The sequence below is a fragment of the Pseudomonas syringae genome (genome assembly GCF_021605415.1).
In the GTDB taxonomy this organism is placed as follows: Bacteria; Pseudomonadota; Gammaproteobacteria; order Pseudomonadales; family Pseudomonadaceae; genus Aquipseudomonas; species Aquipseudomonas syringae_S.
The window spans coordinates 1-43,936 of sequence record NZ_WKEQ01000043.1 but is presented as its reverse complement, the minus strand read 5'-3'; the positions used below and the strand labels follow the sequence as shown (position 1 = coordinate 43,936).

The 43,936-nt window shown below is 59.8% G+C and carries 28 protein-coding genes and 1 pseudogene; 15 read left to right on the top strand and 14 right to left on the bottom strand.

The window, feature by feature from the left end:
• Positions 1–575 (top strand): alpha/beta hydrolase (locus GIW69_RS23120; RefSeq protein WP_236485081.1); only part of this gene is annotated, 575 nt, incomplete at its 5' end.
• A gap of 250 nt (positions 576–825) precedes the next feature.
• Here the strand turns inward: GIW69_RS23120 and GIW69_RS23115 are convergent.
• A pseudogene (locus tag GIW69_RS23115) lies at positions 826–930 on the bottom strand (transcriptional regulator); the annotation flags it as partial.
• An 87-nt stretch (positions 931–1,017) separates the two neighbouring features.
• A complete protein-coding gene (locus tag GIW69_RS23110; protein WP_236485080.1) occupies positions 1,018–2,163 on the bottom strand; it encodes a formylglycine-generating enzyme family protein in 1,146 nt (381 codons plus the stop codon).
• Positions 2,164–2,337: 174 nt separating this feature from the next.
• Here GIW69_RS23110 and GIW69_RS23105 point away from each other — a divergent pair, with 174 nt between their 5' ends.
• The 3 genes from GIW69_RS23105 to GIW69_RS23095 all read left to right on the top strand — a co-directional run bounded on the left by GIW69_RS23105 (position 2,338) and on the right by GIW69_RS23095 (position 7,396).
• Positions 2,338–4,824 carry an arylsulfatase gene (locus tag GIW69_RS23105; RefSeq protein WP_236485079.1) on the top strand — a complete coding sequence of 829 codons (2,487 nt, stop codon included), beginning with the start codon at positions 2,338–2,340 and terminating at the stop codon, positions 4,822–4,824.
• Between the two features lie 271 nt (positions 4,825–5,095).
• Entirely contained in the window at positions 5,096–6,436 is a 1,341-nt protein-coding gene (gene potE / locus GIW69_RS23100) for a putrescine-ornithine antiporter (RefSeq protein WP_236485078.1), read from the top strand.
• Positions 6,437–6,484: 48 nt separating this feature from the next.
• Entirely contained in the window at positions 6,485–7,396 is a 912-nt protein-coding gene (locus GIW69_RS23095) for an amino acid ABC transporter substrate-binding protein (RefSeq protein WP_236485077.1), read from the top strand.
• A 120-nt stretch (positions 7,397–7,516) separates the two neighbouring features.
• On the opposite strand, the gene GIW69_RS23090 is transcribed toward GIW69_RS23095, so the two are convergent.
• Entirely contained in the window at positions 7,517–9,799 is a 2,283-nt protein-coding gene (locus GIW69_RS23090) for a heavy metal translocating P-type ATPase (protein ID WP_236485076.1), read from the bottom strand.
• A 392-nt stretch (positions 9,800–10,191) separates the two neighbouring features.
• Here GIW69_RS23090 and GIW69_RS23085 point away from each other — a divergent pair, with 392 nt between their 5' ends.
• A complete protein-coding gene (locus GIW69_RS23085) occupies positions 10,192–10,734 on the top strand; it encodes an Hsp20/alpha crystallin family protein (protein WP_236485084.1) in 543 nt (180 codons plus the stop codon).
• 105 nt (positions 10,735–10,839) lie between these two features.
• On the opposite strand, the gene GIW69_RS23080 is transcribed toward GIW69_RS23085, so the two are convergent.
• Positions 10,840–11,724, bottom strand: coding sequence for a universal stress protein (locus GIW69_RS23080; RefSeq protein WP_236485075.1), 885 nt, complete (start codon positions 11,722–11,724; stop codon positions 10,840–10,842).
• A gap of 190 nt (positions 11,725–11,914) precedes the next feature.
• On the bottom strand, positions 11,915–12,097 hold the full coding sequence (locus GIW69_RS23075; RefSeq protein WP_236485074.1) for a hypothetical protein: 183 nt from the start codon (positions 12,095–12,097) through the stop codon (positions 11,915–11,917).
• Here GIW69_RS23075 and GIW69_RS23070 point away from each other — a divergent pair.
• Complete coding sequence (locus GIW69_RS23070; RefSeq protein WP_236485073.1) at positions 12,087–13,070, top strand: zinc-dependent alcohol dehydrogenase family protein; 984 nt, start codon at positions 12,087–12,089, stop codon at positions 13,068–13,070. The genes GIW69_RS23075 and GIW69_RS23070 overlap by 11 nt on opposite strands.
• Before the next feature lie 129 nt (positions 13,071–13,199).
• Here GIW69_RS23070 and GIW69_RS23065 read toward each other — a convergent pair whose 3' ends face one another.
• The 4 genes from GIW69_RS23065 to GIW69_RS23050 form a co-directional block, all read right to left on the bottom strand.
• Positions 13,200–14,555 carry an MBL fold metallo-hydrolase gene (locus GIW69_RS23065; RefSeq protein ID WP_236485072.1) on the bottom strand — a complete coding sequence of 452 codons (1,356 nt, stop codon included), beginning with the start codon at positions 14,553–14,555 and terminating at the stop codon, positions 13,200–13,202.
• Positions 14,556–14,650: 95 nt separating this feature from the next.
• Complete coding sequence (locus tag GIW69_RS23060) at positions 14,651–15,571, bottom strand: universal stress protein (protein ID WP_236485071.1); 921 nt, start codon at positions 15,569–15,571, stop codon at positions 14,651–14,653.
• A 60-nt stretch (positions 15,572–15,631) separates the two neighbouring features.
• Positions 15,632–15,883: an Lpp/OprI family alanine-zipper lipoprotein gene (locus GIW69_RS23055; protein WP_236485070.1), complete on the bottom strand. Its 252-nt coding sequence runs from the start codon at positions 15,881–15,883 to the stop codon at positions 15,632–15,634.
• A gap of 152 nt (positions 15,884–16,035) precedes the next feature.
• On the bottom strand, positions 16,036–18,411 hold the full coding sequence (locus GIW69_RS23050; protein ID WP_236485069.1) for a phosphoketolase family protein: 2,376 nt from the start codon (positions 18,409–18,411) through the stop codon (positions 16,036–16,038).
• A 242-nt stretch (positions 18,412–18,653) separates the two neighbouring features.
• Here GIW69_RS23050 and fnr point away from each other — a divergent pair, with 242 nt between their 5' ends.
• Positions 18,654–19,400 carry a fumarate/nitrate reduction transcriptional regulator Fnr gene (gene fnr / locus GIW69_RS23045; RefSeq protein WP_236485068.1) on the top strand — a complete coding sequence of 249 codons (747 nt, stop codon included), beginning with the start codon at positions 18,654–18,656 and terminating at the stop codon, positions 19,398–19,400.
• Positions 19,401–19,462: 62 nt separating this feature from the next.
• Here fnr and GIW69_RS23040 read toward each other — a convergent pair whose 3' ends face one another.
• Positions 19,463–20,371, bottom strand: coding sequence for a universal stress protein (locus GIW69_RS23040; RefSeq protein ID WP_236485067.1), 909 nt, complete (start codon positions 20,369–20,371; stop codon positions 19,463–19,465).
• Between the two features lie 220 nt (positions 20,372–20,591).
• On the opposite strand from GIW69_RS23040, the gene GIW69_RS23035 reads away from it, so the two are divergent.
• Positions 20,592–21,155 carry a GNAT family N-acetyltransferase gene (locus GIW69_RS23035; protein WP_236485066.1) on the top strand — a complete coding sequence of 188 codons (564 nt, stop codon included), beginning with the start codon at positions 20,592–20,594 and terminating at the stop codon, positions 21,153–21,155.
• Between the two features lie 56 nt (positions 21,156–21,211).
• Here the strand turns inward: GIW69_RS23035 and GIW69_RS23030 are convergent, their stop codons facing one another.
• Both GIW69_RS23030 and GIW69_RS23025 read right to left on the bottom strand, forming a co-directional pair.
• Entirely contained in the window at positions 21,212–22,135 is a 924-nt protein-coding gene (locus tag GIW69_RS23030; protein ID WP_236485065.1) for a universal stress protein, read from the bottom strand.
• Positions 22,136–22,311: 176 nt separating this feature from the next.
• Positions 22,312–23,385, bottom strand: coding sequence for an NAD(P)-dependent alcohol dehydrogenase (locus tag GIW69_RS23025; protein ID WP_236485064.1), 1,074 nt, complete (start codon positions 23,383–23,385; stop codon positions 22,312–22,314).
• Between the two features lie 249 nt (positions 23,386–23,634).
• On the opposite strand from GIW69_RS23025, the gene GIW69_RS23020 reads away from it, so the two are divergent.
• Positions 23,635–24,561: a universal stress protein gene (locus GIW69_RS23020; protein WP_236485063.1), complete on the top strand. Its 927-nt coding sequence runs from the start codon at positions 23,635–23,637 to the stop codon at positions 24,559–24,561.
• Between the two features lie 273 nt (positions 24,562–24,834).
• Positions 24,835–25,482: a BON domain-containing protein gene (locus GIW69_RS23015; protein ID WP_236485083.1), complete on the top strand. Its 648-nt coding sequence runs from the start codon at positions 24,835–24,837 to the stop codon at positions 25,480–25,482.
• Between the two features lie 187 nt (positions 25,483–25,669).
• Here GIW69_RS23015 and GIW69_RS23010 read toward each other — a convergent pair whose 3' ends face one another.
• Positions 25,670–25,831 carry a type 1 glutamine amidotransferase family protein gene (locus GIW69_RS23010; protein ID WP_236485062.1) on the bottom strand — a complete coding sequence of 54 codons (162 nt, stop codon included), beginning with the start codon at positions 25,829–25,831 and terminating at the stop codon, positions 25,670–25,672.
• Between the two features lie 392 nt (positions 25,832–26,223).
• On the opposite strand from GIW69_RS23010, the gene GIW69_RS23005 reads away from it, so the two are divergent.
• From GIW69_RS23005 to GIW69_RS22990, 4 genes are read left to right on the top strand one after another with little or no spacing between them, the layout of a single operon-like run.
• Positions 26,224–37,692 (top strand): BapA/Bap/LapF family large adhesin, encoded by an 11,469-nt coding sequence (locus tag GIW69_RS23005; RefSeq protein WP_236485061.1) that lies wholly within the window; start codon positions 26,224–26,226, stop codon positions 37,690–37,692.
• Between the two features lie 44 nt (positions 37,693–37,736).
• Positions 37,737–39,176, top strand: coding sequence for a TolC family outer membrane protein (locus GIW69_RS23000; protein WP_236485060.1), 1,440 nt, complete (start codon positions 37,737–37,739; stop codon positions 39,174–39,176).
• A complete protein-coding gene (locus GIW69_RS22995) occupies positions 39,173–41,335 on the top strand; it encodes a type I secretion system permease/ATPase (RefSeq protein WP_236485059.1) in 2,163 nt (720 codons plus the stop codon). The genes GIW69_RS23000 and GIW69_RS22995 overlap by 4 nt, the downstream gene beginning before the upstream one ends.
• Positions 41,332–42,528, top strand: coding sequence for an HlyD family type I secretion periplasmic adaptor subunit (locus GIW69_RS22990; RefSeq protein WP_496570950.1), 1,197 nt, complete (start codon positions 41,332–41,334; stop codon positions 42,526–42,528). Before GIW69_RS22995 ends, GIW69_RS22990 begins: the two co-directional genes overlap by 4 nt.
• Here the strand turns inward: GIW69_RS22990 and GIW69_RS22985 are convergent, their stop codons facing one another.
• Positions 42,529–43,119: a trypsin-like peptidase domain-containing protein gene (locus GIW69_RS22985; protein ID WP_236485058.1), complete on the bottom strand. Its 591-nt coding sequence runs from the start codon at positions 43,117–43,119 to the stop codon at positions 42,529–42,531.
• Positions 43,120–43,509: 390 nt separating this feature from the next.
• On the opposite strand from GIW69_RS22985, the gene GIW69_RS22980 reads away from it, so the two are divergent.
• On the top strand, positions 43,510–43,936 hold a 427-nt coding region (locus tag GIW69_RS22980; RefSeq protein WP_236485057.1), incomplete at its 3' end, for a twin-arginine translocation signal domain-containing protein.

The following is a 43,936-nucleotide window of genomic DNA, read 5'->3' as shown; positions in this document are numbered from 1 at the left end:
TCCCCATTCCCCTCGAAGACTGCTATGCGGCACTGGATTGGATGGTCCGCAATCAACGCACTTTGGGCATCGATACTCAGAGAATAGCGATCATGGGACACAGCGCCGGTGGCGGCTTGGCTGCCGCATTGGCGATCCTGGCTCGTGATCGAAGGGAATACGCCATTGCGGGACTGGTTCTGGTCTATCCGATGCTCGATCACCGTACCGGCTCCGAAGGCGTGCCTTCTAAAAATGAAAGCATCGGAACAATTGGCTGGCTGCCCACTCCCAATCAATTTTGCTGGAAGTGCATGCAGGGGAACTACAACCTCGACGATGACCGTGCGGGTTTGTTTTCTCCATCAATGCAGGTCGAACTTGCTGGACTGCCCTCCACTTTCATATCGGTGGGTGCACTCGATTTGTTTCTTGAAGAAGACGTCGCCTACTCTTTGAGCTTGTCTCGTGCGGGAGTAGCCGTAGAGCTTCACGTCTATCCGGGAGCCCCGCACATGTTCGACCAGATTCCAGGACGCGTTACCGACCAGTCTTCACTCGATGTCATGCGCGCGTTAAACAGATTCTTAAAATAGAAATGAGCTATATGCATTCGCTACTCACTTCTAATGTCCGAACACCAGCGTAGATATTCAGTTAACAGCGGTGTAGACATCGATTCGTCAAAGTTACGATGCGCCTTTAGTCATCCAATATACGTCGCCAAATAGACTAGTTTGCAACGACGGCTCGACGAAATTTTTTGCATTTAGGCACGCTTCGGGATTTGAAGGAAGCCACTCGCCACCAGCAGCATAGTGGCTGAGCGGTACACCTATGCTTAAATTCGACGGTCGCGGCGCCGTGCTCTGACTTCCAATCTTTCAACGTTTTCTGATTACCGCCTTTGGTTTCTACGACTTCGCCTGTATGAGGATCTCTATAAACCTTCCTGACCGACTAGCGGAGTGATACAGAAACCGGCCGCGTAACTAACGGCTGAATGCGCTGCGGATGCACATTCATGTCAACCGCCAATCATTCGAGAGTCCGGGATGCAGCAACGATAAGAGTGGGGAGCTTTTCAGTCAGGAGCGTACTTGACGCTAATCGAAAGCCCAGATGCGACATTGCGTTCATAGGGTCTGCGCCTTGCCTGGCGCTGGTTCGAAAACTCGTGCAGTAGCTGTCGCTACAAAGAAAAGATCCGCCTCGGATTACACGCTGCGGTGCATTGGCCATGATCCCCAGTTCGGGGTCATAACTGTCGGATGGCCCCACCGGGTTTAAAGCCGCTTCACTCCCCGGGTGGTGTTTGAGACCGACTTTAAACGCGTCGGCTCGATACCAATCGGAGACCCATTGCCAAACATTCCCGGACATATCGTAGAGTCCGTAAGCATTAGGTCGGTAACTGCCTACCGGCTTGGTGCCGATTTTGACTTTGTTGCTGGCGCCGGTCATAGGAAACGGCTGTGCCTCATCCCAGGTATTCGCCATCTTTTCTCCACCGGGCGAGAAGTCATTTCCCCACGCATAGTTCGCTTGCTCCAGGCCGCCTCTTGCGGCGTACTCCCACTCGGCCTCGGTGAGTAGGCGCTTGTGCGCCCATGCGGCGTACGCCTGCACATCTTCAAGTGAAACTTGTACCACCGGATGAGTTGCCTTGCCCTCGATGGTGCTGTCTGGACCCAGCGGGTGCCGCCAGTCAGCTCCCGGGACAAATGCCCACCACTGCCTGAAATCATTCAGTGCAACGGGTCTCTCAGTACCGATAAAAACCAGTGCGCCAGGCACCAGGTTGGCGTCATCAGGCTCGGGTGTACCGGGCGGTAGTTGTACCTTCAAATCTTCCCATCGGGGTTTGCGTTCAGCGGTGGTGATGTAATGCGTTTCAGAAATGAACCGGGCGAAATCGGCATTGGTGACGTCATAGCGGTCGATCCAGAAACCGTCCAGTCGCACCTTGTGAGCCGGCCCTTCGTTCGGACGAGCCTGCTTATGATCGCTGCCCATCAAAAACTCGCCGCCAGGAAGCCAGACCATTCCCAGTGGGCCATTTTTTCCGTCGCCCAGCGTCAAGGGCACAGTGTCGCGACTCTGATACACCACAAGCGCGACGCAAGCCAGCACGATTCCGGCGCAAATGAAGGCAATGCCCGAAAGCCGTTTCCTGATAAGCATGTGGGCTCCTCCTCAGTCGGCGGCCCTTGCTGAACCTCTGAGCATCAAGGTCAGGTATAGACGCCACACCTGCAATGTCAACGACGCCCCACATTGCCCATGAGATGGACTGGCGGGCGGCGAAAACGGTTCTACACTCGGAGCTTGGGGTTTTGGGGGTTACAGGAGCTGGCCATGGCCATTGCATACTGGACTCAATCAAATTGGCGGTATAACAGGTTTGGTGCGGCACTGGCTTTTGCCATCCTCACGTTCTCATGCGCCAATGCAGCCCCACAGGCAGTCAACGGAACGCCCGGTTCACCCAGTGCAACCACGACCGTCGACGGCAGATACTTACCCAACCCTCCTCCCGCGTTCGGCGGCGTCATCAACCTCGACGCCACGACCTCGACGCCCTACTGGTCGCCGACCGTCGTACCTCCCAAAAACGCACCCAATGTCTTGTTGATCATCACCGACGACGTCGGCTTCGGCGCGCCCAGCACGTTCGGCGGTCTCATCCCGACGCCGAGCATGGATCGCGTTGCGGCAGCTGGATTGCGTTTTACGCAATTCAATTCGACGGCACTGTGCTCGCCCACACGTGCAGCCTTGATCACCGGACGCAACCACCATTCCGTCGGTTTCGGAGTCATCTCAGAAATTTCAACGGGATACCCCGGCTACAACAGCGTCATCACCAAGGACAAAGTGACCATTGGCAAAGTGCTCAAGGACAACGGTTATGCAACCTCCTGGTTTGGCAAAAACCACAACACGCCGTCATTTCAGATCAGTCAGGCCGGTCCGTTTGATCAATGGCCCATTGGTATGGGCTTTGATTATTTCTTCGGGTTCATGGGCGGCGAAACCAACCAGTGGCAACCGGGCAATCTGATGCGCAACACCACGCCAATCCATCCTTACGTCGGTAAGCCGGGATGGAACCTGATCACTGCGATGGCGGATGACGCCGTGGGCTATGTCAATGAGCTGAATGCGCTCGATCCGAAGAAGCCGTTCTTTCTCTACTACGCGCCCGGCGGTACCCATGCGCCGCATCACCCGACGCCCGAATGGGTTGACAAGTTCAAAGGCAAGTTCGACATGGGGTGGAACGCTGCACGCGAACAGATCTTCGCCAATCAAAAACGGCTTGGCGTTATCCCGCCGACCGCCGAGCTCACACCGTGGCCAGACTCACTGAAAAAATGGGACGAACTTTCGGCGGACGAGAAAAAACTGTATGCCCGCCAGATGGAAGTCTATGCGGCCTATCTCGCGTACACCGATCACGAAATCGGTCGGGTAATCCAGGCCATTGACGACATGGGCAAGCTCGACAACACGCTGGTCATCTACATCAGTGGTGACAACGGCAGCAGCGCAGAAGGTACCCCTAACGGCACACCAAACGAAATGACCACCTTCAATGGAATCGACGTGCCGGTCGCCGAACAGATGAAGTACCTGGAGGCTTGGGGATCGGATCAAACCTATCCGCACATGGCCGTGGGCTGGACGTGGACTTTGGATAGCCCCTTCAAGTGGACCAAGCAAATCGCGTCGCATTTTGGCGGCACCCGCCAAGGCATGGCCATCTCCTGGCCAAACCGCATCAAGGATGCCGGAGGCATCCGTAACCAGTTCCACCATGTCATTGACATTGAGCCCACGATTCTTGAAGCCACTGGCATTGATGCGCCGCTCCAGGTAGATGGCATTGCGCAAAAACCCATCGAAGGCACGAGCATTGCCTATCTCTTCGACAAGCAGAGTGCGCAAAAGCCGTCTACACGCACCACACAATATTTCGAAATGTTTGGAATGCGCGCGCTGTATCACGAAGGCTGGATGGCATCGACGACACCCTACCGCGCACCTTGGGACATTACTTCTCAACCACCCGAGGACATCGTCAATGGCGTCAAATGGGAACTTTATGACATCACCAAGGACTGGACGCAAAATCACGATATCGCCGCCGCCAACCCCGCAAAACTTAAGGAACTACAGGACCTGTTTTGGGTGGAAGCCAACAAATATCAGGTATTGCCACTCGACGCGTCCGGTTTTACGCGCGTCATCGCACAGAGGCCGAGCATCGTGGCCGGACGCACCGAGTTCACTTACCTGCACCCGGTAACCGGCATTCTTCCAGGCAATGAACCCAATGTATTGAACAAGTCTTACGTCATTACGGCTGACATCAGTGTTCCTGAAAACGGCGGAGACGGTGTATTGGTGACCGACGGCGGGCGATTTGGGGGGTATGCGCTCTACCTCGTCAACGGTAAGCCGGTGTTCAACTACAACCTTGAAGGCGTTGCGCGATTCCGCTGGGAAGGCACCGAGGCGCTCACTCCCGGACAGCACAACATCAGTTTTGATTTCAAATATGCCGGGCCGGGATTCGGCAAGGGCGGCACCGGCGTGCTGTCGGTGGATGGAAAGCAACTGGCGAGTCAAACAATTCCACATAGCGTTCCGTTCGTCTTCGGTGTGGATGAAAGTTTCGATGTCGGTTCCGACACCGGCACCCCCGTCGATGACAAGGATTACCAGGTACCGTTTGCATTCACCGGTTCACTGCACAAACTTACCGTCAAGCTGGAACCAACGCAGATGAATATCGCGGGAAAGGAAGCCGTTCAGAACAAAGTTGGCACCAAAGACTAGAAAAAGGCACGCGGGTCAACTCGCCCGAGATGATCCGCGACTTATGCGCGGCGGCAACGGGATATCTATTTTCAGGCACCTCGTCGGCGTGCCCATGCCCATTTTCGCAGTAATCCTGAGCGTTCTTGCCGCTGTTGGCGAAGAGCGCCCTACCCTAAGGCAGCAGGCAGCTGGATGACAGGAGCGGACAAATTCACGGCGACTGTTAGTGAGCAATGCCCATGATCAGAAGCGCCGGAATCCGACACGCGATCCGTCCAAGGAGGCCTCAATGGCCGACGCAAGCAAGAAAATGAGCCTCACGGGGCTCACCACACTGGTGGCGGTGAACATGATGGGCTCAGGCATTATCATGCTGCCCACGAGCATGGCCCAACTCGGGGCCGTGTCGTTGCTGTCATGGATCGTCACTGCCGTCGGTTCCATGGCCATCGCTTACTGCTTTTCGCAATGTGGCATCTACTGTCCGCGCTCAGGCGGGTTATCCGCCTACACCGAAGAAGCCCACGCAAGATCAGGGTTCTTCCTCTGCTCGTATCTGTACTTCCTGTCGTTGGCCATCGCCAACGTGGCCGTCGCCATCTCCGCCGTGGGGTACATGACATCGTTCGTGCCGTGGTTGGGGAGTGGCGCCATTCCACTGTTCATCGGAACGGTCGGCTTGCTCTGGCTGACCACTGTGGCCAACTTTGGCGGCCCCGGCATCACCGGCAAGATCGGTGCGATTACCGTGTGGGGCGTGATCATCCCGGTGGCCGGCTTGAGCATCATCGGCTGGTTCTGGTTCAAGCCCGATGTGCTGGCCGCCGCTTGGAACCCGAATGATCTGCCAATCTCCGATGCCATCAGCAAGGCGATTCCCCTGACCCTCTGGGCCTTCCTCGGCATGGAATCGGCAGCACAGGCCTCCGATGCAGTAGAAGATCCCAAACGCACGGTACCGCTGGCCTGCCTGCTTGGCACCCTGGGGGCGGCAGTGGTTTATGTGCTGTCGACCACGGTCATTCAGGGCATCATCCCCAATGAAGAATTGGCCAACTCATCGGCCCCTTTCGCGCTCGTCTATGCACACATGTTCAACCCCGTGGTTGGCAACATCATCATGGCGCTGGCGGTGATGGCCTGTGTCGGTTCGCTGCTGGGCTGGCAGTTCACCCTGGCGCAAACCGCCAAAATGACGGCTGACCAGGGCATGTTCCTGAAACTGTTCGCCAAGGTCAGCTCACGAAATGCTCCTGTCGTCGGAATGCTGGTCTGTGGTGTGTTGCAGACTTTATTGGCGCTATCGACCATCTCGCCCAACGCCAGTGCCCAATTCGGCAAACTCGTCAGCCTGGCAGCAGTGACCAACCTGATTCCCTATGTGACGGCGGCCACTGGCCTGCTGGTCATGATGTACAAAGCAAAGGTCAGTGCCAGCGTATACACCCGCAACACACTGCTATTACTGATTGCCGTCGCCTATTCCTTGTACGCCCTGTATGCCTGCGGCACAGACGCCGTGTTCGGCGGCACGCTTGTCCTGGTGTTCGGCTACCTGCTCTACGGTTTTGTCGCCAAACGTTCAGTCGCCCCATCTCCAACCGCGCAGACCCGGGCCGACATCCCTTGACCGTTGTCTTCAGGACGGCACAAACCTCTGAATTCGGGAAACCAGGATATGAACGTGAAACTGTCCAACACCAACACCAACAACCTGCTGCTCGTCTGCCTGCTCACGCTGATACCGGCACTGGCCATTGCCAATACGCTTGAACGCGTGCGCACGAGCAATACCTTCACCCTTGGCTACCTGCCGAACTTTGGCCCTTTTAGCGTCCAGGAAGCCGATAACGCCAGCGGTTATGCCATTGACCTCTGCCTGAAAGTCGCGGACAGGGTCAAGACCCAGTTAGGTCTGCCCAGCTTGCAAATACGTTACCAGCCCGTCACGGCCACTGACGGGATGAGCGCCGTCAGCACGGGGAAGATCGACATTCTGTGTACGCCGACGCCCCCCACACTGGAGCGGCGAAAGGCTGTGAGCTACTCGATACCGATCTACACGGCCGGCCTCTCGGCCGTTGTGCGCCAGGATGCATCAAAGGCGTTGCTCAACGTGCTGAATGGCAAGGTGGCGCGCACCGGGCCAACCTGGCGAGCGACTATAAACCGCGGCCTGTCCAACCAGACCTATGCCGTCATCGCTGGCGGAATCACCGAGGAATGGATTCGTCAGCAGATGCGACTACTGGGTGTGGTAACCACGCTCGTCACCGTCGAAAACATCGAGGAAGGCCTCAAGCTGGTCGCCGAAGGTAAGGCCGATACCTTTTTCGCTGAACGCATGATGCTGCAGAACCGCCTCAGCACGAATGACTCCGCCGCAAATCTGCTGCTACTGGATCGTATTTTTGAGTACGCACCGACTGCAATGGCAGTGGATCGAGACGATGAAAACTTCCGTTTGCTGGTTGATACCGCGCTGAGTGAAATGTACCGCTCCGGCGAGATTGAGCAGGCATTCGACAAATACCTGGGGGGTGCCAGTGATGCGGCTAAAAAACTGTTCAAGGTCTATGCCATACCCTAGGTCGAAGCACCTTGCTGGGTTATGACTTTACGCACGCTGTCGTCCAAACGAGCTGTATCGGACGTCACTGTGAGCGTTGATGTTTCATCCATTTCAGCGCGCCGTCGTTGGACTTCATCTCTAGCGCCAATCCAGATAACGAAACAGTTCCTCCTCCTGATCAAAATGCAGTCGCACGAGGGTATCCAGACGAATGAGCTGATGTTGAATCTCATCAGTCGGTGCCGTTGCGGGGTCGGCACTGAAGTCGCTGCTCATGCGCGCCAGTAAATGGATAAGTCGAAAGATCTCCCGGTGAGCGTGGCTCAGAGCCGACATCGGATCTTCGCCCGGCATGCTTCGCGTCAACTGTGGATACAGTGTGTTTTCATCTTCATGTTCATGCGGCGCCAGTGATGTTTGCAGCGTGTTCACCAGTTTCACCAAGTCGGTCTGTGCCTGTGCAAGTGGGCGCTGGGCGAAATCATTAGCCAGTTGGTGCAGCTCGCTCAGTACGGCGGAGAGTTGCTGGTGTTCATCGTGCAGGCGATCGATATCCTCTGCGGCGAGCTTTCGTTTTTTCAGCGCCCATGAAGGCCCCAGTGCCCGCAACGCGTTAAGGATAATCACCACGTCGATGCCCTCCTGCACCACTGCGCCAATCAGCGGCGGCAGATAGCCGAGGGCGGCGACGCCCATGGCCAGCAACGACATGCCCATACCGACCAGCACGCCTTGACGTGCGATGTAGCGGGTGCGCCGGGCAATGTCCAACGCCTCGACCAAGCGATCCAGGCGATCCACCAACAGCACAACACCAGCGGCTTGCGCAGTAGCAGTGGCACCGGCCGCCCCCATGGCCACACCGACGTTGGCCGCCGCCAGCGCCGGGGCATCATTGAGGCCGTCGCCGACCATCAGCGTGCTGGAGCGCAGGCAAGCTTGCTGCACGGCACGCACTTTATCCTCGGGCGTCAACCCGGCACGCAGTTCGTCAATCCCGGCAGACAGCGCAATCATCTGCGCTGTTTCCAGACGATCGCCCGTCAGCATCACGATCTTTTCGATGCCTCTGTTGCGCAGTCGACGCAGCGTCTGCGGGGTTTCGCGCCGAACCCTGTCCGAGAAAACCAGCAGGCCCGCCAGTTTCCCGTCCACGTCGATGAAGCTTCCACTGCACGCCAGGTAATCCATGTGGCGCAGCATGGCGGCGACCCAGTCGGTTTCAGGGGTGTCTTTGTGAGCGAACGACAACGTGCCGAAACGTACCTGCACACCATCGACGTACCCACACAGTCCAGCGCCTGGAATTTCTTCTACTGCCTGCGGGACGCTGAGCGGCAATTGGCGCTGATGCGCCGCTTCAACAATTGCCTGGGAAACAGGATGTGTCGAAGCCTGCGCCAGCGAAGCGGCCAGGCCAAGCAGGCGTTGCGGATCGGCCAGTCCGTTGACCTCTATCGACTGCAGACGGGCATGGCCGCTGGTCAACGTGCCGGTCTTGTCGAGGAACACCTGCCTGATCCCGGCCAAGGCTTCCAGAGTCGCGCCATCCTTGATCAGGATCCCGCGCCGCGCAGCCCGGGAAATTCCCGACATGATGGCAATCGGTACAGCCAGAATCAAAGGGCAAGGTGTAGCCACGACCAGCACCGCCAGCGCTCGCAAAGGATCACCGCTCAACTGCCAGGCCACCCCGGCAAGCAGCAACGTCAGCGGGATGAAGAACAATGCATAGCGGTCGGCCAGGCGCACGAAAGGTGCGCGCGAACGACGCGCTTCCTCAGCCAGCCGCACGATGCCGGCGTAGGTACTCTGCGCAGCCGTTCGGGTGGCCGATAGCAGGATGGGCGCACCGACATTGGATACGCCACTGGACAGTTGCTCACCCTCTCGACGGGTGACAGGCAACGACTCACCACTCAATGCCGATTCGTCGAGTATGGCCGCAGGACTCAGCAGGCGACCATCGACCGGTATCACCTCTCCCAAACGCACCAGCAATGTTTGATTTAGCTGGACCTGCTCAACCGGGATCTGTCGCAAACCGCCCTCCTCCTGCAGCCAGGCAAAACGTGGGGCACGGTCGATCAGTGCACGAAGCTCACGGTCGGCGCGTTGCTTGGTGAAAAACTCCAGGGTTCGTCCAGTCGCCAGCATTAAGGCAATCACCGCCGCCACGAGCGTCTGATCAAAGACCAGGGCAGCAGTCATCGACAGCAGTGCGATCAGGTCGACACCCGCCTCGCGCCGGGCCAGGCGCCTGACGATCTCAATGAGCAGAACGGCGGACATCACCAGGCTGCCCGAGGCCCAGCACCACGATGCCCAATCAGGTTTTTCTGCAACATACGCAATGCCGCCGACCAGCAGCGCCAGTGCGGTCAGCAGCAATAAAACCGGATCCTGCCATTTACCGAGCATGATCGTGAGTTCCTCAAAAGCAATTGGCATGCGTCGCTGTAAAACATCGGTCGCTCATCGAAGTAGAGCTTAGGACTCGAATGTCTTTCGTGTCCGTCGGGACGCCGCAATTGAAGCGTGGGAGACCTCCGAGGTCATGGCTGTGCCCGGACAAACCAGGTGTTTGCTTTCTTTCTGATCTAAATCAATCAGCGATTGGACGGACACGTAGAAGTTAGGGTCAGCAGTCGCTGGACTGCTGGTCATTATCTCGACGGCCGCAGCCTTCGCCGGACGGATGCTGCGGTCCGGGACACTGGCCTTGTAGGGGCCAGCGTCGTGTTTGTTCTGTGGTGGTGGATCTGCAAATGAGTTGGCGATCCATCCCTACTACTCAAGAGGAGCAAGTCAAAATGAGCAACAGTGAAAAGAAAGTGCCAGTACACAGCGACAACAAAGGCAGTCAGCATCCAGTGGCGACAGACCTCTGGCGTCCCTTGGATAAGCTTCGGCAACAGGTTGATCACCTGTTCGAAGACTTCAATCGCGGCTCTGGTCTGTCGCCTTTCGGGCGCGGGCTATTCGATGTGCAGCCGCTCTGGCGTCGAGAGCTGATCGGCCACGGTCTGCCTGCCGTGGACATCTGCGAGAAAGACAAAAGCTATGAAATCGCAGCTGAGCTGCCCGGGATGGATCAGAAAAACATTGAGGTCACGCTGTCCAATGGCAGCTTGATCATCAAGGGTGAAAAGAAAGAGGACAAGGAAGAAAAAAGGAAGGGCTATCATCTCAGCGAGCGCCACTACGGCTCTTTCGAGCGGGTGTTTAACTTGCCCAAAGGTGTCGATGCCGAGAAGATCGACGCGAGTTTCAGCAAGGGAGTGCTGACCATCTCGCTGCCGAAAAAGCCCGAAGCCATGAAAGCGGATAAAGTCGTGCCAATCAAAGGCGAGTGAATCCCAGGCTGACCTGCCCCTGCCGGGTAACTGGCAGGGGTTTTTTGTTGCACGCAACGCGCGGTAAAAAGCATCGAAGGCGTGGGCCCACGGCCGCCGGTGCGTCTATACCGCCATAATGCAGCATGGCACCTGATACAGAATGTGTTCGGTCGTACTGCCTAAAAGCTTACCCACCCCGTGCGACTGCACTTTACCCATGACGATGACATCGATGTTCTGCTCGTTGGCGAACTCGCTCAGAACCGAAACGGGGTGCCCCAACATGAAGTGTCGATGGTCGGCGGACACGCCATATCGACTCGCCAGGTTGAGGAAATTTTTCGCCAGATCTTGACGTAGCGACTTGGTGAGTTCGGCAAGCGTCAACCCGTCCATGTCCGCCAGATAACCGGCGGAAATATCGCAGGCGTACAGCAAATGCAACTCGGCGCCACACTGCATCGCCAAGCCAGTTGCTTGCTGGATAATCCGCTCGTTGAGTTCATTGTCGTCAGACTCGCGCTCTGACACTTCAACCGCCGCGACAATCTTGCGCGGCAATACAAAGCCGCTGCCACCCACCAGGTAGACGGGTATCGGACAGTGTCGCAGCAAGTACCAGTCCAGCGGTGTGAAGAAGGCACGTTTGAGCACCGACTCATGCTGAATTTCCTTGATCAGCAAGTCGGGCTGCATCTCCATGACATGCGCAAGAATGTCTTCCTGCAAGTCATCGGCCCAAGCGACTTCCGCCGTCACCGCAAGTCCGCGCGCACGCAAATTGTTCGTCTGGGCATTTAGCCAGCCGCGGTGCTCCTGCAGGTAGTTCTCACGCTCCGTTTCCCGATCGCCTTGTTCAAGAAACGACAACAGATCGAGCGACTTTATTAACGCGGCGATATGCAAGCTTGCGCCGCTGGCCTTGGCCAGTGCAGCCGCGTGATTGATTGCAGGGGAGTGGCGTAACGCCGGATTGATGATCAGTAACAGCCGTTGATACTGGCTCATGGGTTGCCTCTACTTGGGAGCGTATTCGATCAGCGCACCTCCAGATTCGACCTTCATTGCCGGCCGGGCCTTGATCTAAATCAAATGCGCGCCAAAGCGCCTGGCGCGTCGGTGTCCAGCACACGTCCACGGGCGAACACGACCCAATTGGTACTTCGGGGCGTCTGAAACGTTCAAGACTTGATTTACATCAAGTTTCACCACCGGCATTCAAGTTGAATGGCGTGTAAGCGCTCTGGCTATCGGCGACGCAGGCCGCAGGCTTTCTGCTGAAGCTTTCGCAACGTTTCAGAGCCATGCCTGTTGATCCAGGAGCGACGCGCTGAAAATGCGTCACGAAGAAATAGGCTGGGAGGATTGTCATGCGTGCCATGGTTCTGCATATTCCCGGCCAGCCGCTGCAACGCGAAGAGCGCCCCGTTCCGCTCCCCGGCCCCCACCAATTGTTGATCAAAGTCCTGGCGTGCGGCGTTTGCCGCACTGACCTGCATCTGGTGGACGGTGAGTTACCACAAGCGGTACTGCCGCGGGTGCCAGGCCATGAAATCGTTGGCGAAGTCACTGCGGTGGGCGCGGACGTAGCACCTGACTGGCTCGGCCTGCGGGTGGGCGTTCCCTGGCTCGGCTGGACTTGCGGCCAGTGTGAGTTCTGCCGTTCCGGCCGGGAGAACCTTTGTGATCAGGCGCAGTTCATCGGTTGTCATCTGGACGGTGGTTACGCCGAATACACCGTGGCGGACAGCCGCTTCTGTTTCGCGATTCCCGACGTGCTCTCGGACATTCAGGCTGCACCGTTGCTGTGTGCCGGGCTGATCGGCTTTCGGGCGTTGCAAATGGCCAAAGGCGCACGCCACTTGGGCCTGTATGGTTTCGGTGCAGCCGCGCATCTGGCGATTCAGGTGGCGCAGGGCCGGGGACAGCAGGTGTATGCCTTCACTCGACCGGATGACAGTGAAGGCCAGGCCTATGCCCGATCCTTGGGGGCCGAATGGGCCGGCCCGTCGGATCAGCCTCCACCGCACCTGCTCGACGCCAGTCTGATTTTCGCCCCCGTCGGTGCGCTGGTGCCGCTCGCCCTGGCCGTCACTGTCAAGGGCGGCTGCGTGATCTGCGCCGGTATTCACATGAGCGACATCCCCGCTTTTCCTTATCGCCTGCTGTGGGGCGAGCGCAGCGTCCGCTCGGTGGCCAACCTGACCCGCGAAGACGGCAAGGCGTTTTTCGAAACGTTGCAGCACATCCCCGTGCACTGTGACATCACACGGTTTGCTCTGGACGACGCCAATCAGGCACTGGCGTATTTGCGGGCCGGTCAGTTCAACGGTGCGATCGTGCTCACCCCCTGATGCGCGGCCTGATCACCCCATTGGAGTGGGGATGAAAGGTTCTTCGTTTACATCGTGTATCAACAGTAATTCCGTAACGACCCTTTATCTCCATCCTCGGGCTTTTTTACAGTGGCCGATGCTAACCCTCTAGAGCTCAACACAGTCGCGGTACTCCGGAACTGAAACCGACCAGCCCAGTTCTCGTGTGATGCGTTGGCGCAACACGTCCGATGCCTCAGGCTCTCCGTGTACCACGTAAGTATGTTTCGGGGGCTGCTTGAATCCGCGCAGCCATTGGATTATTTCATCCGCGTCGGCGTGAGCCGACAACGTTCCCATGGGCACCACCTCTGCCCGAATCGGTACCTCCTGGCCATGGATGCGTACAGAAGGAGCCCCCGCAACGATATGTGCGCCGCGTGTTCCTCCCGCCTGGAAGCCAGGCATCAGCAGCGTATTGACCGGGTTGGGCGCCATCGTTTTCAGGTGATACACCACACGTCCACCGGTGGCCATGCCGCTGGCGGCGATGATTACTGACGGGTCACGGCGTTTATCCAGATCAATGGACTCGCGGGTGGTTCGCACGAATTGCGCGACATGGCACATGCCCTCGCAGTCCTGCGCCGACAGCCTGTGTTCAGTGCGAAAGCGCTCATACAGCTTGGTGACGTCGGTGGCCATCGGGCTATTCAGATAAACCGGTAAATGCGGAATTTCATTTTTCTGTATCAACCGATACAGGTAATACAACAGCAACTGAGTGCGCCCGACGGCAAACGAAGGCACCAGCGTGATGCCATGACGCAAAGCCGTGCGAGAGATAACTTGTGCCAGTTGTTGCTCGACATCCTCCACGGGGTGCTTGCGATCGCCGTAGGTGGACTCGATTAACAAATAATCCGCATGTTCGATGGTTTCCGGTGCGTACATGACGGGATCATTGGGTCTGCCCAAATCACCGGAAAACACGAGTGTGGTGCTCTGCGTGACAATTTCCACGGTCGCCGCCCCGAGGATATGCCCTGCATACCGCAACAAAATGCTCAGGTCAGGAACAATAACCACACGATGATGTAACGCCACCGGACGCAGCAGCTTCAGCGTCTGTTGAGCATCCTGTTCGGTGTAAAGCGGCAAGGCCGGCGAGTGCTTGGAGAGTCCATGCCGGTTTGCAAATTCCGCCTCCTCTTCCTGCAATCGACCACTGTCCAGCAGTAGGATTTTCACCAGCTCGCAAGTGGCTGGCGTTGCATAGATCGGCCCGCGGTAACCGTTACGTACCAGTACCGGCAGATAGCCGCTGTGATCGAGATGGGCATGGGTCAGCACGATTGCGTCGAGCTCGCGCCCCTCAAGCTGAAAAGCATCCCAGTTGTGCAAGCGCAATTGCTTGTAACCCTGGAACAGCCCGCAGTCGATCAACACATGCCGCCCGTTATGTTCCAGCAGATATTTACTGCCCGTTACCGTGCCTGCTGCACCGAGAAATGTCATGCGCATGGTGATCTCCTTGAACATTGCGGGAGCGCTAACGATTGCTCCTTTGGGCTCAAGAACAGTTGATTTTTATCAAACAGGGTTGCGAACGCTTGACCTCATTGGCAACAAGGTCGCGGCTTGGCGATGGTCAAGCTGCACGGCGCGCGGTTCAGAACCTGTTCGGCCGTACTCCCGAGAAACGTGTTGAGCAGGTTCGGGTAAGCGGTGCCCAGCACTAACGTATCGAAGTGTTGCTCCTGAGCGAAGCGGCCAATCACTTTCTGAGGCGTTCCGATCAGCAGGTGACGGCGTTCTGGTTCGACGCCGTAGCGCTCGGCGAGGGCTTCGAATGCCTCTTCCTGCGCATCATTGACCGCCTCGCGCATGAACCTGTCCAGGCTCAATGTCGGCACGCTGATGGGCGCGTGTTCCAGCACCGACCAGTTGCCCACGTTGAACAGGTGCAACGCCGCGCCGCAAGACGCCGCCAGCGTTGAAGCCAGGTCGAGAACCCGGTCATTGAGCCCTTGGCTCAAGTCTTCCAGATGAGACAAGTCGACGGCGGCGAGGATTTTCAACAGCCTGGGGTTTTTCGCTTCGGTGACCAGGTGCACGTCAGCGGGACAATCGCGCAACAAGTGCCAGTCGAGGGGCCGATGAAACACCCGGTCAAGTGCTGGCACATGGTGAACATCCTTGATGACCAGATCCGGCCGAAAGTCATTCACATACGCCAGCACTTGCGCCAGGTTCGATTTTGCCCAGACCACTTCAGTCGTCACCTGCATGCCGGTGGGTCTTTGAAACCGGGCCTGCTGCTCCAGCCAGTGACGATGCACCTGCAAATAGCCCTCCCGCGCTTGCGCCATGGCATCGTGATCGAACAATCCAGCCACGGCCAGCGACTGGATATAGTCGAACGCAACGATGTGCAGACATGCACCGGTCGCACATGCCAGCGCGTAGGCACGATCGAAGGCAGGGGTGCGCGTCATCTCGGCGGGGGCCAACAACAACATACGTTTGAGTTTGAGCACCACGCACCTCACCATGGAAAAACGTCACGCAACCCCGACTTCTGTTCTCCCTGCAATGCCTTATCGGCGCGGCGCTTCCAGCATGCGGCTGGCCCGCAGATTCGCCTCCTCGGCCATTCGCTGCGCCTGAGCGGCTGCCTGTGCGGCCTGTTCTGCTTTGATTGCCGCTTCGTCCGCCCTGAGCCGAGCCGTCGCCGCATTGTTTTGCGCAGAATCAAGTCGCGCGTCGAGTTCCTGTGCATGCCGGTTACTGCAACCGGCGGTTGTCGCTAATAGGATGCTCAGCAAGGCAGCGGATAAGCGCTTGTCCATGGGTCTTCCCTCGATTCAGTCACGGCTCAACGCCAAAGATGGCCGTTTCAGTATCTGACTTCATCGGATGCAGACTCTGATCTTTATCAACTAACCGCGGCTGGCGATAGTCGTATCAGCGCACCTCAACCACTCGAGCAGTCATCCAGCGGTCAACGATCAACCGCCGGTGTCCACTGCCAATTGAGCACTTCGGGCATGTCCTGGCCCTCTTCAATCAGGTACAGCTTGTGCCTCTCCATCGTGGCCCAATATCGCGCCCGCGCGGCGTCGACCTGATCCTGCAAGCGTGGCACGCGTTCGATGACGTCCAGTGCCAGTTGGTAGCGATCCAGGTTGTTGATCACCGCCATGTCGAACGGTGTCGTGGTGGCGCCCTCTTCCTTGAAACCGCGAACGTGAAAGTTTTCGTGATTATGGCGTTTGTAGACCAACCGGTGGATCAGCGCGGGATAACCGTGAAAGGCGAAGATCACCGGTGCATCCATCGTGAACAGCTCGTCGAAGGTGACGTCCGGCAAACCATGGGGATGTTGAGAGGACGGTTGCAAGACCATCAAGTCAACGACATTGATCACCCGCACTCGCAGATCGGGCACATAGTCGCGCAGCAGCGTCACTGCGGCCAGGGTCTCCAGGGTCGGCACATCGCCGGCGCACGCCATCACCACATCTGGCGCCTGGTCATGACAGCAAGCCCAGGCCCAGCGACCGATACCGGCCTGGCAATGAACAATGGCGGCGTCACTGTCCAGCCACTGCCATTGCGGTTGTTTGCCAGCCACGATCACATTGATGTAATCGCGGCTTTTCAGGCAGTGATCGGCGACGCACAGCAGGCAGTTGGCATCGGGTGGCAGGTAGATTCTGATCAGGTCGGACTTTTTATTTGCCACGAGATCGAGGAAGCCCGGATCCTGATGAGAAAAGCCATTGTGATCCTGACGCCACACATGGGATGTCAGCAATAAATTCAGTGAGGCAACCGGTTTGCGCCACTTCACCTCTGCGGCGGTTTTGAGCCATTTCGCGTGTTGGTTGACCATCGAGTCGATGATATGAATGAACGCCTCATAGCACGACAACAAGCCATGCCGGCCGGTAAGCAGATAGCCTTCGAGCCACCCTTCGCAAACCTGTTCGCTGAGAATTTCCATGACACGACCGTCGGTTGCCAGGTTGATATCGTCCGGCTCCAGCCGCTCCATCCAGACTTTGGCGCTGACCTCATAGACCGCGTCCAGTCGGTTCGACGCTGTCTCGTCCGGGCCGAACAAACGAAAATTATTGAACGGCCGGTTTTCCTTGAGCACATCACGCAGCAACGCCCCCAATACCCGGGTCGCTTCGGCACGAACGCTGCCCGGACAGTCGAATGACACCGCGTAGTCGGTGAATCGTGGGAGCACCAGCGGCTGCAGCAACACACCGCCGTTGGCGTGAGGATTGGCGCTCATGCGACGGTGCCCGGTGGGGGCCAGTTCAGCGATGTCGGGCAACAGACTGCCGTTTGCGTTAAACAGCTCACGGGGCCGGTAGCTATTGAGCCAGTCTTCCAATTGCTGCAAGTGAACCGGTTGCTGGAAGTCGGCCAAGGGTACTTGGTGCGCACGCCAGGTACCTTCGACCCGATGCCCGTCGACAAACTTCGGGCCAGTCCAGCCTTTTGGCGTGCGCAATATCAACATTGGCCAGAGCGGCCGCTCCGACGCCTTCGATGGCCCGGGCTGGCGTGCGTGGCGCTGAATATCACGAATCCGGAAGACAATCGTATCGAGCGCCTCGGCCAAGGCTTGATGCACTTGCATCGGGTCTTCACCCTCAACGTAATACGGATCGTAACCGTAGCCGTACATCAGAGCGGACAGCTCGTTTTCACTGATTCTGGACAGCACGGTCGGATTGGCGATCTTGTAGCCATTGAGGTGCAGAATCGGCAGCACCGCGCCGTCACGTGCCGGGTTGAGAAACTTGTTGGAGTGCCAACTGGCCGCCAGGGTGCCGGTTTCGGCTTCACCATCACCGATCACACAAGCAACGATCAGCGACGGGTTATCAAACGCGGCACCGTAGGCATGGGCCAGACAATAACCCAGCTCGCCGCCTTCATGGATCGAACCCGGTACCTGCGGCGAGGTATGGCTGGATATTCCGTAGGGCCAGGAGAACTGACGAAACAGGCGAAGCAGGCCATTGGTATTGCATTCAACCGACGGATAGAGCTCGGTGAAGGTGCCTTCCAGATAAGTCTGCGCAACCACCGCCGGCGCGCCATGACCGGGGCCAGCGATAAACACCATGTCGAGGTCATATTGATTGATCAGGTGATTGAGGTGGGTGTAAAGCAGATTGAGCCCCGGCGTCGTGCCCCAATGCCCCAGCAGCCGCGGTTTGATATGAGCCTGGGTCAGCGGCTCGGTCAACAGCGGATTGTCTTTGAGATAAATCTGGCCGACCGCCAGGTAATTCGAGGCTCGCCAATACGCATCCAGCCCTTGTAGCTGCTCGGCACTCAAAAAATCACTCATTACGCACTCCGCCAACGCCCGTTACACGGTCTGATAGGCGTGACTCTGAACGTGCGTGCCGCTTATGAATTGATATATATCAACTTTCTGCGCACTCAGGATTGGAACGCTGAACAACTGGGCTGGACAGCTTGCAAAACTCCCATACCCGTTGGTCAGCCTTTTGCGCAAATCCGCAAATGAACCGCGTGTTTGCGGGTACAGCGCCTATGCTGGGTACACTCCTCAAGGAGGCGTCTCCCATGTCAGAAACCCTAAAGCTCAAGGCCAACCCGCTCAAGGCTGCCTGCTCCAATTGCAGTGTTGTGGAGTTGTGTCTGCCCATTGGCCTGAATAACGATGAAGTCGCTCGTCTCGATACGCTGATCGTGCAGCGTTTAAAGGTCAAAAAAGGCGCTGCCCTGTACCGTGCCGCAGACCCGCTGCGTTCGCTGTATGCCGTGCGTATCGGCTCATTCAAGACCAGCATCATGTCCATCGACGGTCGCGAACAAGTCACAGGGTTTCAGATCGCCGGCGAGATGCTTGGCCTGGACGCCATCAGCACCGATGAGCATGCCTGTGATGCGGTTGCCCTGGAGGACAGCGAAGTCTGTCCCATTCACTTTGCCCAGCTGGAAAAACTTGCGCAGAGCCTGCCCTCATTGCAGCACAACCTCAATAAACTCCTGAGCAGCGAGATCGTGCGCGACCACCGCATGTTGATGTTGCTGGGCAACATGAATTCGGATGAGCGCCTGGGTGCCTTCCTGCTGAATGTGTCACAGCGTCTGAATACCCGCGGTTACTCATCCAAAGACTTCGTTCTTAAAATGCGTCGCGAGGAAATCGGCTCTTACCTGGGCCTGCGACTGGAAACCGTCTGCCGCGGCATCGCCAACCTGCGCGCGCATGGACTGGTGGCAATATCGGGGCGTGACGTCAAGATTCTTGACATGGAAGGCCTCAAACAACTGGTCGCAGGATGCCACCGGCATCACCCAAGCTGACATCGCTCTGACAAAACCTCGTCCGCGAGCCGATCCATTGCAGGGCGATGCACATCCTTTGGTTAAGTGCCCGGTTGCCGAACCGCCAGAAGACTGCCCGGGATCGAATACAGTGCGCGCTCGGTGTTGCTGCCGATCAGCCGATCGACCCCGACGCGATGCACCGTGCCCATCACGACGACATCCGCAAAATATTCCTCGACGAATTCGCTGATCACCGGCACCGGCAACCCCATGACGAAATGCCGTCGTTCGGGCGGCACTGCGTAACGGTCGGCCAGGTTGACGAACGCAACGTGCAAGGCTTCGCGCAGTTCGACACTGACGTCCATGGCCCAGCCACCGCCAATCAACGGCACATCGCCATTGAAGGCCGGCGATAAGTCGTATGCCGTCAGCAAGTGCAACGGAGCGTCGCATTGCAGGGCCAGCGCATTGGCTGTTTGAATAATGGTGTCGTTAAGACCACTGATTTGTGTCGAGGGATCGAACGGGTCAACCGCTGCCACGACCCTGTGTGGCAAACCGTAACGGGCCTGGTTGACCAAGTGCACGGGGATCGGGCACTCGCGCAACAAGTGACAATCGAGCGGCGTGGTGAAGACCCGTTTGAGCACAGGCTCCAGGGCCACGTCCTTGATCAACAGATCAGGTTGGAGCGCTTCAACGGTGCGCAATATATCCAGCAGCGGATGCGTCGTGAACACCACGCTGACGGTCACTTCCAATTCCAGGTCGCGCAACCGCATCAGTTCCTCCGCCTCCCATCGCCGATATCGGCGCTGATAGCGCATGAACTCCGCGTCATCGATTTTCTCTTCCCATAAATGCACGATCGGCGCCGGCTCGACAAACGCCCTGACATCCAGCACTGCGCCGCTGGCCTTGGCCAATGCGATTGCACGCACAGTGGCAGGCGACTGACGTAGCGTCTGATCAGCGATCAGCAAAATGCGTTGATATTGACCCATCGCACACCTCGATTCGACACCAGCGCTTCTGCGCTGGCAGTGTTCAGACTGTGCTTCGCTGTCTGCCACCGTTTGATCTACATCAGATACCCGCCAATCAACGGCCGCATTGCGCCGGCCTGATCCAGATCAGATGCCGCGCATCCACAGCGGCGTAGAACTGATGTGCCGCGTTGAGTCATCGCGCGTTCAACGCTCAATTGCGATGGAGGTTCACATCATGCTCACAGTCAAAGACCACAATGAACGGGCCGTGGAGGTCTATGCCACGGTCACTGGGCAACACTGGATCGAGGCGCTCAGGGACGGCCGGCACGTATTGATTCGGCCGCTGGCCGCAAAAGATCGCGAACGCGAATATGCGTTTATCAAGCGACTGTCTCCCGAGTCGCGGCACATGCGCTTTCTGGCGCAGATCGGTGAGCCAGGCACCGCCCTGCTCGATCAATTGATGGACACCGACAACCAGGAGCGTTTGGCCTATATCGCGCTGGCGCACGAGAACGGTCACCTGATTGAAATCGGTATCAGTCGCTATGCCGCCACGGGCGATCATGCTTGTGAGTGCGCGGTGACCGTGGCCGATGAATGGACGCATCTGGGACTGGGCACACTGTTGATGCAGCATCTGATCACAGCGGCCCGCAAGAACGGCTTTCATCACCTGTATTCGGTGGATGCCGCCAGCAATGCGCCCATGCGCGATCTGGCGAAAAGCCTGGGTTTTGAAACGCACAACGATCCGGAAGATTCGCGCCAGGTCATCCATAGCCTGCACGTTTGAGCTGCGTCCCCGCCCGGTGTCGGCCAACGGCCCGGTGCGGGCGGGCTATGTGTTGCTTACGACTGCAACGTATGGCCCGGTTTGATTGCCAGCACGCTACACGGTGCCCGATGAAGTAATTGTTCGGCGGTGGTACCCAGCAGCTTGTTGAGCCCTTGGCTTTGCACCGTGCCCATCACGATAACGTCAGTGTGGTGCGTTGCTGCAAAACCGCAAATGCTCGACAAGGGCATGCCTTCAATGAAATGACGCCGATCCACCGCAACGCCATGTCGCTCGGCAATGGCTGCAAACACTTCATGCTGGGCCGTTCCCAACGCCTCATAAATTCCTGTAGCCAACGGCAGCGCGCCCATCCCCATGTCGCGCACGTACACGGCTGTCCAGTCATAAACATGCAATAGATCAAGCGTGGCATCGCATTGCTGGGCCAGTTTTACGGCGGCATCGATGATCTGATCATTAAACACTTGATCCTCTTCCTCGCTGCGCAGCACATCGATGATCGCCAGCACGCTTTTTGGTTTTGGGTTACGGCCATCGGTCACCAAATGCACCGGCACCGGGCAATCGCGCAGCAACTGCCAATCGAGGGGTGTGAAAAAAATCCTTTTCAGCGCTGGCTCTTCCTGGGCGTCTTTAATGATCAGTTCAATGGGTATTTCGTTAACGAAGTGAAGAATCTCTTCATAAGGATGCTGCACCCACACCACTTCGCTGGTGACATCGACACCCTCTTTACGCATCACGCCCGCCTGCTCCTGGAGCCAGTGCCGGTGGGCTTGCACATACCCGTCGCGGGCCAGACGCATTTGTTCAGGGGCAAACAGCCCGGCGACAGCCAATGCCTGTAAATAATCGAACGCCACGATGTGCAGCGGCCGGTTCATTGCCCGCGACAACGCGGCCGCGCGATCAAACGCTGGCGTGCGTGTCATGGCGGGAGGGGCAATCAAGAGCAAACGCTGAAACTGGGACATGGGAGACCTCGGCGTGCGATCAGCTGCATAGGATCAATCAGCGCCCAGCTTGAACGCACAGGCATCGCGGTCCTTGATATTTGTCAATTCTCAATGGGGTGATCAGGGCCACAGACGCCCTGCTCCTGGTTCCGTGCGCAAATAGCTGCGAATCCCTGTCAGGTGCAGGGAATTTATCAGGGCGTAATGGCCACTTTCATCACGCCGTCGCGTTGATGGGCAAACAAGTCATACGCCGCTTCGATATCGTCCAGCCTGAAGCGATGGGTTACCAGCGCCGACAAATCAACGCCACCGCTTTGCACCACGGCCATCAGCCGGCGCATGCGCTCTTTCCCGCCCGGACAAAGCGTGGTGATGATGCTGTAGTCGCCCAAACCCGCGGCAAATGCATCCAGAGGGATCCGCAGGTCGCCAGAGTAAACGCCCAGACTCGACAGCCGTCCCCCGGGTCGCAAAACCCGCAACGCCGATTCGAACGTTTGCTGAGTACCCAGTGCCTCGATGGCAACATCGACGCCACGGCCGCCGGTCAGCGCCATGATGTGCTCGACAACGTTGCCGTTTTTGAAGTCGACCACCTGTGTAGCGCCCAGTTGTTGAGCCACGCGCAGGCGCTCGGGCACGGTGTCGACGCCGATAATCGTGCAGGCGCCTTTGAGCCGTGCGCCAGCCACGGCGCAGAGACCGATCGGGCCCAGCGCAAACACGGCAACCGTGTCGCCAATGTTCACCTCGCCCCGCTCGGCACCCGAAAACCCGGTGGACATGATGTCCGGGCACATCAACACCTGTTCGTCGCTCAATTCATCGGGAATCGGGCACAGATTGGCCAATGCATCGGGGACTCGCACGAATTCGGCCTGGCAGCCGTCAATGATGTTGCCGAACTTCCACCCACCGATGGCGCGGAAACCGTGGCGGGTCTCCGGCCCGTCCTGCGAACCACAACCGCAGAGGCAGGCATAACTGTGGCCACTGGGCGTGATGGCACCGGCTATCACTCGCTGGCCTTCAACAAAGCCGTGCACTTGAGCGCCGAGTTTCTCGATCACACCAACCGGTTCATGCCCCACCGTCAGCCCTTTGGCCACCGGGTATTCGCCTCGCAGGATATGCACGTCGGTACCGCAGATGGTTGTGGTGGTGATGCGGATCAGCGCATCCAGCGGCCCAATCTCGGGGATCGCTTTGTCTTCGAGCACGATGCGATTTTTCTCAACGAAAATCGCGGCTTTCATCAGTGACATCGCTTTTCTCCTCGATATTGGGTGGCGGGGTTCTGCCTCACGATGCGCCCGCACGGCGGCCGAAAGGTTGATAACCATCAACAAATCGTCAATGGCGAACACCCGGTGACCGCACGTCGCCCGACCGTTTCCGCCACTCGCTTGATTGACAAAGATCAAGCCGCTCTCAACGGCTGGCGGGAGGATGGTCGTAAGGTTTCACTTTCCGAAGCCCTCGCCCGTCGCGCCGTCGCGACCAGGAGAGTCGTCATGTCTGAGCAACTGCGTTTCATGCTGGTCGTCTCGCCATTACTGGAGAACAGTCCTGCTTTCGACCGTGCGGCAGCGTTGGCCAAGGCCTCGGGCGCGGCACTGCACATCGTCGCCTTCGATTATTTGGAAGGGCTGGCGACCGCCGGCCTGGTCAATGAACAGGCGCGTGAACAGATGCAATACGGTTACGTCGAACGCCACCGCCAGTGGCTTGAGGATCAGGCCCGGCCCTTGCGCAAGATCGGCGTCACCGTGACCACGGAGGTGGTCTGGGTCGAGCGGCCATTGCAGGAAATTCTGGTGCATTTGCGCGAGCAGCCGATGGCGCTTTTGATCAAGGCGCTGGCCCATGAATCGCTACTGTCGCGCCTGATGTTCACCCCGCTTGATATTCATCTTCTGCGCGAATGCCCGGTGCCGTTGCATTTCGTCAGCCATGTTCAGCACGTTTTACCGCGCCGGATTCTGGCTGCCGTTGACCCGTTCCATCGCAGCGATGAATACGAAGGCTTCAACGACCGGATACTCCACGAGGCGTCAAAACTGGCGAGTACCTGCAATGCCGAGCTTGACGTCATTTACGCCCATGACCTGTCATCCATCGGTGCCGACGAGTTCGGCTTCGACAACGCCTCTGCGTTTTTCTCTTCCAGCCAGGCCAAAACCCTGTTTGACGCACAGAACGAGACTTTCCAGGCATTGGCCAAACGCAACGGTATCCCACCGGAACGGCAACATATGATTTTGGGCAATCCGGCCAAGGTACTGGCCAGCTACGCCGATGCCTACAACATCGACGTGATCGTCATGGGCCGCGTCGGACACCGGGGCATCGGCCGGCTGATCGGTAGCACCGTCGAGCACTTGTTGTACAAGATGCCGTGCAGTGTGTGGGTCGTCTCACCCCAAGCGCTGGAGGAATAGTCATGGTCATCGATAAGTCGCCCAGGCAACCGGCACCCCGTCCGGACGCGTGTCATCCCAGTACCGCCCTGTTTCTGGAAGCCGATCGCCTGAACGCCCAGGCCTATGCCATGTTGTGCGAGCCGGTTTCCGCCCAGAGCATTCAAGAATTTTGCGCAGCGAAACAACGCGCGGACGAGATGTATCGGCGAGCCCGGCAGGCTTGGGCTTATGACCAGGATGAAACCAGACAATGATGTGGCCAAAGACATCCATGCCTATGCGGAGTCAACGATGAACGATCTAGCGTTACGGCGCACCATTCTGGACGAGCTCGAGTTTCAGCCCAACATTGATGCAGCAGCGATTGGTGTGACCATCGAAAACGGCGTCATCGGCCTTACCGGCCATGTGAAAACCTATGCCGAGAAAATTGCCGCTGAGCGGGTCGTCAAGCGTGTCAAGGGCGTGAGAGCGGTTGCCGAAGACATTGAGGTCAGGGTGCCCACCGAATTTGACGTTGGAGATGAAGCTATCGCATCTCGCTGCCTGAAGGTCATTCAATGGAACAGTGCGGTGCCGGATGAACACCTGCTGATCAAGGTGCAGCAAGGCTGGGTCACCCTGGAAGGTGAAGTGGAGTGGCAGTTTCAGAAAGAAGCGGCTCAGGGCGCCGTGCGCCACTTGGCAGGCGTGACGGGCATCAACAACATGTTGCAGGTCAAACCCAAGGACAGTCCTGACGATATTCAGCGACAGATCGAAACCGCGTTGGCACGTAACGCGGAACTCGACGCCAGCAAAATAAGAGTGACGGTTCAGGGCAGGACCGTAAAGCTCGAAGGTTTTGTCCATCTCTGGCTGGAACGCAAGGCCATAGAGAAAGCAGCATGGGCAGTGCCCGGCGTCTGTCACGTTGAAAATTATGTACTGCTCGATTGATGACGGGGCGTTCATGTACGCCTACAAAACGCCGAATAGAATACGGGCCTGGCGACGCAAACAGGCCCGTCAATGCGGCAATGGCGAAGCGGTTGACCTGCTGAAGTTCAACCCGCAAAAAACTGGAAGCTGTTGTGCCCCCCCTGCCGAGGAAGCTTGTCATGGCTTGCGCAACAGCCGTCCCGAATTACTTCAGCTTCGCCAGCATGGCCAAAGCGACTGCCTTTGCAGACTGTGGGTTCTGGCCGGAAATGACCTCGCGGTCTTCGATCACGTTCTCGCTCCATGGCTTGGCTTCGGAGAAGTTGGCGCCGGCTGCCGTCAGGCCATCCTGCGGGAACAGTTTCATATGGCCGGATCACCGATTCTGGCAGCACCCACAGGTCTGGCTGACGCCACATGTTGGAGCGCGCGAAGGACTGCTCGCCAAGATCAGGCGTCATCAAATCGTTAACACTGTCGCAGTGCCCGCGAGAAAAAGCTGTCATTTGCACGTTTTGATCCTAGTGCGCGCCGCTTGAACTGGATAACAACTAAGCACTTAGGGTTATTAGAAAAGTTCAACTTATTATCCCCGACAAACGGTAATAAAAAGATTTATTGTCGTTTTTCAGTTTGTTAGCGGCCCTGATTCTCATTATTTATTTATCGTCAAAGTTTTTACCAAGCACACTACTCAACCCGAGGTATGGTTTTAAGACGATTGAAGAACGTCCACCCATGCATTAAAAGGGAGTAGTAATGGACAATATTGTTGTCGCCGACAAATCTAATTCTCAGCTCACTGCCCAGAATTGGGGCAATGTACGGCTCAGCCAGCCTTCCGTTGTGCAGATGCCGGTCAGGCCGGATCAGTTGGCTTCAACAAGCCGTAGCGGACAGGATCTGATCGTCAATCTGAAGAGTGGCGAACAGATCAAAATCACCAATTTCTTCAACGTAAGTCCGGACGGTGTGCCGAACGACATCGTGTTTCAAGGTGACGATGCCACGCTGTGGCAGGCGCGCTACGACGCGGAGCCGTTCAACGGGTTTACCTTTGACGAAATTGCCTCGCTGGACGATCTGATCGCCGGCGTCGGTGTAGTTGAGGGTGCGACGTCTGCGTGGGCGATTGCCGGGCTCGGCCTGCTGGGTGCCGGAGGCGCTGCGGCGGCAGCGGGAGGTGGTGGCGGTGGCAATGGCGGTGGCAATGGCAATGGCAATGCTGATACGACACCGCCTGCCACCGCGACCGGGCTGACCCTGTCGGCTGACGGTCGCGTGTTGAGTGGCATTGGCGAAGCCGGCAGTATTGTGGCGGTGCGAGATGCCGCAGGTAACCTCTTGGGCACTGGCACCGTCGGTGCCGATGGGCATTTTCAGCTTGATCTGAGCACCCCACAGACCAATGGCCAACTCCTCGACGTGACGCTGACCGATGCGGCTGGAAATTCATCATCTGCCGCCACGGTAAGCGCACCGGTCATTGTCGAACCGCAGCCGCCCGTTGATCTGGGTTTGAGCAATGACGGCAGCCAACTCACCGGCACCGCCCGCGCGGGAACCACCATCGAGGTTCGCGCAGCGAATGGCGATTTGCTCGGCCGAGCGGCGGTGGGCGCTGACGGCACATTCACCGTGACGCTCAGCCCGGTTCAGGCCAACGGCGAGGTGATCAGTGTCGTTGCGGTCAACAGTGTCGGCGCGCAATCGGCGGCCGTGCCCTTCACTGCGCCGGACATCACCGGCCCCACCGCCGCGACTGACGTCACCGTCAGCAGCGATGGCCTGTCAGTCACCGGCCAAGGTGAGCCCGGCAGCACGGCCAGCGTCGCCAATGCCCAGGGCATTGTGCTCGGCACGGCCCTTGTCGCGGCCGATGGTTCGTTCACCGTGCAACTCGGCACCGCGCAAATCGATGGTGAAGCACTGAGCGTCCAGCTCACCGACGCCGCTGCGAATCCTTCGCCCGTGGTGACCGTGATCGCGGTCGACCTGGACGGTGTGACTCAGCCGAGCGACATCACACTGAGCGTGGACGGCGTCCAATTGAGCGGACGCGGCCAAGTCGGGTCAACGGTCACAATCCGCGACGCCGATGGCAACGCGCTCGGTTCGGCAGTGGTCGCGGCGGATGGAACGTTCAGCGTCCAGCTGAACAGTCCACAGAACAATGGCGAAACACTGCTGATCAGTGCCAGCGATGGCACCGGCAACACTTCAGCGCCGCTGACGTATGTGACGCCTGACACTCAGGAACCCGCGCCGCTCTCGGGACTCACGCTGGACACCCAAGGGCAGACACTGACCGGTAACGGTGAACCCGGCGCCTTGATCACCGTGCGCGATCCGGACGGAAACGTTATTGGCACCGGCACAGTCGACGGCGATAGCAGTTTCACCATCAATCTCTCGACAGCGCAGACCGACGCGCAACAGCTTCAGGTCATTCAGACCGATGCGGCCGGCAACCCGTCGGCGCCGGTGATTGTAACGGCACCTGATCTGACAACGCCGGTTGCAGTCACTGATGTGGCGATTTCCGCGAACGGTGCAGTCGTTACCGGCGCGGGTCAGGCAGGCGCTACCGTTACCGTCACCGATGCAGACGGCGTGGTCTTGGGAACAGCGATCGTTGGCAGCAATGGCCGCTTTGAGATTAGCCTTTCCAGCGCACAAACCAACGGCCAGAACCTGAGCGTCATTCAGACAGATGCCTCGCCTACGGCCGCGCCTGCGGTGCCTGTTCAGGCGCCGGATATTCAGGCCCCGGCCGCCCCTTCGGATGTGTCACTGGATCCGACGGGCACCTTGCTCACCGGCCGCGGTGAGCCGGGTGCGACAGTGTCTGTCAGGGATCTGGCGGGCAATGTCGTGGGCACCGGGGTCGTGGGCGGCACCGGTGATTTCACCGTGACACTGACCAGCCCGCAGATCGATGGCCAACAGCTGCAAGTGAGCCAGTCGGACGGCGTCAACGTATCGCCCGGTACCCCGCTGACGGCGGCGGACAGCACAGCACCGCTGGCCCCGGACAATGTGACGCTCGGCAGTAATGGCGTCACCATGACCGGCACCGGGCAAGCCGGTAGCACGGTCACGGTCAGCGCGCCGGATGGCACGATTCTCGGCACTGCGGTGGTCGCAGTCGACGGCAGCTTCACCGTCAATCTGAACCCGGCTCAACTCGATGGCCAAGTGTTGAGTGTCATCCAGACCGACGCGAGCGCCCTGCCCTCGCCTGTCACTCCCGTTACCGCCCCGGACATCACCGCTCCGCCAGCCCCGAGTGGTCTGCTCATTGATCCGGCCGGCGCCTCAATGACCGGCACAACGCAGCCCGGCAATACGGTCGAGGTACTGGATGCCGCTGGCAATGTCCTCGGCAGCACGACGGCTGACGGCAGTGGCGCATTCACGGTGATTCTCGACCCTGCCCAGACCAATGGCGAGGTCTTGCAGGTCGTGGCGTCGGACGGCACCAACAGTTCGCTGCCAGGCGATGTCACCGCACCGGACACTACGCCGCCTGCGGCGGTCAGTGATCTGGCGATCGACCCTGCTGGCACGCAGGTGTCGGGCAGTGCAGAGCCCGGCACCACGGTCACCGTCAGCATCGCCGGCGGCAGCGTGCTGGGCAGTGCCACGGCAGGCGCGGACGGTCATTTCGTCGTCGTACTCGACCCCGCCGCCGGCAACGGCAGCGATTTGGAGGTCATCAGTACTGACAGCGGCGGCAATGACTCGCCGGCCGTTCCGCTGGCCGGCCCCGACGGCACCCAAGTAGCGACGCCGACTGATCTGGCCTTGAGCGCCGACGGTTTCACCCTGACCGGCGCGGGTACGCCGGGTTGCACCGTGACCGTGACCAACAGCAATGGCGATATTCTCGGCTCCGGGCTCATCAACAGTTTCGGCCGTTTCACACTGTTGCTCAGCGCGAAGCAGGCAAACGCGCAAGTGCTGCAAATCACCGCCACCAGCCCCGACGGTGAAGTCTCGGTGCCTGGCACAGTAACGGCTGCCGATGGCACGCCGCCGGACGCGGTGACCAATTTGGCGCTGAATGCCAATGGCAGCGCACTGACCGGCAGAGGTGAGGCCGGTGCCACGGTCACAGTGACCAACAGCAGTGGCACCGTGCTGGGCACGGCACTGGTCGCCAGCGATGGCACGTTCACCCTGACGCTGACGCCGAGCCAGCTTAATGGTCAGACGCTGACCGCCATCCAGAACGACGCCGCCGGCAACGCTTCGCAGCCCGCCAACATCATCGCGACCGATCTGCAACCGCCCGCCCCCGCGACCGGTGTCACCATCAATGACGTCGGCACCGTCGTCAAAGGCCAGGGCGAGCCCGGCAGCAACGTGACGGTGCGCGATTCCGCTGGCAATGCCCTGGCAACCGGGGTAGTCGATCAGAGCGGCAACTTTCAGGTCACCCTGCCCAATGCGCAGAACAGCGGCGATACCTTGCAGATCACGCTGACGGACGCGGCTGGCAATGCCTCCACTTCCACGGGCGTAACCACGGTAGACAGCACACCGCCAGACGCCGTGCAGGACGCCCTGATCAGCGCAGATGGCAGCACGCTCAGCGGAACGGGTGAAGCCGGTGCGACGGTGAATGTCACTACCGCCAACGGAACCTTGCTGGGCAGCGCCGTCGTCGGTGCGGACGGCGCGTTCAGCGTGACGTTGGTGCCAGCACCCACCAACGGCGAGCCTTTGGCCGTCAGTCAAACCGACCCTGACGGCAATGAATCGCCGTCCACCAGTCTTATCGCCCCCGACATCAGCCCACCGGCCCCACTGACTGAAGTTGCGGTAAATGCAGACGGTGTGACCGTGACCGGTCGCGGCGAACCCGGCGCCACCGTGTCTGTACGCAGCGCCGACGGTACATTACTCGGCACTGCACAGGTCGGCAGTGGCGGCGCTTTCAGCGTCACCCTGAGCGATCCACAACTGAATGCCGAAGTGCTGACGGTCACTCAGGAAGACCCGCCCGGCAACGTTTCCACGGCGATCGAAGTCATCTCGGTGGATTTGACTGCACCCGCCACGCCGAGCGCGTTGACTCTGAATGCCGCAGGCCTGCAACTGGCCGGCAACGCCGAAGCGGGCAGCACCGTGACCGTACGTGACAGCGAGGGCAACGTTCTCGGCACGACGACAGCAGCCGCCAACGGCACCTTTCAACTGACGCTCAATAGTCCGCAAACCAACGGCCAGACGCTGAACGTGACGGCCAGTGACGCAGCGGGCAATCCCTCCTCTCCCGCCTTGTTCAATGCCGCCGACACCACTGCACCGGTGGCGGCCGGCAATCTGGCGGTCAGCGCCGACGGTGCAACACTCACCGGTACCGGCGAAGCCGGCGCCAGCGTCGAAGTCCGTGATGGCGCAGGCAATCTATTGGGCACCGCGACCGTCGGCAGCAATGGCAGCTTCAGCCTGACGCTGTCGCCGGTAGCGGCGTCCGGTGCGACGCTCTCCGTGTTGCAGATCGATGCCGCTGGAAACGCTGGACCGATGGCACCGGTTACCGCGCCGGGCGACCTGGCTGAAAGCGCCCCCAACAATCTGGCGCTCAGTACTGACGGCTTGACGCTGACCGGCACCGCCACCGCTGGCAGCACTGTCACCATTCGCAATGCTTCGGGCGTATTGCTCGGCAGCGCTTTGGTCGCTGCCAATGGAACCTTCAGTGCCACGCTCAACACCGCGCAAATCAACGGCGAGCAACTCTCTGCCGTGGCGACTTCGGACACGGGCATCAACTCCTCGCCCACCGACTACACCGCCGCCGACGTCGCGGCGCCAACACCACTCAGTGAACTGAGCCTGGCATCCAACGGCACAGCCTTGACCGGTCGCGGTGAAGCCGGCGCCGTCGTGACTGTCCTGGGCAGCGGCGGCGCTATTCTCGGCAGCGCCGTGGTGGCCGCCAATGGCACCTTCAGCGTAACGCTCAGCCCCGCGCAAACCGCCGGCCAGACGCTGAGCCTGAGCCAGGCCGACGCATCGGGCAACGAATCCAACAGCGTCAATCTGATCGCGCCTGACCTGATCGCACCCAATCCACCGGCGGGGCTGTCGGTCAGCAATGACGGCACTTTATTGTCGGGTACGGGTGAGGCAGGCACCACGGTCAATGTGTTCAATGCCGCAGGAGCGCTGGTCGGAACTGGCACCGTCAACATTGATGGCACGTTTGCGATCACTCTGACCACGGCACAAGCCAACGGACAGGCGTTGACCGTTTCCTTGACCGACGCGGCGGGCAATACCTCGGCGGCGACACCGTTCACCTCGGTCGACAGCACCGCGCCGACGGCTGTGTCGCAACTGAACATCGGCGGCGACGGTGCGACCTTGACCGGGCGCGGCGAACCGGGCGCGCAGGTCAGGGTTCTTGACAGTGACGGCAACGAGCTCGGCACTGCCACCGTCAGCCCCACCGGCACGTTCACGCTGACTCTGACGCCGGCACTGACCAACGCTGAAGTGATCAGCGTCGTGCAGGCCGACGCCGCTGGCAACGACTCGCCGGCCGTGAGCCTGACGACGCCGGACTTCACCCCACCCGATCCACTGGCCAATGTCGACATCAACGACTCGGGTGCGCTCGTCACCGGCACCGGCGAACCGGGGGCGACTGTGACGGTTCTGGACGCCAACGGCACCTTGCTCGGCACCAGCGTGGTGCTCGCCGACGGCTCGTTCAGCGTCACCCTGACCCCGCCGCAGATTAACGAGCAAATCCTCAGCGTGCAGCAGGCCGACCCACCGGGTAACGTCAGCGCGCCGGTGGCGGTCACCGCACCGGATCTGACGCCGCCGGCGACACCCGTCGGGCTGCAATTAAACGCGGACGGCGACCTGCTCACCGGCAGCGGCGAAGTCGGCGCCAGTGTCAATGTGACGCTGGCCGATGGCACGATCGTCGGCACCGGGACGGTGGGCAGCGACGGTTTCTTCCAGATCAGCGTGACCCCGGCACAAACCAATGGCGAAGCGGTTTTCGTGACGCTCGAAGATGCAGCCGGCAACACGTCGCCTGCCGCAACGCTTGCCGCGCCCGATACCACGCCGCCTGCACCGTTGACGAATGTTGATATCGACGCGAGTGGCAGCGTCGTCACCGGTTCCGGTGAGGCCGGTTCGCAACTGCTGGTTACCAACGCCGCTGGCACTGTCATCGGCACCGGAACAGTTGCCGCCGACGGCAGTTTCAGCGTCACCCTTGATCAGCCACAACTCAATGGCGAAGCCTTGTCGGTGATTCAGCGCGATGCGGCAGGCAATCCCTCCCCTGCTGCGCCCGTGACGGCGCCGGATACCACGGCGCCAGCCCTGCCCGCCGATGTCGAACTCGATGCCGACGGGCTGACGTTGACGGGTACCGGTGAAATCGGCGCCACCGTGCGGGTAACCAGCGCAGCGGGCACCGTGCTCGGCACTGCCACGGTCGCCGCCGATGGCACGTTCACCATGACACTCAATGCAGCGCAATTGAACGGTCAGGTGTTGAGCGTCAATCAAATCGATCCGGCGTCGAACACGTCAACGACGCTGACAGTGCAAGCGGCAGATGTCACCGATCCACTGGAAGTCGCCGACCTGCAAGTCAGCCAGAATGGCTTGACCGTCACGGGCACCGGTGAAGCCGGCGCGATCGTTACCGTGCGCGATGGCGGCGTCGTGCTCGGCACGGCGACGGTGGCCGCCGATGGCAGCTTCAGCGTCACCCTGTCCACTGCGCAACTCGACGGCCGGACGCTTTCCGTAACCCAGGCCGACGCGGCCAATAATCTGTCCGAGCCAGCCACTGTCGCGGCTCCCGACAGCACCGCGCCAACCGCGCCGACAGTCACCTCGTTGACCGGTGCAGGCACCTTGCTGGTGGGGACCGCCGAAGCCGGCAGCACCGTGACGGTGATGTCTGCCGACGGCACGGTGTTGGGCACTGCGGTGACGTTGAGCGATCTCACGTACACCGTCACGCTCGATCCGGCGCAGGCCAACGGCCAACTGTTGACCGTGGTCGCGACGGACGCCGCTGACAATGCATCGCCCCCCCTGCTTTTTCCCGCGCCTGACATCACCGCGCCCGATGCCGTCACCGGACTCACCATCAGCGCCGATCTGACCCAGCTTGCCGGTCGTGGCGAAGCAGGCGCCAGTGTCGAGGTGACCGACGCGCTGGGCAAAGTTGTCGGCAGCGGCACGGTCGCAGCCAACGGTACTTTCCTGATCGATCTGGATCCGGGTATCACGGCTGGCCAGGTCTTGACCGTGAACCAGACCGATCTGGCCACTCTGGTGTCTGATGACGTCAGCCTGACGGTACCGGCCGTTCCGGCGCCGGATGCGCCTGACAATCTCGCACTCACCGCCGATGGCGTCACGCTGTCCGGCACCGCAGCCATTGGCACCACCATCAACGTTTATGGCCCTGACGCCAGCCTGATCGGCACGGGCGTCACCGGTTCCGATGGTACGTTCAGCGTCGTTCTGACGCCGGCACAAACCAATGGCCAGAGCATTGAAGTCACCGCCAGCACCCCATTGGGCGGTGCTTCGTTGCCCACAGAAATCGTCGCCGCAGACACCTCGGCGCCCGCGCCGCTCAGCGATCTGGCCGTCAACGCCAGCGGCACCGTGGTCACCGGTCGAGGCGAAGTCGGCGCAACGGTCACCATCAGTCTCGACGGCGGCGTTTTGGGCACTGCGGTTGTCGGTGCCAATGGAACCTTCAGTGCGCAGCTCAATGCGCCACAGGTGAACGGTCAGACTCTCAACGCCTCGCAAACCGATGTCGCCGGCAACACGTCGCCTATTCTCGACGTGACGGCACCCGATGCCACCGCTCCGGCCGCTCCGACGGGGCTGACATTGACCGGCGCAGGCCAGGTTCTCGAAGGACTCGGTGAGGCCGGAGCCACCGTCACCGTGCGCGGCGCGGGTGGCACGGTATTAGGCAGCGCGACGGTTGCCGGCGACGGCACCTTTTCGGTGACGTTGTCTGCCGCGCAGCTCAACGGGCAAGTACTGAGCGTCAGTCAGAGCGATGCGGCAGGCAACGGTTCGCCGTCCACCGACCTGAACGTCGCTGACACGACGGCACCGGCGCCGTTGAGCGATGTGGCTTTGAACAGCACGGGGCTGGTTGTCAGCGGCATTGGCGAGGCCGGCGCGACCGTCAATGTCACCAACGCTGCCGGCACCGTGCTGGGCACCGCCGTGGTCAATGCCAATGGCAGCTTCACCGTGCAACTGTCCGCAGCTCAGGTTAACGGTCAATTGCTGAACGTCCAGCAAGCAGACCCGGCCGGCAACCTGTCGCCGGTGTTCAATGTCACGGCGAACGATGTCCAGGCGCCGGTCGCGGCCAGCGGATTGGCACTGGCTGCTAATGGCCTGACCTTGAGCGGTGTCGGCGAACCGGGCGCCACCGTCAACGTTTATAGCGCCGGTGGCGCTCTGCTGGGCACCTCGACAGTGGGCAGCGGCGGCACTTTCAGCTTTGACCTCAATACCGCTCAACTGGATGGACAACCGTTAACGGTGCGTCTGGTAGACCCGGCCGGCAATCTGTCGCCGAATGCCAGCCTGACCGCACCTGACATTACCGCGCCCGGCGCGCCGACCAGCGTCAGCGTCAATGGCAGCGGCACATTGCTGTCCGGCGTCGGGGTTCCCGGTTCGACCATCAGCGTGCGTGACGCGGGCGGTGTGGTGCTGGGCACCGCCACGGTCGCCGCCAATGGCAGTTTCTCGGTGATTCTGGCGTCGGCACAAATCAACAGCCAAGTGCTTAGCGTGACGCAAGCGGATCCGAGCGGGAACGTGTCGGTGGTAGCCACCGCGACGGCGCCAGACCTGACTCCGCCCGCCGCCGCCACGGCCTTGCTGGTCGGCGCCGACGGCCTGACCGTCAGCGGCACCGGCGAGCCCGGTGCAACCGTCACCATCAAATCGGCCTCCGGGACAGTGCTGGGTACTGGCACCGTGAATGATGCCGGGGTGTTCACCCTTGCCCTGAACAGCGCTCAGATCAACGGGGAAAAACTCACCATTACCCTGAGCGACAACCGCGGTAACGTCTCGGTCGCCGCCAACGTCACGGCACCGGACGTAGACGTCAATGCCCCGGTCATCGCCAGCGACAACCTCGCCGTCGGCACCGTCACCCTGGCGCCAGCCACTGCGACGCAGACATTCAATGATTCGTTCACCACGCTGCTGTCCGGCTTCTCGAAAATCTTTACGTTTACCGTCCCGAGCGGTGCGCGTCTTGATCCAACGTTGACGCTGACCACCAGCAGCCTGATTTCGCTGCTCGATGGCGTGGTCTACACGCTGCAAGTGAAAAACGCCAACGGCGACTGGATCACGCTGGACGCCAACGGCAGTGGCGGCCTGCTCGATCTGATTGCCCTGGCCGGCCAAGGCGTGCGCGTGGACATCGGTAGCCTGCTCTCAGGCGAGTACCGATTGACCGTGTCGAGCACCGGCATCGGCGTGCTGACCACGGTCAACACGCAGCTGCAACTGGATGTCAGCAGCCTGACCCAGTTCAACGGCGTCGCAGGGCCGGCGGTTACCGGCAACGTCATTACCAACGTGGGCGTCGATGGTACGGTTGACCAGACCGGGCCGGATAACGGCGCGCAATTGCAGATCCTCAAAAACGGTGCGTACATCAGTGCCGGGGCTGGCACCACCGTGCAGGGTTTGTACGGCACGCTGACCATCGACGCGGATGGCAACTACAGTTACACACCAAACGGCAGCGTCAGCAGTGTCGGCAAGGTCGACGTCTTCAGCTATCAGCTAGTGCACCCGAATGGCTTGAGCGACACCGCCAATCTGTACGTGCGCATCGACAGCCCGCAAGCCACCGAAGTCTGGAATGATTCCAACCTCGGCAGCCCAGCGCTGGTGGTCGACGCCACTGCCGACGTGGCGTCGACCGACGTCACCCTGGCCAACCGTGAAGTGACCACCAATTCGAACCTCGGCACCTTCAACGTGTTGCTGGGCGGCGGCAGTGGCAACTACAACACCAGCGTGGCGGCCGACACCGTCAGCGACCTGACCGTCGTGGTCAATTCGAGCAACCTGCTGACTCTGCTGGGCTCGATGACGGTGGGCCTGTACAAGTTCAACACCGCCACCAACCAGTACGTGCTGGTCAAAAGCTATGGCGGTAATGCGTTGCTCAACCTGGGCGGCGGCAACTACGGCATCACCTTCGACGACCAGACAGCCGGCAACTATCAAGTCAGGGTGTCGGTGGGCGGCCTCGGCCTTCTCACCAGCGTCAACACCAGCCTGATCAACGTGGCGACCTACACCAATCAGTTTGTGGTCGGCAGCTACACACCGGTGTCAGGCAACCTGCTCACCGACACCGCCGGTGGCGGCGCCGATGTGTTGGGCTCGGTCTATACGCTGCTCAGCGTGCTGGTCGCCGGCAGCTATGTGGCACCGGGTTACAACGGCGTCACGCTGGTCGGCACCTATGGTTCGCTACTGGTTCAGGCCAACGGTGACTACACCTACACGCTCAAGCCCGGGCTGACCGATGCAGTCATCGGTCAGGAAGACGTGTTCACTTATCAACTGACGCACCCCAACGGCACCGTCGACACCGCCACCCTGACCATCGACCTGAACAACGCCGGCGCGTTCGCCAGCACCGCCTTCTCGGCGCTGACCAGCGATGAAAGTGCGTTGAGCCAAGCAGTCGGCGGCGAACTGATTCAGGGCACCGAAGGCAACGACACGCTTGATGGCTCGCACGGCGGCGCGATTTCGCTGCAGGGCGGAGCCGGAGACGACACGTTGATCATCGCCGATCAGCAGTTCACCTCCATTGATGGCGGCAACGGCACCGACACATTGCTCTGGGCCGGCGGCGACGTCGCAATCGACCTGGGCGATTTGCAGAGTCGCATCCACAACATCGAAGTGCTGGATCTGAGCCATTCCAGTGCCGTTTCGCTGACATTGAACCTCAGCGATCTGGTGGCCATTACGTCCAGCGACAACAACACGCTGATGATCAAAGGGGACAGTAAAGACAGCGTGCACATGACGGATGGCTGGGCAGTTGACGGGACGCAACAGGCTGACGGCGTCGACTATGTTCAATACACGGCGCAGGAGGATCCGAGCCACCACTTGTGGGTGCAAAACGGCATACAAGTCGTCTGAAACGAACATCGGCAATGTCCGTCTCTCAACAGTAAGGGAAGTCTGTGGAGTCAGTTTTTCGCAAAAAATGGCCGGTGGTCTTGATCGCCATCGGCCTTCACCCCGCCTTCATCGTCGGCGCTTGCGCGGACGACAACCCCGACACCAGTTTGCGCAGCATCAGCCCGACGCAACTGCAAGCGCCGGCAAGTAAAGCCAGCCTGGGCCGTGCGCCGGCGCAAAACGCCTCTGCCGATACCGACTCACAGCGCCTTGGGCTGGAACAAGCGGTCAGGCTAGCCGTGGATTGGCACCCTCGTATCGGCGAGGCCATCGGTACGCTTTTCCAGCAAGGCGAAGGCGTCAACGTCGCCGAGTCCGGTTATTACCCGCAGATTTCCGGCGGCATCAAGGGCGGTTACACCAGCGGTTATGGTGGCGATGCTGCCAGCCAATCGGTGAGCATTTCCCTGAAACAGATGCTGTACGATTTCGGCAAAGTGTCGAGCGCCGTCGACACCGCCCGCGCTCGCGTTGCGCGCAGTCAGGCCGGCATTTTGCTGGCGATTGACGACATTGCACGCGACACCGCACGGGCCTACATCGAAGTGCAACGCTACCAGCGTCTGCTGGAAGTTGCGCGCGAACAGATTCAAGGCATCGGCGGCATCGTCGACCTGGCCAAACAGCGCAACGACATGGGCGCGAGCACGCGTTCCGACGTGGTTCAGGCGCAGTCCCGTGCCGAAGGCGCGATGGCCACGTTGCAGGAATTCAAGGCGCAATACGCGCGTTGGCAGGCGACGTTGACCAGCCTGCTCGGGCGTCGCACGCCACCCGCCGTCAGCGAAGCAGTCGCGCCGACGCTGGGTCAGGCTTGCGATGCTTCGCAGATTTCCGATGCCCTGCCCGCCATATTGCAAGCCGCCGCGCAACGAACCCAGGCTCAGGCCGAACTGGCGCAGGCGAAGGCGGAAGCGTATCCGACGCTATCGCTGCAGCCCTCGCTCAATCAATACCTGGATAACAACTACGACGACCAGAACCCGTCGGCGGATCGCACGCAGGTCGGGATTTTCCTCAACCTTGAAGTGCCGATCTACCAGGGCGGCGCGATCAGCGCGCGCAGCCGCGCGGCCAGTCATGCGCTGACTGCTGCCGATTCAGCCGAGGACTTTGCACGACTGGAAGCGCGCCAGGGCCTCAGCGAAGCCCAGGCGCAAACCTCCGGGCTGAACCGTCGGCTGCGCTCGTTAGAGTTCCGCCAGACCAGCATCACAGAAGCTCGCCTGTTGTATGGCCGCCAGTACCTGGAACTGGGCACCCGTCCGCTGCTTGACTTGCTCAACGCCGAGCAGGAAATCCACCAGTCGCGCTTCGACCTCGTCAACACCCAAGCCGATCTGCAACGCCTGCAGATCGACTGTTTCTACAACAGCGGCGCGATGCGCCGGGTGTTCGGCATCGACCACAGCGCCATCCAGAATGTCGAGATACTGCCATGACCGATGCCAGCATCACCCTCCCGGAGCCCGCGACCGTCGAGCCCCGAGAAGATTATTCGCCGTGGCTGGAAGCGGTGCTCAAGGTCGCGCGCCACTATCGCCTTGATGTGTCGCCGGAAAGTGTGCGCCTCGCCTCGGTTCACAGCGAAGGCCGCGTCGAGGAAGTGGTTCGGCACATGGCCCGTCAGGCCGGGCTGAGCGTCAAGTTCGCGGTGTTCGACAACAAGAGCCTGAGCCGCTGGCGTACACCGTTGGTGGTGCAACTGCGCGATGGGCAGGTTGGTGTTCTGGAAAGCATCGGCGAGACAGGCGAGCTAGGCATTTGCTTCAGTGGCGATCAAGGCCTGCAAAGCCGGATCGATGTGGCGGTTCTTGCCGAGCAGGCATTGCGCACGGTCATCCTTCGACCGACGCAACCGGTAGCGGATATACGCACCAACGACTACATCAAGCCTTACGACGAACACTGGTTTCGGCGCATCGTCCTCACCGACCTGCGACCCTACAGCCAGGTGATGCTCGCCTCGTTGGTGGCGAACCTGCTCGGCATGGCCGGGGTGCTGTTTTCCATGCAGGTGTACGACCGGGTGATTCCGGCCGAATCGCTGCCGACCCTTTACGTATTGTTCGGCGGCGTGATGCTGGCGCTGCTGTTCGATTTCACCATGCGCATCCTTCGACTGCGTATCACCGATGTCCTGGGCAAACGCGCTGACTTGCGCGTCTCCGACCTGGTGTTCGGGCATGCCCTGCGGCTGCGCAACTCGGCACGCCCCAAATCCACCGGTTCGTTCATTTCGCAACTGCGTGAGCTGGAGCAGATTCGCGACTTGATCACCTCCAGCACCGCGACCGCGCTGGCTGACATGCCGTTTTTCCTGCTGTTCCTGCTGGTGTTCTACCTGATCGGTGGTCCGCTGGTGGTGATCCCGCTGGTGGCATTGGTGTTGATGCTGCTGCCAGGCATCGTCGCGCAGCCGCGTCTGGCAAAACTGGCCAATGCTTCGATGCGCGAAGCCGCCCTGCGCAACGCCATGCTTGTAGAGAGCGTGCAAGGCCTTGACGACATCAAGGCGCTGCAGGCCGAGCAACGTTTTCAGCAACAGTGGAATCAATACAACGCCGCCTCGGCTAACAGCAGTTTGCGTTTGCGCACCTTGACCAACAGCCTCGTGGCCTGGACCCAAAATGTGCAGGGCGGTGTCTTTGCGGTGGTCATCGTATTCGGCGCGCCGATGGTGATTGCCGGTGACCTGACCACTGGCAGCCTGGTCGCCGCCTCGATTTTGTCCTCACGCATGATGGGGCCGATGGCGCAACTGACCCACGTGCTCACCCGTTGGCAGCAAGCCAAAGTCGCCCTCGAAGGTTTGAATCGGATCATGCAGATGCCGGTGGATCATCCCGAAGGCAGTCAGCGCGTCCACCTGCCGGCGATTCGCGGCGACTACAGAATGCGTCAGGCCAGTTTTCGCTACAGCGAGGAATCAGCCCCGGCGCTCAACAACATTGACCTGACCATTCGGCCCGGCGAGCGCATCGCCCTGCTCGGACGTAACGGTGCCGGCAAGTCCACGTTACTCCAGGCGCTGGGCGGCGCCATGGATCTTGGCAGCGGCGAAACCACCCTCGACGGCATCGCGCTGTCGCACCTGGATCCTGCCGATCTGCGACGCGATGTCGGCCTGCTGTCACAACAGGCGCGACTGTTTCACGGCACCTTGCGCGACAACATCACGCTTGGCGCGGGTCAGGCCAGCGATCAGGAAATCATCGCGGCGCTGACGGTCACTGGCGCCCTCGACTTTGTTCGACAGTTGCCCAAGGGCATGGATCATCTCGTGCTCGAAGGCGGCCTTGGCCTCTCCGGCGGCCAGCGCCAGAGTCTGTTGCTGTCGCGGCTGTTGATCCGCCAGCCACAAGTGTTGTTGCTGGATGAACCCACCGCTGCGCTTGATGACGTCACCGAGCGTTTGCTATTGGAAAAACTCGCGACCTGGACGCAAGGCCGAACCCTGGTGGTCGCAACCCATCGGGTCAGTGTGCTGCAACTGGTGGAGCGGATTGTCGTGCTGGATAACGGGCGGATCGTCATTGACGACCATCGTGACGCGGCGCTGGCTCGGTTGCGCGCGCCAGGCAAGGGAGTTGCCGGATGAAATCGACCATGACTGACGTACCGGATCCGATGTCCTACCTCGACGGCCGCGACGAGCGCGCCATCGCCGGAGGAACACGGGTGATCTGGGGCTGCGCGTTGATGTTGGCCTGTTTCATCGGCTGGGCGGCGTGGTTTGAGGTGGTGGAAGTGTCGACCGGCACCGGCAAAGTGGTGCCAAGCTCTCGTGAACAAGTGATCCAGTCGATGGAGGGCGGCATTCTTGAGCAACTCAATGTCAGCGAAGGTGCGTTGGTCGAACGCGGCCAGATCCTCGCGCAGCTCGACCCGGTGAAAAACCAGTCCAACGTTGGCGAAAGCGCCGCCAAGTACCGGGCAGCCCTGGCCAGTGTCAATCGCCTGCAAGCCGAGGTCAGTGAACAACCACTGGCGTTCGACCCATCGCTGCAAGCGTTTCCCGACTTGATTGATGCCGAAACCGCGCTCTATCACACCCGCCGCAAAGGCCTGGCGCAAACCCTGGACGGCATTCAGAGTTCCTTGAAGCTGGTACGCAGCGAGTTGGAAATCACGGAGAATTTGGCCAAGATCGGCGCCTCGAGCCGGGTCGAGGTGCTGCGCCTGACCCGTCAGCGCTCCGAGCTGGAACTGAAGGCCACCGAAGCGCGCTCCGATTACATGGTGCGCGCGCGTGAAGACCTGGCCAAAGCCAATGCCGAAGCGCAGATGCTCGAAGCGGTGGTTCGCGGTCGCACGGATTCGCTGTCGCGCCTGACGCTGCGCTCACCCGTGCGCGGGATCGTCAAGGACATCGAAGTCAGTACCATTGGCGGCGTGATCGCACCCAATGGCCAGGTGATGCAGATCGTACCGCTCGATGAGCAATTGCTGATCGAGACGCGCATCTCGCCGCGAGACATCGCGTTCATCCATCCCGGCCAAGCCGCGAAGGTCAAAATCACCGCTTACGACTATTCCATCTACGGCAGCCTGGACGGCCAGGTCGTCACGATTTCGCCGGACACGATCCAGGACGAAGCCAAACCGGAGATCTTCTATTACCGCGTGTTCATCCGTACCGACTCGGACGAACTGCGCAACAAGGCCGGCAAACGTTTCGCCATCGTGCCCGGCATGATCGCCACGGTCGACATTCGCACGGGGGAAAAAACCGTGCTGGACTACCTGATCAAACCGCTCAACCGCGCCCGCGAAGCATTGCGCGAACGCTGATCAACGACTGGCGAATTTGGCCGGCGCCGCCGGGGCGATGCTCGCCATGTAGCGCGACCATTCACGATTGATCTCGGCGTATGGCAAGAAAATGCTCACCCGTGGTTGATCCAGCAAGTCCTGTCGCTTGAGCCGGCTCACATCGTCTCGAGTCAGAAACGCGACGTTGATCCCGACAACCTTGCCATCGGCTGCGAACACCGGGCCGCCCGACATGCCTTTGGCCAAGGGGCCATCGTGCGTGCCGTAAAGCACGTTGCCCTCTTTGGCGTCCAGGCGAACCATGGCCGGCAAAGCGCGGCCGCTGCCTTTGATTGACATGTACAACGAGTTGAACCCGACCGAGGTCAACGCTTCACCTGGCTGATAACCTCGCCACAACGGTACAGCGCCGGCCTTGTGCCGAAAGAATTGCACGTCCGCCCGCCCCTGAAAAACAGCGCCTGACAAGTAGGGAATGTGCTTCACCGTGACTGCATACTCTTCGTTCCATTGCACCGCCGAGCCCATTAAGACATAAGGCAAAGGCGCGCCGGAATGAACGATAAAGGCTTGGTTGAAAACTGGATCCTGGATAAAAGCGACTGGCATTCCATTGCACCCGCTGAGCAGCGCTGAGGCTGCAACAAGTGACGTGAGGGGGCGCATTGCTTACACATTTGGGGGAAGTGGAAAGGAACCGCAATATGTCATTACGCCATCACTTTATGCAATTGGCTAAGCGTACCGTTTGTCTTGATCCATGCATTTAAATGGGATCCAGATTTTCTTGTTTTTGCCTTTGTTTTCAGTGCAATGCAGGACTGGAGGTTCGCCGCTACTGGCAACAGCTCGCAAAGCCGTCTTTACGGCCGAAGGAATGTTTACTGGCTCGCAAAGCTGCATGCGCCAAAGCATCCGTGCAACGATTAACTTGTACGATGTCCTACCACGAGGTATTACTACGTCTCCCCCAAAAAAATAAAACTCGGAGATCGCTACATGGGCTCATCCCTGTCCGCCATGCCTGAAAATCCTGACCAAGCGAAGGGCAATACCCGCCGCAGCTTCCTGAAAAGGTCCCTCGCTGTTTCCGCCACGCTCGCCACCGTCGGCGGCGCCGCACTCACCCGTCTCGCCGATGCCGCCGAACCCTTGAGTCAGCGTTACCCTGATCCACTGATTCACATCCTTGACGACAGCTTCCTCGACCTGCGTGTTTTCAACGCCAGTGTTGAAAAACTCGCCACCGGCATGCGCTGGGCAGAAGGGCCGGTGTGGGTGGGTGATGGCCGCTATTTATTGGTCAGCGACATTCCCAATAATCGCATCATGCGCTGGGACGAAATCACCGACACCTTCACCGTGTACCGCGAACACTCGAACTTTTCCAACGGCATGTGCCGGGATCGTCAGGGGCGTCTGATTG

Coding starts and splice junctions, on each gene's coding strand:
- GIW69_RS23030 (WP_236485065.1), bottom strand. CDS start 22,135: ATGTCCCAGTTTCAGCGTTTGCTCTTGATTGCCCCTCCCGCCATGACA.
- GIW69_RS23065 (WP_236485072.1), bottom strand. CDS start 14,555: ATGCGCATGACATTTCTCGGTGCAGCAGGCACGGTAACGGGCAGTAAA.
- GIW69_RS23020 (WP_236485063.1), top strand. CDS start 23,635: ATGTCTGAGCAACTGCGTTTCATGCTGGTCGTCTCGCCATTACTGGAG.
- GIW69_RS23040 (WP_236485067.1), bottom strand. CDS start 20,371: ATGGGTCAATATCAACGCATTTTGCTGATCGCTGATCAGACGCTACGT.
- GIW69_RS23080 (WP_236485075.1), bottom strand. CDS start 11,724: ATGAGCCAGTATCAACGGCTGTTACTGATCATCAATCCGGCGTTACGC.
- GIW69_RS23095 (WP_236485077.1), top strand. CDS start 6,485: ATGAACGTGAAACTGTCCAACACCAACACCAACAACCTGCTGCTCGTC.
- potE (WP_236485078.1), top strand. CDS start 5,096: ATGGCCGACGCAAGCAAGAAAATGAGCCTCACGGGGCTCACCACACTG.
- GIW69_RS23005 (WP_236485061.1), top strand. CDS start 26,224: ATGGACAATATTGTTGTCGCCGACAAATCTAATTCTCAGCTCACTGCC.
- GIW69_RS23090 (WP_236485076.1), bottom strand. CDS start 9,799: ATGCTCGGTAAATGGCAGGATCCGGTTTTATTGCTGCTGACCGCACTG.
- GIW69_RS23085 (WP_236485084.1), top strand. CDS start 10,192: ATGAGCAACAGTGAAAAGAAAGTGCCAGTACACAGCGACAACAAAGGC.
- GIW69_RS22995 (WP_236485059.1), top strand. CDS start 39,173: ATGACCGATGCCAGCATCACCCTCCCGGAGCCCGCGACCGTCGAGCCC.
- GIW69_RS23010 (WP_236485062.1), bottom strand. CDS start 25,831: ATGAAACTGTTCCCGCAGGATGGCCTGACGGCAGCCGGCGCCAACTTC.
- fnr (WP_236485068.1), top strand. CDS start 18,654: ATGTCAGAAACCCTAAAGCTCAAGGCCAACCCGCTCAAGGCTGCCTGC.
- GIW69_RS23105 (WP_236485079.1), top strand. CDS start 2,338: ATGGCCATTGCATACTGGACTCAATCAAATTGGCGGTATAACAGGTTT.
- GIW69_RS23055 (WP_236485070.1), bottom strand. CDS start 15,883: ATGGACAAGCGCTTATCCGCTGCCTTGCTGAGCATCCTATTAGCGACA.
- GIW69_RS22985 (WP_236485058.1), bottom strand. CDS start 43,119: ATGCCAGTCGCTTTTATCCAGGATCCAGTTTTCAACCAAGCCTTTATC.
- GIW69_RS23015 (WP_236485083.1), top strand. CDS start 24,835: ATGAACGATCTAGCGTTACGGCGCACCATTCTGGACGAGCTCGAGTTT.
- GIW69_RS22990 (WP_496570950.1), top strand. CDS start 41,332: ATGAAATCGACCATGACTGACGTACCGGATCCGATGTCCTACCTCGAC.
- GIW69_RS23075 (WP_236485074.1), bottom strand. CDS start 12,097: ATGGCACGCATGACAATCCTCCCAGCCTATTTCTTCGTGACGCATTTT.
- GIW69_RS23050 (WP_236485069.1), bottom strand. CDS start 18,411: ATGAGTGATTTTTTGAGTGCCGAGCAGCTACAAGGGCTGGATGCGTAT.
- GIW69_RS23110 (WP_236485080.1), bottom strand. CDS start 2,163: ATGCTTATCAGGAAACGGCTTTCGGGCATTGCCTTCATTTGCGCCGGA.
- GIW69_RS23025 (WP_236485064.1), bottom strand. CDS start 23,385: ATGTCACTGATGAAAGCCGCGATTTTCGTTGAGAAAAATCGCATCGTG.
- GIW69_RS23035 (WP_236485066.1), top strand. CDS start 20,592: ATGCTCACAGTCAAAGACCACAATGAACGGGCCGTGGAGGTCTATGCC.
- GIW69_RS23070 (WP_236485073.1), top strand. CDS start 12,087: ATGCGTGCCATGGTTCTGCATATTCCCGGCCAGCCGCTGCAACGCGAA.